Annotated in this window: 44 protein-coding genes (1 of these 44 only partly in view); 22 read left to right on the top strand and 22 right to left on the bottom strand. The window is 73.2% G+C overall.

The window, feature by feature from the left end; genetic code table 11:
• On the bottom strand, positions 1-740 hold the 5' portion of the coding sequence (locus V9U70_RS23645; protein ID WP_336678303.1) for a Gfo/Idh/MocA family protein. The gene continues 169 nt to the left of window position 1, outside the view; the window shows 740 of its 909 coding nt (coding positions 1-740); it begins with the start codon at positions 738-740; the stop codon falls past the left edge of the window.
• Positions 741-1,158: 418 nt separating this feature from the next.
• On the opposite strand from V9U70_RS23645, the gene glnII reads away from it, so the two are divergent.
• From glnII to V9U70_RS23625, 4 genes are all read left to right on the top strand, one after another.
• Positions 1,159-2,193 carry a glutamine synthetase gene (glnII, locus tag V9U70_RS23640; RefSeq protein ID WP_336678302.1) on the top strand — a complete coding sequence of 345 codons (1,035 nt, stop codon included), beginning with the start codon at positions 1,159-1,161 and terminating at the stop codon, positions 2,191-2,193.
• Positions 2,194-2,337: 144 nt separating this feature from the next.
• Entirely contained in the window at positions 2,338-3,921 is a 1,584-nt protein-coding gene (locus V9U70_RS23635; RefSeq protein WP_336678301.1) for a serine/threonine-protein kinase, read from the top strand.
• A 179-nt stretch (positions 3,922-4,100) separates the two neighbouring features.
• Positions 4,101-5,369 (top strand): sensor histidine kinase, encoded by a 1,269-nt coding sequence (locus V9U70_RS23630; protein WP_336678300.1) that lies wholly within the window; start codon positions 4,101-4,103, stop codon positions 5,367-5,369.
• On the top strand, positions 5,354-6,001 hold the full coding sequence (locus V9U70_RS23625; protein WP_336678298.1) for a response regulator transcription factor: 648 nt from the start codon (positions 5,354-5,356) through the stop codon (positions 5,999-6,001). Before V9U70_RS23630 ends, V9U70_RS23625 begins: the two co-directional genes overlap by 16 nt.
• Positions 6,002-6,058: 57 nt before the next feature.
• Here V9U70_RS23625 and V9U70_RS23620 read toward each other — a convergent pair whose 3' ends face one another.
• Positions 6,059-6,811: a class I SAM-dependent methyltransferase gene (locus V9U70_RS23620; protein WP_336678297.1), complete on the bottom strand. Its 753-nt coding sequence runs from the start codon at positions 6,809-6,811 to the stop codon at positions 6,059-6,061.
• A 181-nt stretch (positions 6,812-6,992) separates the two neighbouring features.
• On the opposite strand from V9U70_RS23620, the gene V9U70_RS23615 reads away from it, so the two are divergent.
• The 3 genes from V9U70_RS23615 to V9U70_RS23605 are packed head-to-tail and all read left to right on the top strand — an operon-like array spanning position 6,993 to position 9,739.
• Entirely contained in the window at positions 6,993-7,898 is a 906-nt protein-coding gene (locus V9U70_RS23615; protein ID WP_336678296.1) for a metal-dependent hydrolase, read from the top strand.
• Positions 7,899-7,901: 3 nt separating this feature from the next.
• Complete coding sequence (locus V9U70_RS23610; protein WP_336678294.1) at positions 7,902-8,978, top strand: PDR/VanB family oxidoreductase; 1,077 nt, start codon at positions 7,902-7,904, stop codon at positions 8,976-8,978.
• Positions 8,979-9,013: 35 nt separating this feature from the next.
• Positions 9,014-9,739: a TetR/AcrR family transcriptional regulator gene (locus tag V9U70_RS23605; RefSeq protein ID WP_336678292.1), complete on the top strand. Its 726-nt coding sequence runs from the start codon at positions 9,014-9,016 to the stop codon at positions 9,737-9,739.
• Between the two features lie 28 nt (positions 9,740-9,767).
• Here V9U70_RS23605 and V9U70_RS23600 read toward each other — a convergent pair whose 3' ends face one another.
• From V9U70_RS23600 to V9U70_RS23560, 9 genes are all read right to left on the bottom strand, one after another.
• Positions 9,768-10,472: a DUF2470 domain-containing protein gene (locus V9U70_RS23600; protein WP_336678290.1), complete on the bottom strand. Its 705-nt coding sequence runs from the start codon at positions 10,470-10,472 to the stop codon at positions 9,768-9,770.
• 123 nt (positions 10,473-10,595) lie between these two features.
• A complete protein-coding gene (locus V9U70_RS23595; RefSeq protein WP_336678394.1) occupies positions 10,596-12,827 on the bottom strand; it encodes an ATP-binding protein in 2,232 nt (743 codons plus the stop codon).
• A 183-nt stretch (positions 12,828-13,010) separates the two neighbouring features.
• The gene (gene pulA, locus V9U70_RS23590; protein WP_336678288.1) at positions 13,011-18,335 is read right to left on the bottom strand and encodes a pullulanase-type alpha-1,6-glucosidase; all 5,325 of its coding nucleotides are present in this window, start codon (positions 18,333-18,335) and stop codon (positions 13,011-13,013) included.
• Between the two features lie 77 nt (positions 18,336-18,412).
• Positions 18,413-20,128 carry a carbohydrate-binding module family 20 domain-containing protein gene (locus tag V9U70_RS23585; protein WP_336678287.1) on the bottom strand — a complete coding sequence of 572 codons (1,716 nt, stop codon included), beginning with the start codon at positions 20,126-20,128 and terminating at the stop codon, positions 18,413-18,415.
• A gap of 540 nt (positions 20,129-20,668) precedes the next feature.
• Positions 20,669-21,733 carry a LacI family DNA-binding transcriptional regulator gene (locus V9U70_RS23580; protein ID WP_336678285.1) on the bottom strand — a complete coding sequence of 355 codons (1,065 nt, stop codon included), beginning with the start codon at positions 21,731-21,733 and terminating at the stop codon, positions 20,669-20,671.
• Positions 21,718-23,445, bottom strand: a complete 1,728-nt coding sequence (locus V9U70_RS23575) for a glycoside hydrolase family 13 protein (RefSeq protein ID WP_336678283.1) — start codon at positions 23,443-23,445, stop codon at positions 21,718-21,720. Before V9U70_RS23575 ends, V9U70_RS23580 begins: the two co-directional genes overlap by 16 nt.
• Positions 23,446-23,552: 107 nt before the next feature.
• A complete protein-coding gene (locus V9U70_RS23570) occupies positions 23,553-24,431 on the bottom strand; it encodes a sugar ABC transporter permease (protein WP_336678281.1) in 879 nt (292 codons plus the stop codon).
• A complete protein-coding gene (locus V9U70_RS23565; protein WP_336678280.1) occupies positions 24,428-25,450 on the bottom strand; it encodes a carbohydrate ABC transporter permease in 1,023 nt (340 codons plus the stop codon). The genes V9U70_RS23570 and V9U70_RS23565 overlap by 4 nt, the downstream gene beginning before the upstream one ends.
• 21 nt (positions 25,451-25,471) lie before the next feature.
• Complete coding sequence (locus V9U70_RS23560) at positions 25,472-26,740, bottom strand: extracellular solute-binding protein (RefSeq protein ID WP_336678278.1); 1,269 nt, start codon at positions 26,738-26,740, stop codon at positions 25,472-25,474.
• A 345-nt stretch (positions 26,741-27,085) separates the two neighbouring features.
• Between V9U70_RS23560 and V9U70_RS23555 the strand changes: the two genes are divergently transcribed.
• On the top strand, positions 27,086-28,129 hold the full coding sequence (locus tag V9U70_RS23555) for a LacI family DNA-binding transcriptional regulator (RefSeq protein WP_336678277.1): 1,044 nt from the start codon (positions 27,086-27,088) through the stop codon (positions 28,127-28,129).
• 76 nt (positions 28,130-28,205) lie between these two features.
• Positions 28,206-29,192 (top strand): phosphatase PAP2 family protein, encoded by a 987-nt coding sequence (locus V9U70_RS23550; protein WP_336678274.1) that lies wholly within the window; start codon positions 28,206-28,208, stop codon positions 29,190-29,192.
• A gap of 98 nt (positions 29,193-29,290) precedes the next feature.
• On the opposite strand, the gene V9U70_RS23545 is transcribed toward V9U70_RS23550, so the two are convergent.
• The 3 genes from V9U70_RS23545 to V9U70_RS23535 all read right to left on the bottom strand — a co-directional run bounded on the left by V9U70_RS23545 (position 29,291) and on the right by V9U70_RS23535 (position 34,440).
• The gene (locus V9U70_RS23545) at positions 29,291-32,287 is read right to left on the bottom strand and encodes a bifunctional [glutamine synthetase] adenylyltransferase/[glutamine synthetase]-adenylyl-L-tyrosine phosphorylase (protein WP_336678273.1); all 2,997 of its coding nucleotides are present in this window, start codon (positions 32,285-32,287) and stop codon (positions 29,291-29,293) included.
• 141 nt (positions 32,288-32,428) lie between these two features.
• Positions 32,429-33,274, bottom strand: a complete 846-nt coding sequence (locus tag V9U70_RS23540; RefSeq protein ID WP_336678272.1) for a putative protein N(5)-glutamine methyltransferase — start codon at positions 33,272-33,274, stop codon at positions 32,429-32,431.
• Between the two features lie 401 nt (positions 33,275-33,675).
• Complete coding sequence (locus V9U70_RS23535) at positions 33,676-34,440, bottom strand: GntR family transcriptional regulator (protein ID WP_336678271.1); 765 nt, start codon at positions 34,438-34,440, stop codon at positions 33,676-33,678.
• A 160-nt stretch (positions 34,441-34,600) separates the two neighbouring features.
• Here V9U70_RS23535 and V9U70_RS23530 point away from each other — a divergent pair, with 160 nt between their 5' ends.
• Together V9U70_RS23530 and V9U70_RS23525 are read left to right on the top strand one after the other, a co-directional pair.
• Complete coding sequence (locus V9U70_RS23530; protein WP_336678392.1) at positions 34,601-34,939, top strand: hypothetical protein; 339 nt, start codon at positions 34,601-34,603, stop codon at positions 34,937-34,939.
• 349 nt (positions 34,940-35,288) lie between these two features.
• On the top strand, positions 35,289-35,585 hold the full coding sequence (locus V9U70_RS23525; protein WP_336678270.1) for a hypothetical protein: 297 nt from the start codon (positions 35,289-35,291) through the stop codon (positions 35,583-35,585).
• A 110-nt stretch (positions 35,586-35,695) separates the two neighbouring features.
• On the opposite strand, the gene glnA is transcribed toward V9U70_RS23525, so the two are convergent.
• Entirely contained in the window at positions 35,696-37,057 is a 1,362-nt protein-coding gene (gene glnA / locus V9U70_RS23520) for a type I glutamate--ammonia ligase (RefSeq protein ID WP_336678268.1), read from the bottom strand.
• A 329-nt stretch (positions 37,058-37,386) separates the two neighbouring features.
• Between glnA and V9U70_RS23515 the strand changes: the two genes are divergently transcribed.
• From V9U70_RS23515 to V9U70_RS23500, 4 genes are all read left to right on the top strand, one after another.
• Complete coding sequence (locus V9U70_RS23515) at positions 37,387-38,019, top strand: DUF3105 domain-containing protein (protein ID WP_419724017.1); 633 nt, start codon at positions 37,387-37,389, stop codon at positions 38,017-38,019.
• Positions 38,020-38,114: 95 nt separating this feature from the next.
• Positions 38,115-38,873 (top strand): DUF305 domain-containing protein, encoded by a 759-nt coding sequence (locus tag V9U70_RS23510; protein WP_336678265.1) that lies wholly within the window; start codon positions 38,115-38,117, stop codon positions 38,871-38,873.
• Between the two features lie 380 nt (positions 38,874-39,253).
• Positions 39,254-39,679, top strand: coding sequence for a CBS domain-containing protein (locus V9U70_RS23505; protein WP_336678263.1), 426 nt, complete (start codon positions 39,254-39,256; stop codon positions 39,677-39,679).
• Between the two features lie 346 nt (positions 39,680-40,025).
• Positions 40,026-41,780 carry an NAD+ synthase gene (locus V9U70_RS23500; RefSeq protein ID WP_336678261.1) on the top strand — a complete coding sequence of 585 codons (1,755 nt, stop codon included), beginning with the start codon at positions 40,026-40,028 and terminating at the stop codon, positions 41,778-41,780.
• A gap of 140 nt (positions 41,781-41,920) precedes the next feature.
• Here the strand turns inward: V9U70_RS23500 and V9U70_RS23495 are convergent, their stop codons facing one another.
• Both V9U70_RS23495 and V9U70_RS23490 read right to left on the bottom strand, forming a co-directional pair.
• The gene (locus V9U70_RS23495) at positions 41,921-43,144 is read right to left on the bottom strand and encodes an MFS transporter (protein ID WP_336678259.1); all 1,224 of its coding nucleotides are present in this window, start codon (positions 43,142-43,144) and stop codon (positions 41,921-41,923) included.
• A gap of 241 nt (positions 43,145-43,385) precedes the next feature.
• The gene (locus V9U70_RS23490; protein WP_419724016.1) at positions 43,386-44,333 is read right to left on the bottom strand and encodes an endonuclease/exonuclease/phosphatase family protein; all 948 of its coding nucleotides are present in this window, start codon (positions 44,331-44,333) and stop codon (positions 43,386-43,388) included.
• 423 nt (positions 44,334-44,756) lie between these two features.
• On the opposite strand from V9U70_RS23490, the gene panB reads away from it, so the two are divergent.
• The 3 genes from panB (at position 44,757) to V9U70_RS23475 (ending at position 47,682) form a co-directional block, all read left to right on the top strand.
• Positions 44,757-45,638, top strand: coding sequence for a 3-methyl-2-oxobutanoate hydroxymethyltransferase (gene panB / locus V9U70_RS23485; RefSeq protein ID WP_336678256.1), 882 nt, complete (start codon positions 44,757-44,759; stop codon positions 45,636-45,638).
• Between the two features lie 173 nt (positions 45,639-45,811).
• On the top strand, positions 45,812-46,825 hold the full coding sequence (locus V9U70_RS23480; RefSeq protein ID WP_336678254.1) for an ATP-binding cassette domain-containing protein: 1,014 nt from the start codon (positions 45,812-45,814) through the stop codon (positions 46,823-46,825).
• Positions 46,822-47,682 (top strand): ABC transporter permease, encoded by an 861-nt coding sequence (locus tag V9U70_RS23475; RefSeq protein ID WP_336678252.1) that lies wholly within the window; start codon positions 46,822-46,824, stop codon positions 47,680-47,682. The genes V9U70_RS23480 and V9U70_RS23475 overlap by 4 nt, the downstream gene beginning before the upstream one ends.
• A 12-nt stretch (positions 47,683-47,694) precedes the next feature.
• On the opposite strand, the gene V9U70_RS23470 is transcribed toward V9U70_RS23475, so the two are convergent.
• Positions 47,695-51,045, bottom strand: coding sequence for an ATP-binding protein (locus tag V9U70_RS23470; protein ID WP_336678250.1), 3,351 nt, complete (start codon positions 51,043-51,045; stop codon positions 47,695-47,697).
• A 176-nt stretch (positions 51,046-51,221) separates the two neighbouring features.
• On the opposite strand from V9U70_RS23470, the gene V9U70_RS23465 reads away from it, so the two are divergent.
• Positions 51,222-52,028 (top strand): site-2 protease family protein, encoded by an 807-nt coding sequence (locus V9U70_RS23465; RefSeq protein ID WP_336678249.1) that lies wholly within the window; start codon positions 51,222-51,224, stop codon positions 52,026-52,028.
• 61 nt (positions 52,029-52,089) lie between these two features.
• Here the strand turns inward: V9U70_RS23465 and V9U70_RS23460 are convergent, their stop codons facing one another.
• Both V9U70_RS23460 and npdG read right to left on the bottom strand, forming a co-directional pair.
• On the bottom strand, positions 52,090-52,272 hold the full coding sequence (locus tag V9U70_RS23460) for a hypothetical protein (protein ID WP_336678247.1): 183 nt from the start codon (positions 52,270-52,272) through the stop codon (positions 52,090-52,092).
• Between the two features lie 176 nt (positions 52,273-52,448).
• Entirely contained in the window at positions 52,449-53,153 is a 705-nt protein-coding gene (gene npdG / locus V9U70_RS23455; RefSeq protein WP_336678245.1) for an NADPH-dependent F420 reductase, read from the bottom strand.
• Between the two features lie 122 nt (positions 53,154-53,275).
• Here npdG and V9U70_RS23450 point away from each other — a divergent pair, with 122 nt between their 5' ends.
• Positions 53,276-54,574, top strand: a complete 1,299-nt coding sequence (locus tag V9U70_RS23450) for an MFS transporter (protein WP_336678243.1) — start codon at positions 53,276-53,278, stop codon at positions 54,572-54,574.
• 167 nt (positions 54,575-54,741) lie between these two features.
• Here V9U70_RS23450 and V9U70_RS23445 read toward each other — a convergent pair whose 3' ends face one another.
• Positions 54,742-55,005 carry a hypothetical protein gene (locus tag V9U70_RS23445; protein ID WP_336678242.1) on the bottom strand — a complete coding sequence of 88 codons (264 nt, stop codon included), beginning with the start codon at positions 55,003-55,005 and terminating at the stop codon, positions 54,742-54,744.
• Between the two features lie 58 nt (positions 55,006-55,063).
• Here V9U70_RS23445 and map point away from each other — a divergent pair, with 58 nt between their 5' ends.
• Both map and V9U70_RS23435 read left to right on the top strand, forming a co-directional pair.
• Complete coding sequence (gene map, locus V9U70_RS23440; protein ID WP_336678240.1) at positions 55,064-55,921, top strand: type I methionyl aminopeptidase; 858 nt, start codon at positions 55,064-55,066, stop codon at positions 55,919-55,921.
• Positions 55,922-56,144: 223 nt separating this feature from the next.
• Positions 56,145-56,810 (top strand): biliverdin-producing heme oxygenase, encoded by a 666-nt coding sequence (locus V9U70_RS23435; protein WP_336678239.1) that lies wholly within the window; start codon positions 56,145-56,147, stop codon positions 56,808-56,810.
• A gap of 124 nt (positions 56,811-56,934) precedes the next feature.
• Here the strand turns inward: V9U70_RS23435 and V9U70_RS23430 are convergent, their stop codons facing one another.
• On the bottom strand, positions 56,935-57,606 hold the full coding sequence (locus tag V9U70_RS23430) for a PhzF family phenazine biosynthesis protein (RefSeq protein WP_336678238.1): 672 nt from the start codon (positions 57,604-57,606) through the stop codon (positions 56,935-56,937).
• Positions 57,607-57,671 lie beyond the last annotated feature (65 nt).

Genomic DNA, 57,671 nt, shown 5'->3' with positions numbered 1-57,671 from the left:
GCGCCCCGGAACTCGATCTCGACGCCCGCCGCGCCGGGCGGGGCGCTCAGCCCGAGGGTCACCGTGCTCGACGCGCCGGAGGTGTGGCGGAGGATCAGGTGGACGGTGTCCGCGGGGCCCCGGGCGGCGGTCAGGTGCTCGATGTCGCCCAGGACGGGGATCAGCACGGAGAGGGCGTGCGGTCCGACGTCCCACAGGCCGCCCTTGTCGCGACGCCACGGCGAATCGGCGTACTCACTGCTGGAGCCGGGGGCGTAGAGCGAGCCGAGCCACTGGGCGCGGGCGGTGAACCAGCCGTCCACCGCTCGCTGTTCGGCGATCCAGGCCGCGGTCTCCGGGGCGAACCGCAGCGTGCAGAAGACGACCGAGGCGACGTCTGCGACGGCCACGGCCTCGGCGACCTCGCGGGCCCCGGCCACCGTCGTGGCGACGGGCTTGTCCATCAGGAGGTGGCAGCCGGCCCGCGCCGCGCGCACGGCCAGGGGGGCCTGCACGTCCGGCGGCAGCGCGATGGCCACCGCGTCGCTCGCCGCCAGCAGCGCGTCGATGCCCTCCTCCCCGGCGTACGCCCTGCTCCCGTGGGCGGCGGCGAGGGCTTTTGCCGCCTCGGCTCGGCGTCCCCACACCCCGCTCAGCTCGACGCCGGGGTGGCCGGCGAGCGCGGGGGCCTGGGTGTTGCGCGCCCAGGGGCCGGTGCCGAACAGTCCGATGCGCGGGGGGGTGGTGCCAGCAGTCGTCATGGGGCCAGTGTGCCCGGTGCCCGCGGTCCAAGGGGGAGCCGCCCGGCCCGATGCAGCTGGCGTGCGGTCGGCGGGAGCCCGGGCCGGCCCGAGGAGCGCCGGTGGCACGCCGCACCCGCGCCGCCGACGTAGGCCGAAGGGGTGGCGCCGGGCGGTCGTGGCCGGTCACGTCGCCGGCGCCGGCCGCAGGGCTCCGACTGTGGCTTCCGGGACCTGCCTGGTGGGCGCCGCTTGCGCTGTCCGCGCCCCCGCTCCCGGCCGGCTCCACACCGCCCGGGGGAAGGCCCAGCCGCCCCCGCTCCCCTGCCCGCGGGGGAAACCTCGGTAACACGGGGTTCACATCCGGGCAACGGACGGGAAATCGCCTGTTGCCAAGCTGCGCGGCATAGACCGCTGCACCCCGCAAAGGATGGCGTCCGTGACGTTCAAGGCTGAGTACATCTGGATAGACGGCACCGAGCCGACCGCGAAGCTCCGTTCCAAGACGAAGATCATGGACGGTACGCCGTCGCAGGACGTGGCGGACCTGCCCACGTGGGGATTCGACGGTTCCAGCACCAACCAGGCCGAGGGCCATGCCTCGGACCGGGTGCTGAAGCCTGTGTTCACCTGCCCGGACCCCATCCGGGGCGGCGACGACGTCCTCGTCCTGTGCGAGGTCCTCGACATCGACATGACGCCGCACGCGTCCAACACCCGTGCCGCGCTGCGTCCGTCGGCCGAGCAGTTCGCGGGCCAGGAGCCGGTCTTCGGCATCGAGCAGGAGTACACCTTCTTCGACGGGCACCGGCCGCTCGGCTTCCCCGAGGGCGGCTTCCCGGCCGCGCAGGGCGGTTACTACTGCGGCGTCGGGGCGGACGAGATCTTCGGCCGTGAGATCGTGGAGAAGCATCTCGACAACTGCCTCAAGGCGAACCTGGGCATCTCCGGCATCAACGCCGAAGTGATGCCCGGCCAGTGGGAGTTCCAGGTGGGCCCGCTGTCCCCGCTGGAGGTCTCCGACCAGCTGTGGGTGGCCCGCTGGCTGCTCTACCGCACCGCTGAGGACTTCGGCGTCTCCGCGACGCTGGACCCGAAGCCGGTCAAGGGCGACTGGAACGGCGCGGGAGCGCACACCAACTTCTCCACCCGGGCGATGCGCGAGGGCTATGACGCGATCGTCACCGCGTGCGAGTCGCTCGGCGAGGGCTCCAAGCCGATGGACCACGTCAAGCACTACGGGGCGGGCATCGACGACCGGCTCACCGGTCTGCACGAGACCGCTCCGTGGAACGAGTACAGCTACGGCGTCTCCGACCGCGGCGCCTCGGTCCGTATCCCGTGGCAGGTCGAGCAGGACGGGAAGGGTTACATCGAGGACCGTCGGCCGAACGCCAACGTCGACCCGTACGTCGTCACGCGGCTGATCGTCGACACGTGCTGCACCGCCCTGGAGAAGGCCGGCCAGGTCTGATCCGTCGCCCCGCGCCTGCGCGGCTCCCGGGGGCGCGCCGGCCGGCGCCGCCGTCGGCGGAGTCGATGCGGCCCCTTCGTCCATCCGACTGACGTGCCAGAATGCCAGGTTGTCGTTGGCGGACGCACGAGCGGGGGACGGTCGATGGAGGCACTGGACGCGCGGGACCCGCGCCGGGTCGGCCAGTACCGCGTGCTGGGGCGGCTCGGCGAGGGAGGGATGGGCCGCGTCTACCTCGCGCGGAACGCGGGCGGCCGTTCCGTGGCCCTGAAGTTCATCCACCCCGGCATGGCGGCCCTCCCCGGATTCCGGGAGCGGTTCCGGCGCGAGGTGGAGGTCGTCCGCCGGATCGGCGGCGCCGGCACGGTGCCGGTGGTGGACGCGGGCGTCGACGACCGGCATCCCTGGTACGCGGCGGAGTACGTGCCGGGCCCCTCGTTGCAGGAGGCCGTCGACACCTTCGGACCGCTGCCGCCCGAGGCGCTCTGGCGGTGCGTGGCCGGGCTCGCCCGGACGCTGGAGCACGTGCACCGCCACGGCCTCGTCCACCGGGATCTCAAACCCTCCAACGTGCTGCTGTCCGCCACCGGGCCGCGGCTCATCGACTTCGGTGTCGTGCACGCGGCCCTGGACACCGCGCTCACCGCCAGCGGCGCGCGCATCGGCACCCCGGTCTACATGTCGCCCGAGCAGGCGTACGGGGAACCCGTCACCTCCGCCAGCGACGTATACAGCTTCGGGCTGACCGTGGCCTTCGCGGGGAGTGGTCGGGTGCCGCTCCGCGGAACTCCGGCCGCGCAGCTCCCCGCCGCCGACGAGGCGCTGGCCATGCTGGTCCGGCACTGCCTGGACCCCGATCCGGCCCGCAGGCCGGACACGGCGCAGCTGGTGGTGCGGGCCGACGCGTACGACACCACGACCGACGCGTGGCTCCCCGGGCCCCTGGCGTCCCTCATCGCACGCCGATCGGAGGAGCTGCTCAACCTGGAGGCGGGAGAGGAGGGCGGAACGGACGCCGGGCCGGTGCCGCCGCGCACCGAGGCCGATCCGAAGGGGCACGGTTTCGACGCGGCCTTCCACGACGCGCCCACCCGGGGCCCGAGCGGCCACGGCCAGGCGCCGCCCCCTCCGGACGCTCCCCCGCCGCCACGGCACGCACCCCCACCGCCGCGCGAAACGCCCCCGCCGCCGCGAAAGGACCCCCCGCCCCCCTGGTCCTCCCCTCCGCCCCGGGCCGCGCGGGGCGCCCGGCCGACCGCCGCCGGGCGCCCACGCTCGCCGGACTGGCCGTACGAAGGCCTCCTCGGTCGGCCTCTCATCGGGCTCGCCTGGCTCGCGCCCGCCACGCTCACCTCGCTGCTGATCGCGCTGGCCCTCCCCACCGTCTTCGGCTGGCTCCGACTCCTCGTGGCGGCGGCCCTGGTGGGGCTGGTGTGCTGGCTGGCCGCTCCGGGCAGCCGCCGGGACGTGGCGCGCTGGTTCCGCACCGCCCAGGTCTACTGGGCCGTGGTCGCGCTCCTGACCGTGCAGAGCTGGTTCGCGGCCGGCCAGTACGGCACCGACCTGCTGTACGTCCGGTCGAAGCAGGCGCCGTCCCTTTTCCAGGAGGCGGCCCACGCCCTGCTCGGTTTCCTCGAACTGTTCCTGGCCCTGGGCTCGCTCGGCGCCTTCTACCTCGTCCCCACCGTCGTCGGGCGGTGGGTGCGGGCCGGCCGGGAGGGGCTCTGACCGACGCCGGGCGCCGGGCGGCACATCGGGCCCGCAGGGGGGCCTGCGCGAGGGGCGGGGGTGGTGCCAGGTACACCCCCGTTGGGTGGCGGACCGGCTGACGCCGCGGGGCCGGCCCGGGTGAGACTGGCTGCTGGACCGGGGACGAGCCCGGGTCCGGCGAGGGAAGAGGGACCACGATGAACGCCTATCCGGGGCGGATACGGCCGTCGATGCTCGCGGCGGGGCGCGGCCTGTTCCTGTCGGTGGCGGGCCTGGCGGCGTCCATCACGCTGTTCGTCCTCGCGGTGCTCTCGATCGCCTTCATTCCGCTGGGCATCGGCGTGTTCACCACCCCGGTGGTGCTGGAGGCGGTGCGCAAGCACGCGAACCAGCGGCGGCTGTGGGCGGTGACCTGGGTCGACGTGCGGATTCCGATCCCCTACCGGCCTCTCCCCCGGGATCTGCGGGCGGGCGCCGCCGGCCAGGTGGAGCGCACCGCGCTGCTGCTGAAGGACCGGGCGACCTGGCGGGACCTGCTGTGGCTGCTGACGGACATGTCGGCCGGGGCGGTGCTGGCCGTGGTGGCCGCGGGGCTGATGCTCTACCCGGTCGAGTCGGTCGTCCTCGCGGCGGGGCTGTGGCGGGTGTTCCGGGACGACCCGTACTGGTACGGGTTCGTGCCGGTGGACAGCCAGGGGACCGCCGTGGCGGCGCTGGCGCTGGGGATCGTGCTGTTCCACGTCGGTCTGCGGGCCGCGGAACCGGTGCTGCGGGCGCACTTCCTGCTCGCCCGGACGCTGCTGGCGCCCGCCCAGGGCCAGGAGCTGGCCCGCCGCGTCGAGCGGCTCACCGAGACCCGGTACGAGGCTGTGGACACCGCCGCCGCCGAGCTGCGCCGCATCGAGCGGGACCTGCACGACGGGGCCCAGGCCCGGCTGGTCGCGATGGGCATGAGCCTGGGCGCCATCGAGGCGCTCGTCGAGAAGGACCCGGCGCAGGCGAAGAAAATGCTGGCGGTGGCTCGTGAGTCGTCGGCGGAGGCCCTCGCCGAACTGCGCGACCTGGTCCGGGGCATCCACCCACCGGTCCTCGCGGAGCGGGGCCTGGGCGACGCGGTCCGTGCGCTGGCGCTGCGGCTGCCGGTCGCCTCCGAGGTGACGGTGGAGCTGCCGGGGCGGGCCCGGTCGCCGGTGGAGTCGGCGGCGTACTTCGCGGTCAGCGAGGCCCTGGCGAACACGGTGAAGCACGCGGAGGCCGAGCGGGTCCACGTGGACCTGCGTCACACGGACGGGATGCTGCGGATCTCCGTGACGGACGACGGCAGGGGCGGCGCGGCCCTCGCAGCGGGCTCGGGGCTGAGCGGGATCGAACGGCGGCTGGGTACATTCGACGGCGTCCTGGCCGTCAGCAGCCCCGCGGGCGGTCCCACCATGGTGACCATGGAGATTCCTTGCGCGTTGTCCTAGCCGAAGATCTCTTCCTGCTGCGCGACGGCCTGGTGCGCATGCTGGAGGCGTACGACTTCGAGATCGCGGCGGCCGTGGAGACCGGTCCGGAACTGACCCGGGCCCTGGCCGAGTCGCAGCCGGACGTCGCCGTCGTCGACGTCCGGCTGCCGCCCTCCCACACGGACGAGGGCCTCCAGTGCGCCCTGGCCGCCCGCCGGGCCCGGCCGGGGCTTCCGGTGCTGGTGCTCTCGCAGCACGTGGAGCAGCTGTACGCCCGGGAGTTGCTGGCGGACGGCGACGGCGGCGTCGGCTACCTGCTGAAGGACCGGGTCTTCGACGCGGACCAGTTCGTCGACGCGGTGCGCCGGGTCGCGGCGGGCGGCACGGCGATGGACCCGCAGGTCATCTCCCAGCTCCTGTCGCGTCGTTCGCGGGACGAGCCGATGGGCGGGCTGACTCCGCGGGAGCGGGAGGTGATGGAGCTGATGGCGCAGGGCCGTTCGAACACCGCCATCGCCTCGCAGATGGCGATCACGGAGCGGGCGGTCGCCAAGCACACCTCTAACATCTTCGGCAAGCTCGCGCTGCCCCCGTCGGACGACGACAACCGCAGGGTCCTGGCGGTTCTCGCGTATCTGGACCACGGCTGACGCACCGCCGCCCGCCCGGGGGCCGGCGCCCGCCCGGCCGCTCACGGGCGCGCGGGGTCAGGGGTGCGCCACGGCGAGGCTGACGACGTAGGCCTCCTCCACCGTCCCGTCCGGGAAGAGTCCGCTCAGCAGGGCGCGTTCGTGTCCCAGGCAGTCGCGCGCCGCCGCCGGGTCCGCGACCAGGAAGCCGGAGTACGTGGCGATGTTGGCGAGGTGCACGTCGATCGGCACCCGGCGGCTCCAGGCCACGTGCCGGGTGCGGAAACCGAGCCCGTCGGGGAGCCCGGCGATCAGACGGGTCGCCTCGTCCCGTGCGGCCGGGGCGCCGGCCCCGAAGAACGCCCGGAGCCGGCGGTCCTGGTCGCCGATCCACTCCACGGAGGGGTCGGAGTCGTTCCACCACAGGGCCAGCGCCCCGCCCGGCCGCAGCACCCGGCGGGCCTCGGGAACCGAGCGGGCCGGGTCGGTCCAGTGCCAGGCCTGCGCGTACGTGATCAGGTCCATGGAGCCGGTCCGCAGCGGCAGCCGGTCGCCGTCGCCCCGGACGACGGGCACGTCCGGCAGGCTCCGGCGGAGCTGGGCGGCCATCCCCTGGCCCGGTTCCACGGCGGTGACCCGGGCCCCCCGCTCACACAGTCGCGCGGTGCCCAGGCCGGTGCCCGCGCCGATGTCCGCGACCCGGGCCCCGGCCAGGGGCAGTCCGGCGAACTCCTCGACGGCGTCCAGCAGGGCAGGCGGGTAGGAGGGGCGGTTGGCGGCGTAGGCGGCGGCCGCCGCGTCGAAGGAGCGGGCCCGCGGAGCGTTCGTCATGCGGCCATCATGGCGCGGCCGGGGCGGTACGGAGCGGGGCCGGACGGATTCCGCGCCCCCGGAGGGCGGTCCGGGGGCGTCCAGCGGGCCGGGAGACATGACGGGGGAGCGGCCCGGGGGCCGCTGGGGAAATCCCCGCACGCCTCTGGTCCCCCCGCGTACCCGTCAGTACATTGACACCATGTCTAACACGCAGCCCGCGGCGGTCGCGTCGGAGCGGACGCCCCTCAGGGCCCGCAAGGTCTCCTTCGCCTGGGAGAACACCCCTTTGCACTGGGTGCCGGGCGACCCGTTCACCACGCACACCATCAACGTGCTTCACCTGCTGCTCCCGGCCGGGGAACGCTGGTTCGTCCATGTCTACCGGCAGGTGCTCCCGTACATCCACGACGACCGGCTGCGCGAGGACGTCATCGGGTTCATCGGGCAGGAGGCCGTGCACGCGCAGGCCCACGACGACGTGCTGCCGCACCTGCGGGGGCTGGGCCTAGACCCGACCCCGTACACCGCGCAGGTCGACTGGTTCTTCGAGAAGCTCCTCGGGGACCGGACGCTGCCGCCGGGGCGGGCGTCGAAGTGGTGGCTGATGGAGCGGGTGGCGACGATCGCCGCGATCGAGCACTACACCGCCTTCCTCGGCGACTGGATTCTCAACGCAGAGGAGCTGGACCGCCGGGGCGCGGACCCGACCATGCTGGACCTGCTGCGCTGGCACGGGGCGGAGGAGGTGGAGCACCGGTCGGTGGCCTTCGACGTCTTCATGCACGTCGACGGCGGCTACCGGCGGCGGGTGCGCACCTGGGCCGCGGCGTTCTCCGCGCTGGTGTTCCTCTGGCAGCGCGGCACCCGGTTCTTCATGGAGCGGGACCCCACCCTGCTGGGCGGCAAGGCCTCGCTCGCGGCGTACCACGCGCGCGGCAAGCGGGGCACGCTGCCCAGCACGCGCGCGGTCCTGCGGTCCGTCCCCAGCTACCTCAGCCGGAGCTACCACCCCTCGCAGGAGGGCAGCACGGCCCAGGCCGTCGACTACCTCGCCCACTCGCCCGCGGCGCTCGCCGCCGAGGCCCGTACGACGGGAACCCCCTGACCCATGGCCCTGCCCCGTCCGCGTACCGTCGCGCTGGCCGCCGGCGCCGCCCTGGTCGCCCGGCGGACCCTGCGGCGCCGGATCGCCCGGTCCCCGCTCTGGCCGATGCCCGCCCTGCCCCAGCCGGTCTCCGGCCACTCCCGGCGTCGGGCGACGGCGGCCCGCCGGTTGCTGATCACCGGTCGGACGGTGGTCGCCGACGGCGTCGTCCAGCTCCGGCTGGAGGGGAGCGAGCTGCCGCGCTGGCGGCCGGGCGCCCATCTGGACCTGGTACTGCCGTCCGGCCTGGTACGGCAGTACTCGCTGTGCGGCGACCCGGAGGAGACCGGCGCGTACACGGTGGCGGCCCGGCTGGTCGAGGACGGCAGGGGCGGCTCGCGCGAGGTGCACGAGCGGCTCCAGGAGGGCGTGGAGATCGAGGTGCGCGGGCCGCGCAACCGTTTCCCGCTGGCCGGGGCCCCCGCCCACGTCTTCGTCGTGGGCGGCATCGGGATCACCCCCGTGTTGCCGATGCTGCGGTCGCTGTCCGCGTCGGGGGCCGAGTGGCGGCTGCTGTACGGAGGCCGGTCGCGGGCCTCGATGCCGTACCTGGAGGAGATCGAGAGGCTCGGCGCTGACGACGGCCGGGTCACGGTCGTCGCCCAGGACGAGGCGGGGCGCCCGGACGTGGCGGCGGCACTGACCGGGCTCGCCCCGGGCACGGCGGTCTACTGCTGCGGCCCCGAACCCCTGATGGACGCCGTCGCCGCCGCGCTCCCCGAGGACTGCGCCCTGCACCTGGAGCGGTTCTCCGCCCCGACGGCGGACGCGGCCGGGGCCGGGGCGTTCGAGGTGGAGCTGCGGCGCAGCGGGCGCACCGTGCCGGTCACGGCCGGACAGTCGGTGCTGGCCGCCGTCCGCGCGGAGCTGCCGCACGTCTCGTACTCCTGCGAGCAGGGCTTCTGCGGGACCTGCCGACAGCGGGTGCTGGACGGCGAGGTCGACCACCGGGACGAGTTGCTGAGCGACGACGAGCGGGGCGATTCGATGCTGATCTGCGTCTCGCGCTGCCGGGGCGGGCGCCTCGTCCTGGACCTGTAGGGGCTCTCGGCCCGCCCCCGGATAGGCTGTTCGCCATGACGAGGGGGGTGCGGCGCAGGATGGGCGTCGACGAGCGCAGGCAGCAGTTGATCGGCGTAGCGCTGGATCTGTTCAGCCGCCGCTCGCCCGCGGACGTCTCCATCGACGAGATCGCCGCGGCGGCGGGGATCTCCCGGCCGCTGGTGTACCACTACTTCCCCGGGAAGCAGAGCCTGTACGAGGCGGCCCTGCGGCGGGCCGCCGACGAGCTGGCGGCCCGCTTCCTGGAGCCGCTCGAAGGGCCCCTGGGAGAGCGGCTGTTGCGGGTGATGGGGCGGTTCTTCGACTTCGTCGAGGAGCACGGCCCCGGTTTCTCGGCACTGATGCGCGGCGGGCCCGCCGCCGGCTCCTCGACGGCGAACGCCATGATCGACGGGGTGCGGCAGGCCGCGTACGAGCAGATCATCGCGCACCTGGGGGTGGCGGAACCCCCCGCACGGCTGGAGCTGGTGGTCCGTTCCTGGGTCTCGCTCGCCGAGTCGACGGCGCTTATCTGGCTGGACGGGCGGCGCGTTCCGCGCGCCGAGCTGGAGCGGCAGTTGGTGCACGACTTCGCGGCGCTCGCCGCCGTGAGCGCCGCGTACGACCAGGAGATGGCGGGCGTCGTGCAGCGGGTGCTGTCCCAGGAGCCGGCGGAGGGGCCGTTCGGCGAGTTGCTGGCGCGGCTGTCGGCGCTGGCCCCGGCCGTGCCCGCCGTTTTTGCGCAGCGCCTGCCGCACTGAGGGCGACCGGCCGGCGGACCGCTCGGTGTCAGGCGGGCAGGCCGTTGCGGTGGGAGACGCGGCGGGCGGCGGCCAGCAGGGCGTGGATCTGCGGCCCCGCCTGGTCGATCTCGGTCACCGGCCGGGGGAACGGCAGCCGCGCGTCGTGGTGGGCGCCCGGGTATTCGAGGCGCAGGGTCACCCCGTAGCGGTCCATCGCCAGCGGCACGGCCCGGGTCATGCCGCGCTCCGGGTGGGGGCGGACGAGGCGCAGCAGCAGCGGGACGAGTTCGCGGTGCTGGTCCACCAGGTGGGTGAGCATGCCCGCCTCGCCCCCGGCGACCGGGTCGGGTTCCGCCTCCTCCAGCTCCTCCAGGGTGAGGAACGAGCGCCCCTCGGCGTCCTCGAGGACCGCCTGCCCGAACTCCATGCAGGTGCTCCGCCCGGTGTCGGCGCCGTAGGGGGCGGCCAGCAGCCCGGTGACGGTGACGCGGGCGCGCAGCCGGTCGCGTACGGGGGTGGGGGCGATGTCCGTGAACTCCAGGCGGGCCGGCACGCGTTCACCGGAGGGCGGGCGTCCTGAACAGTCGGGGGCGTGCAGGTGAATGTGGCCCATGGCCGCCGTGCCGTCGAGGCGGCGGACTTCGGTGTGCAGCCCGTCGCTGACCACGGTCATCGAGTGGGCGACGGCCAGGATCGACCGGACGCGCTCGGCGCGGGTCGGCCGGGTGGCGCGGGGGCGGGAAGGGCGCATCCGGTTCCTCCAGGGGTGGTCGGCGACACCTGAGTAGCTACTTAGGCATGCCTAACCTTACCTGCGTGACGGGAGAGAGGACAGCCCAGGACCCGGCTCGCGCCCACCCCTCGTACCGGCTGCTCAGAGCTGGAGTTCGTCGCGGAGCGCGGCGGCGAGCCCCACCTCCGCGTTGTCCGTCCGCCCACGCTCGAAAGCCCGCTGGTAGGCCTCGTCGCCCACGGCCGCCCTGGCCTGGCGTTCGCAGGTCTCACGGATCGCCTCCAGCTCGGGCGTGCCGCGCTGGGGGTGGCCGACCATCCGCCAGTAGGCGCAACCGGTGCCGTGGACCCGGGCGGCCTGCGCGCCCGCCCCCTGGGCGGCGAGCGCGGCGGCCAGGAGGTCCAGCCCGAGCGCGACGCCGAAGCTGTCGCGGAGCCGGTGCTTGCCCGCGAGCATCGACCGGGCGTGCGTGGCGGAGGCCGCCGGACGTCCCTGGAGCAGCGCGATCAGGGCGAGTTGGTAGTCGGCGTACGAGCGGGTCCAGTACTCCCCCGCCTGCTCGCAGGAGCGTCGCAGCTCGATCGCCCCCGCCTCCGCCTCGGCGAGCCGCCCCAGGAAGGTGAGCCCGAAGACGGCGACGAGCCGGCAGCGCAGCCGGTGGGCCGAGGCCGCGGGCACGCTGGCGGTCATGCGCAGCACACGCTCTGCGGCCTCCAGGGCGGAGGCTGGCTGCCCGGTCATCAGCTTCGTGAGGCCGCAGAGGTAGGTCGCGCCGAGCATCCCCTCGTCGTCCCGGTCGTGGAGTGCGATCGCCGTGCAGAGCGCGCCGTACTTCTCGGCGGTCGCGAAGTCGCCCTGGAGCAGGGCCGCGACGCCGAGCACCCACTGCAACCGGGTCCGGTGGGGCCCGTCCACGGGCTCCGCGTCCAGGGCGCGCCGGGCGTAGCTCCGGGCCTCGGACAGATGGCCGCAACAGGCCCAGAAGAAGCCGACCCGGCCCGCCATCTCCTGCGCCCCGCCGACGTCGTGGGCCAGCAGGTGCTCCAGCGCGGCGCACAGGTCGAGATGGGTGTCGGACACCTTGTGGTACCAGAACACCTGGTCGGGGCCGGTCCACCCCTCGTGGGCGCGGCGGGCGATACGGAGGAAGCCGGCGGCGTGCCGCTCGGCCGCGGCGTGCTCCTCGCCCAGCTCGGTGAGCCACATCCGGCCGTACTCGCGCAGCGTGTCGAGCATCCGGTAGCGGTGTCCGTCGCGCTGCACGACGGACTGGGCGACCAGTCCTTGGAGGGCCCGGTCGACGTCGTCGGGGGTGAGCGGACCGCCCGCGCAGACCTCGCGGGCGATCTCCTCGTCGAAGTCGGTGCGCAGGAGGGCGAGACGCGCCCACAGGAGGCGTTCGAGCGGGCTGCACAGCTCGTGGGACCAGCCGATGGCCGTCCGCAGGGTCCGGTGGCGGCGGGGCCACACCGACGCGTCGGCCAGGAGGTCGAGCCGGGAGGTGTCGGGCGCCTCGCAGCAACGGCCCCCGCCGGGCACGCCCGGCTCGCAGGCGGGTACGGGTCCGGGCCGCGCGCTGCCGTCGCCCGGCGCGTCGTGGGGAGCGCCGGGGCCGGGGCCGCCGACGCCGAGCGCCCCGAAGGGGCCCCCCGGGCCCGTGCCGCCGGCGCCGGGCGCGTCGAAGCGGGCGCCGATCCGCGTGGCGAGCTGGGCCACGCTGTGCCGGCCGATGCCCGCCGCGGCCAGTTCGATGGCGAGCGGGATGCCTTCGAGGCGGCGGCAGATCTCGACGGCCGCCGCCGCCTCGTCCGGGGCGTCGAGTCCGGCCCCCGGGTCGGCGGCGCGCAGCCGGTCGGCGAAGAGCTGGAGGGCGTCGGGGGCCCCGTCGACCGGGAGCGGCGGCACCTCGACGGCGTACTCCCCCCTGGTGCCCAGCGGTTGTCTGCTGGTGACCAGGACGGTCAGGCCGGGCGAGGTCGTGAGGAGCTCGGCCAGCAGGTGCGAGCAGGGGCCGCGGAGGTGTTCCGCGGAGTCCAGGACGAGCAGGAGGCGCTTGTCGCTGAGCCATTCGCAGAGCGTCTCGACGGGCATGCGCAGGGAGTGGTCGGCGAGCCCGACCGCGTCCGAGACGGTGGGCAGCAGCAGCCGTTCGTCGTGCAGCGGGGAGAGGTCGGCCCACCAGGCGCCGTCCGGATAGCGGTCGGCGGCACAGCGGGCGGCCCGGACGGCGAGCCGGGTCTTGCCGACGCCGCCGGGGCCGATCAGGGTGGTCATCCGCCGGGTGGTCAACGCGGTGTGCAGCCGCGCCAGTTCGGCCCGCCTCCCGACGAAGCTGCTCGTCTCCTCCGGGAGGTATCCCACCTTGGTCATCATCACCGTCCGCACGCTGGGGCAGGGGCCGCCGGCGAGCCGGCCGCCCCGCGCGGGGCGCCTGCCGCGTGAACCGGGCCGCCTCCCGCCTCCCGAAGGGGGAGGGCGGGAGGCGGGCCGGGCGGACCAGGACGGCTGTCGCGGCTCCATCGCCGACGTCTGCCGTCACCGTAGTGCCGCAGGAGGTCAGCGCAGTGTGAAGACCGCCACCGTGCGTCCCGGCACGGTGAAACTGGCTGATTTCCTGTCGTATCTGGCTCGTTTGACCGTGGGGTCCGCGCCCTCGGCCTGCACCGGGTGCAGGGCGTACGCGGTTTCGGCCGGTGCCGCGAGCCGCTGGACGGCGGTGGCCGGCGTGGCGTTGAGGACGACGACGAGACCGCCCAGCCGCATGGTGATCACACCGGGGGTCTCGTCTTCCCCGGAGAGCGGGAAGGACAGGTGGGACTGCACCTGACCGGTGGTGCCGAGGGAGAACTCCCTCTCCCCCGTGCGGATGGCGAGCAGGTCGCGGTAGGCGGCGGACGCGCCCTCGATCTGCGCGCAGTCGGGGGCGATGGTGGCGGCCGAGGCGAGCAGCGGCTTCGCGTACCCCCACTTGTCCTCGTTGTCGGCGGCGGGCGGCAGCCCCCTGCCGAAGCCGTTGCCGTCACGGCAGTCCCAGTGCAGGGCGTTGAACCAGTCGCCGCTGTCGTAGGAGTTGCGGTCCAGCGACTTGGAGCGCAGCAGGTCCGTGCCCGCCTGGGAGAGCGAGGGACCCTGGGAGAGGAGGGAGGCGGCCATCGCCACCACTTGGGCCCTGGCCCGTTCCGCGGCCGTGGTGGACGCGGGGAGCTTGAAGGCGAGGGCGTCGAACAGCGTCTCGTTGTCGTGGGCGTCGGAGTAGGCCAGGGCGTCGCCCGGCGCGGCCGCGTATCCGGCGGGCGATCCGTTGTAGTCGACGTCCGAGCCCTTGACCTGGCGGCCGGAGGTGTCGGTGAAGGTGTAGTCGGCGAGGTTCCCGGTGAGGCCGACCTTGATCAGGTCCTGGTAGTGCAGCAGCCGGGCCTTCTGCTCGGCCCGGGAGCCGTTGGCCGGAGAGGAGTTGGGGTCGGTGTACAGGCCGGTGGCGAAGCCCTGGACGCCGGGGTCCTCGTCGAACGGGCCGCCGCCGCGCACGGCGTCGCGGGCCCGGTCGGAGAAGGTGGCGATGCCGGTGCCCGCCATGTTCTCCTGTGTGGCCTGGACGAAGCGGGCGTCGTCCGCGACCTCGCCGAAGTTCCAGCCCTCGCCGTACAGGACGATCTTCTTCCCGTCGACGCCGTCCTTCGCGGGGGTGAGCGCGTCGAGGGCCTCGCGGACGGCCAGGATGTTGGCCTTGGGGTGGTGGCCCATCAGGTCGAAGCGGAAGCCGTCGACCTTGTACTCCTTCGCCCAGGTGACGACGGAGTCGACGACGAGCTTGCCCATCATCGTGTTCTCGGGCGCGGTGTTGGCGCAACAGGTGGAGGTGGCGACGGAGCCGTCCTCCAGGAGCCGCTGGTAGTAGCCGGGCACGATCCTGTCCAGGACGGACTTGTCGTCCTGGCCGGAGGCGACGGTGTGGTTGTAGACGACGTCCATGACGGTCCGCAGCCCGGCCCGGTTGAGGCCCTGCACCATCTGCCGGAACTCGACGGTGCGCCGCGTGCCGTCCGGGTCGGAGGCGTACGAGCCCTCGGGCACCGTGTAGTGCAGCGGGTCGTAGCCCCAGTTGAAGGCGTCCTTCGCGGCGGCCCGCGCCACGCAGGCCTGCTGCTGCGGGGAGTCGGGGGCGTGGACGGACAGGTCGCAGGCGGGCTTCGACTGATCGGCCTTCTTCTCCGGGACGGTCCCGATGTCGAAGACGGGCAGCAGGTGGACGTAGCTCGTGCCGGAGTCGGCGAGCTTCCTGAGGTGCTTCATGCCGGCCGAGCGGGTGTCGGTGAAGGCGAGGTACTCACCGGGGTGCTCCGCGGTGCGGTCCGTGACCGAGAAGTCCCGGACGTGCAGCTCCTGGATCTGCGCGTCGCGCAGCGGGGTGGCGGCGGGCTTCTCCAGCGCGGACCAGCCGCGCGGTGCGAGCTTCGGGTCGCCGAGGTCGACGGCGAGGCTGCGGGCGGAGTCGGCGGTCAGGGCGGTGGAGTAGGGGTCGGTGACCTTGTTGGTGACGATCTTCTGGACGCTGGGGGCCCAGACCGTGACGGCGTAGCGGTAGGGCTTGCCTTGCCACTTCTTCTTGCCGGTGACCGACCAGACGCCGGTGCGGTCGTCGCGCCTCATCGGGACGGTGCGGCCGTCGAGTTCCAGGGAGACGTGCCGGGCGGTGGGGGCCCAGAGGGAGAGGGTCGGCCTGCCCTCGCGGAAGACCGGACCGAGCTCCGCGGAGGCGGCCTTCTTCCCGTACACGTCGTCCAGGACGCCGGCGGTCTGCACGCCGGTGGCGGCGAGCAGGGCCCCGTCAGCGGCGCGCTGGGTGGCGATGAGCTGGCCGCGCAGGGACTCGGCCACGCGGTCCCGGTCGCGGGGGTCGACGGTGAACGCCGGGTGGTCCTTCAGGTGCGGGTACTTCTCCCGCTGGGCGTCACTGAGCGCGGTCGGGGTGAGCCGCAGCCACTGGCCCTCGTCGGAGAGCGCCCCGTCGACGACGGAGATGCCTCCCTTCTCGGCGTGGACGAGCTGCTGACTGGTGGCGTCGGTGGTCTTCACCTTCCAGACGACGGTGTGGGCGTCGATCCACTGCGCCTCGGACTTGGTGAGGTCGGGGGCGGAACCGCCGCCGGTCTGCGGGAGCAGGTAACCGGGCCGTCCGCCGAGCATCCAGACCTCGTGGCCGTAGGTGGCCAGGTCCAGCGACTGGTCGCTGGGCAGGTCCTTCTCGTCGCCCTTGTGCAGGATGTAGCCGAGCGAGGTCGCGCCCTCGGCGAGCGGCACCTCGAAGGTGACGCCGTAGGAGTCCCGCCGCGCCGGCGCCAGCGGCGTGGACCAGTCGGTGGGCTCCTTCGCCCCGCCCCAGACGTGCAGGCCCCAGCCGTCGTAGTCGCCGTCCGGGCGGTGGTAGTTGAGGACGGCCTTCGCGCGGTCCTGCGGCGGGGCCTTCGGGGCGTCGGTGCTCTGTCCGTCCTTGCCCTGCTCGATCCAGACCTGGCCGGTCGCGGACAGGTCGATCGTGCGCTCGGGGCCGTCGGCGACGCCGTCCTTCTCGACGGTGTACGGGAAGGAGGTCGCGCCCTCCTTGAGGTCGATCCAGGCGAACGCGCCGTAGGCGTCCCGGCCGGTGAACTCCGCGGTGGCGTCCCTCGACCTCAGGCGCACGTTCTCGTAGTCGCCGTCGGCCCGCCGGTAGTGGACGATGGCGTGGTCGCGTTCGACCGCGACGGGTTCGCGGGGCGGCGGGGCCTGACCGGCGGTGGTCGAGGCCAGCGCGCCGGCGGTGCGGCCCTTGCGGTCGACGACGACGGCCTTGTAGCGCAGCGGGGTGCCGGCCTCGACCGTCGCGTCCACATGCTGGGTGACCTTGTACGGGGCGTGGTCGGCCGAACCGAGCGTCTGCCACCGGCCGTTGCCGGTCTGCGCGGCGAAGACGACGCGGTTGAGCTGCCCGCCGTCCACGTCGGCGGTGATCTCCACGGTTCCGGTGGCTCCGGCGTCCGGGGCCCTGAGGGTGATCGTCGGCTCGGCCTCCGGGGCTCCCAGCGGCTCCTCCGCGCGCAGCACGACGCTGGAGAGGGCGGGCACGGTGACGGTGACGTGCCGGTCAGCGCCGCTGCGGACGGTGCCGCGACCGCCGTAGAGCGTGCGGAAGTCCATGCCCGCCGACTCGGTGGCGAGCCGGATCTTCTTCTGGGTGGTCGCGTTGTTGGAGGCGACGAGGTATTCGTGCGGCCGCTCGGCGTCGATACGGGAGGTGGCGTGGACCGAGCCCTGGGCGTACCGCTCGATCTGTGTGCCGTCCCGCAGGGCCGGGTGGCTCTCGGTGAGCTTCGAGAGCGCGGCGATGGAGCGGTAGACGGGGTGCCGGCTGTCGTACGCGTCGGCGGCGTGGGTGCGGTCGGTGCCGAGCTGGTCGTCGTCGAGGTAGTCGGCGGTCTTCGAGGCGAAGAGGGTCTGGCGGGCGTCCTTGTCGCCGCCCGCGCCGGTGAAGCCCTGCTCGTCGCCGTAGTAGATCACCGGGTTGCCCCGGCCGAGGAACATCAGCTCGTTGGCGAGCCGGGCCCGGCGTAGGAGCTCGGCGTCGTCGGCGTCCGGGTTGTCCTGCCGGAGGAAGGTCCCGATGCGGCCCATGTCGTGGTTGCCGAGGAAGGTGACCTGCTCGTAGGCGTTGGCCTTGTCGGTGGTGTAGCGGTAGTCGTCGCCGTACACCGAGGCGAGCCGGTCGGCGGGCGCGCCCTGGGAGGCGAACTGCCGGGCGGCCTGCTGGAACGGGAAGTCGAGCGTGGCGTCCAGCCGGCCCCGGGTGACGTAGGGCGAGGTGACCGCCGGGTCGGCGGAGTAGACCTCGCCGAACATGAAGAAGTCCTCCCGGCCCCGCCGGGCGGCGTACGCGTCCAGCGCGGTGGCCCACTGGGTCCAGAAGTCCAGGTCGACGTGTTTGACGGTGTCGATGCGGAAGCCGTCGATGTCGAAGTCGCGGACCCACTTCTCGTAGATCTTCTCCATGCCCTTCACGACCTCGGGACGCTCGGTCCACAGGTCGTCGAGGCCGGAGAAGTCGCCGTACTCGTTGGACTCGCCGGCCCACGTGGAGTCGCCCCGGTTGTGGTACATGGTCGGGTCGTTGAGCCAGGACGGCACCTTCGCGACACTGCCCGGGGCCGTCACCGGGGTGTACGGGAAGGAGTCCTCGTCCACCTCTGCGACGCCGTCGCGGTCGTCGAAGGGGCGGCCGTTCACGTCGAGGTAGGGGAACGCGCCCTTGGGCTTGTAGCCGTAGGCCTTCTCCGCGTGGTCGACGGTGTCGGCGGTGTGGTTGGTGATGACGTCGAAGAAGACCTTCATGCCCTTGGCGTGGGCCTTGTCGATCAGCCGCTCCAGGTCGGCGTTGGTGCCGAAGTGCGGGTCGACCTGGGTGAAGTCGGTGATCCAGTAGCCGTGGTAGCCGGCAGAGGCGTTCTCACCGACGCCCTGGACGGGGCGGTTCTTGAAGATCGGGGCCAGCCACAGCGCGGTGGTGCCGAGGCCCTTGATGTAGTCCAGCTTCCGGGTCAGGCCCTTGAGGTCGCCGCCCTGGTAGAAGCCCTTGTCGGTGGGGTCGTAGCCGGTCTTCTCGCGGGCGCCGGTCAGTCCGCCCCGGTCGTTGGACCGGTCGCCGTTGGCGAACCGGTCGGGCAGCACGAAGTAGAACTGCTCCCGGGTGAGATCGTGCCGGGCGTCCTCCTTGAGGAGGCGGGCGTCCGAGGGCGGGGCCGGCGGTCTCGGCCGGGGTGACGCGGCGGCCGATGCCGCAGGGACGACGGGCAGCAGCGCCACGCACAGAGCGGCCACCGCCCCTCGCCTGAGGGTGGTTCGGGACACGGGAGGGTGCTCCTCGGCTCGATCGGTCGGGAAGCGGGCCGGTGGCGTCCGNGGCCCGCGGGGTGGTGCGGGCGGGGTCAGCCGCGCCAGACGTCGGCGGTCAGCGTGACCTTCCCGGAGGCGGGGACGGTGGCGGAGCGGTTGGCGCCGCTCTCCCAGGTGACGTTGCCGGCGGCGTCCTTGCGGACGTACTTGTACGCGAACGTGGTCCCGGCGGGCAGGTTCACATCGAGCTTCCACACCGGGTACGCGGCCGGGTCGAGCTTCGGCGCGTTCGCGGGGTTCCAGTCGCCGAGGGCGCTCTGGTCGCCGGTGACGTGGATGTTCTCGCCGAGTCGCGTGGTGGCGTTCACTCCGAAGGACGCGCCGGACTGGCCGGTCCCGGGGGTCGAGCCGCCGGAGCAGGTGCGGGCGTCGACGTGCAGGGCGAGCGCGGTGCCGGGCGCGAGGGTGGCGGTGAACTGCCCCGATCCGTTGACGCTGACGCCCTCGCCGCTCTGCACGTCGCAGTAGTCACCGGCGGGCAGGGAGGTCTGGAACGTCCGGGTGAGCGGGGCGCCCCCGTGGTTGATGGCCACGTATGCCGCGGAGCCCCGGCCGAAGGCGATCCGGTCGCCGCCGTCGTCCCACCAGTCGGTGACCGGCCGGCCGCGTGCCGCGTTGCGGAAGCCCACCATGGAGGAGATCTCGCGCCAGTCGTGCTGGCACTTCCAGCCGTCGCTGTAGCAGGCGTCGACCCGGCCGCCGTTGGGCGGGCCCGCCGCGTGGTCGGTGAACTCGTAGCCGGAGTGGACGTCCGGGGAGCCGTAGGGCCAGGCCAGCATGAAGACGTTGGCGAGGGTGTACGCGGAGCCGTTCTTGTAGCTGAGGGTGTCGCCGCCGCGCTCGGTGTCGTGGTTGTCGACGAAGACACCGGATCTCCCGGACTCCATGAAGCCCCAGCCCTCGCCGAAGTTCTTCAGATGGGCCAGGTCCTCGTGCAGGAAGACCTGCCCCAGGCTGCGGCCGTACCGGAACTCCTGGACGTCCCCGTTGCCGAGGTACTCCGAGGGCGAGACGGCCTCGCCCTGCCCGTGGATCGCCTCCTGCTTCCAGTAGACGTCCGGGTCGCTCAGCCGGGACTTGACGGCGGCGAGGTCGGCGGCCGGCATGTGCTTGGCCGCGTCGATCCGGAAGCCGTCGACACCGAGCGAGAGCAGGTCGTTCAGGAAGCCGGCGATCCTGCCGCGTACGTACTCCTCCCCGGTGTCCAGGTCCGCGAGGCCCAGCAGTTCGCAGTTCTGGACGTTGCCGCGGTCGCGGTAGTCGGTGATGTGCGACCGGCAGTCGTCGAGGTCGGCGCCCGAGTAGAGGCCCGGATAGCCGTACTTGGTGTACGCGGTGCCGCCGGTACCGGTGCCGGAGCCGGCGGACATGTGGTTGATGACAGCGTCCACGACGACCTTGACGCCGGCCGAGTGACACGTGTCCACCATGGCGCCGAAGGCGGCCCGGTCACCGAGGCGGCCGGCGATCTCGTAGCTGACGGGCTGGTAGGACGTCCACCACTGGCCGCCCTGGATGTGCTCCTGGGGCGGGGACACCTGGACGTAGCCGTAGCCGGCCGGGCCCAGGGTGTCCGTGCACGCCCTGGCTATGGAGTCGAACGACCACTCGAACATGACGGCGGTGACGTCCTTGTCGCCCGGAGCGGCGGCCTGCGCGGTGTCCGCGGCACCCAATCCGGTGGGGATGACGAGGGCGGCGGAGCCGACCGTGAGGGCGAGCACTGCGGACAGGGGTCTGCGTGCCATGTCTTTCCTCCTGCGGGTGGGGGGAAACGCGGGTGACGGGGGCAGCCTCAGTCGGCAACGCGCCGTGCCCTCAAGGCTCGTGAAGGTTCTTGCTGCAAGAATGCAAACCTTGCCGCGGAGCAGACCGTACGAGCCCTCCCGTCGCCGGTCAACCCTTTGGACACCCGCCGCTCACATCCGCGAAACAGCCCGGTTTTCTTGCTGCAAGGCCTTTCGCAAGATATTGCGGTGCTGTTACGTTGCTTGCGACTCCGGTCCGGCCGGCCGGGGGGCCCGGCCCCGTCGCGGGTCCGGGTTCCCACGCGCCCGGCCGGCCGGGCCGGTCACGAGCAGGAGAGGCGCCGGGGGTCGTTCGACTCCCCGCCGGCCCGCCCTGGGCCGACCCTCGGCGCCTCTCCCGCACGTCGCGCCCCCGGCGCCTCTCCCGGTCGAGGCGGGCCCGGTCGAGGCGGCAGAGCGCCCGCCCGCTCCGAAGACCTGGCAGTCAGCACACAGGACAAGCGGGCGCCGGGTCCCCCCTCCGGACCCGGCGCCCGCTCCTCAGACGCCGCGCGCGGCCACCGCCGCGGTGGAGCCCCGCACCACCAGCTCGGGCTGGAAGACGTACTCCGTGCGCTGGACCGGGCTGCCCCCGATCTCCTCCAGCAGCGCGCCCACGGCCGCCGACGCCATGGCCTGCACGGGCTGGCGCCCCGTGGTCAGCGGCGGGTCGGTGAACGCGATGAGCTGGGAGTCGTCGAAGCCGACGACGGAGACGTCGCGCGGCACGTCCAGCCCTCTCCCCCGGGCGGCGCGCACCACGCCCAACGCCATCAGGTCGCTGCCGCAGACGATGCCGGTGCAGCCCGCGTCCAGCAGGGCGCCCGCCGCCACCTGACCGCCCTCGACGCTGAACAGCGTGGAGCACACGAGCAGTTCGGCCTCTTCGCGGTCCATGCCGAGCAGCGAGACGGACGCCTCCACGAATCCGTCCCGCTTGCGGCGGGAGGGGACGTAGCGCTGCGGCCCGATGGCGAGGCCGATCCTGCGGTGGCCGAGCTCGGCGAGGTGCCCGAGGGCCATCCGCACGGCGGCGTGGTCGTCGGGCGAGACGAAGGGGGCGCTGACGCGTTCGTTGTAGCCGTTGATCAGGACGAACGGCACGCCGCGTTCGGTGAGCGCGGCGTACCGTGCCGGGTCGGCGGAGGTGTCCGCGTGCAGCCCGGACAGGAAGACGATGCCGCCGACGCCCCGCTCCACGAGCTGCTCGACCAGCTCGTCCTCGGTCGCGCCGCCCGGCAGCTGGGTGCAGAGCACCGGCGTGTAACCGTGGCCGGCCAGCACCTGTTCGACGGACTGCGCGAACGCCGGGAAGATCGGGTTGGTGAGTTCGGGCGTGATCAGACCGATCAGTCCTGCGCTGCGCTGCCGCAGCCGCACGGGCCGTTCGTAGCCGAGGACGTCGAGCGCCGCGAGCACCCGCTGCCGCGTGGTGTCCGCGACGCCCTGTTTCCCGTTCAGGACCCGGCTGACCGTGGCCTCGCTGACCGCCGCCTGTCCGGCGATGTCGCAGAGGCGGGGCGCGGCGGCGGTCCTGGGCGCGGGCAGTGTCACTCCGTCCACCACACCGTGGTGTCGGCGGGCAGCTCGGCCTCGTCGCCGTCCACGGTGACCGGGGAGCTGGCGAGGAGCACCCGGCCGCGGGCGGGGACCCGGACCGGGGCGCCGGTGGTGTTGACGGTGCAGGCGAAGCGGGGGCGGGTGAAGACGAGGACGCCTTCAGGGCCGTCCTCCCACGTTACGGCGGAGCCCGCGCCGAGGCCCGGGTGGTCGCGGCGGGCGGCGATGGCGGCCCGGTACAGCTCCAGGGTGGAGCCCTCGACGCCGGTCTGCGCCTCGACGGACAGCTCGCCCCAGCCGGCGGGCTGCGGGAGCCAGCTGCCGCCGTCGCCGAACCCGTGGCTGCTGCCCTCGCGGGTCCACGGGATCGGCACCCGGCAGCCGTCGCGGAAGCCGTCCTGTCCGGCGGCGCGGAAGAACGACGGGTCCTGGCGGGCCTCGTCGGGCAGGTCGGTGACGTCCGGGAGGCCGAGTTCCTCGCCCTGGTAGATGTAGGCGGAGCCGGGCAGGGCCAGCATCAGGAGGCTGGCGGCGCGGGCCCGGCGCAGGCCGAGTTCGCGGTCGCCGGGGGTGCGGATCTGGGTGCCCAGGCCCGCCGGGTTGGCGAACCGGGTGGCGTGCCGGGTGACGTCGTGGTTGGAGAGCACCCAGGTGGTGGGCGCGCCGACCGGGCGCATCGCGTCGAGCGAGGAGTCGATGACCCGGCGGAGCTCGTCGGCGTCCCAGGCGGTCGCCAGGTACTGGAAGTTGAACGCCTGGTGCATCTCGTCGGGGCGCACGTAGTCAGCGGTGCGCTCGACGGTGGGGGTCCAGGCCTCTGCGACGAGAATCCGCCCGCCCGTGGTCCACCACCGCTCTTGCGGGACGACGCCGTCGGGCTCGGTGTTCTCGGAGTACTCGTCGAGGATGGTGCGCCAGCTGCGGTAGATCTCGTGCACGCCGTCCTGGTCGAAGAACGGCATGACGTCGTTGCCGAGCAGCTTGAGCTGGTCGTGGGAGCCGAGGTCGGGCAGCCCCTCGGCCTTCACGAGGCCGTGGGCCACGTCGACGCGGAAGCCGTCGACGCCCATGTCGAGCCAGAAGCGCAGGATGGAGCGGAACTCGTCGGCGACGGCCGGGTGTTCCCAGTTGAAGTCGGGCTGCTCGGGGGCGAAGAGGTGGAGGTACCAGTCGCCGGGGGCGCCGTCCGGGTTGACGGTGCGGGTCCAGGCGGGGCCGCCGAAGATGGACTCCCAGTCGTTCGGGGGGAGTTCGCCGTTCGCGCCCTTTCCGGGGCGGAAGTGGTAGCGCTCGCGCAGGGCGGAGCCGGGGCCCTCGGCCAGGGCGCGCTTGAACCACTCGTGCTGGTCGGAGGAGTGGTTGGGCACCAGGTCCACGATGATGCGCAGGCCCAGATTGTGGGCCTCGCGGATCAGGGTGTCGGCGTCCAGCAGGGAGCCGAACATCGGATCGATGGCCCGGTAGTCGGAGACGTCGTAACCGGCGTCCGCCTGCGGGGAGGCGTAGAAGGGGCTGAGCCACACCGCGTCGACGCCCAGGTCCCGCAGGTGGGGCAGGCGGGCGGTGACGCCGGCGAGGTCGCCCATGCCGTCGCCGTTGCCGTCGGCGAAGCTCCGTGGGTAGACCTGGTAGATCACCGCGTCCTGCCACCAGCCGGTGCGGGGGCCCGGGGCGTCGTCGGACGTGCCGGTGGAGGGGGCAGCGAGGTGCTGGGTCATGTCATCCCTGGGGTGTCTGGGTGGGAAGCGGCGCCGGTGACCGGGTCGGGACCGACGCCGCCGTGACGGGTGCGGTGGTGCGTGGGGCGGCCGGCGTCCAGGGGACGTCAGCCCTTGACGGCCCCGGCGGACATCCCGGTGACGAGGTGCTTCTGCGCGAACAGGAACACCAGGGCGGCCGGGATGGCGATCAGCACGGAGGCCGCGGTCATGGGGCCCCACTGGGCTCCGTACTGGTTGACGAACTTCTGGAGTCCGCCGGCGAGCGTGAGGTTCTCGTCGCCGACCAGGAATGCGGAGGCGTACGCCACCTCGCCCCAGGCGGTGATGAAGGAGTAGAACGCGGTGACCGCGAGGCCCGGCTTGGCCAGCGGCAGGATGAGCCGGAAGAAGGTGCCGAACGGGGTGAGGCCGTCGACCTCGCCGGACTCGTCGATCTCGCGCGGGATGGTGTCGAAGAAGCCCTTCATCATCCAGGCGCAGAAGGGCACCGAGATGGTGAGGTAGGTGATGACGAGCCCGGCGGGCTGGTTGAGCAGCCCCAGGCTCGACATGATGTTGTAGATCGGCACGATGAGGACGGCGACCGGGAACATCTGGGTGATCAGCAGCGTCCACATCAGCCCGCGCTTGCCGGGGAAGCGGAAGCGGCTGACGGCGTAGCCGGTGGTGGCGGCGACGAAGACGCCGATCACGGTGGAGAGCCCGGCGATGATCGCGGAGTTGGCGAACCAGTTGATGAACTCGGTGTCGCGGATCAGGTTCGTGTAGTTGACGAACGTCGTCTCGCGGAAGAAGTCCGTGGTCGTCGCGAACTTCGCGGGCTTGAGCGAGGTCAGCAGGACCCACAGCACCGGGAAGACGGCGATCACAGAGGCGATGATCAGGGTCAGGTGCAGGCCGACGGAGGCGAGCGGGGAACGCTGGCCGCGCAGCCGGACCCTGGGCGCGGTGTGCCGGGCCGGTGTTTCGGTCGCGGTGGTCACCAGTTGTCTCCCTGGGTGCGCAGGACTCGCCGGTAGACCACGGCGAAGAGCATCAGGAGTACGAGGATCAGCACGCCCCACGTGGAGGACTGCGCGAAGTCGCGCGGGCTGATCTCGAAGGAGAACTTGTACGCCTGGGTCACGAGGATCTGGGTGGCCTCACCGGGTCCGCCGCGGGTCAGCAGGAAGATCACCGGGAACATGTTGAAGGTCCAGATGGTGGAGAGCAGGACCACCGTGGTGGAGACCGGGCGCAGTCCGGGCAGGGTGATGTGGCGGAAGCGCTGCCAGGCGCTCGCGCCGTCCATCTCGGCCGCCTCGTAGTGCTCCGAGGGGATGGACTGCAACCCCCCGAGGAGGGCGACCATCATGAAGGGGATGCCGAGCCAGACGTTGACGGCGATGACGGCGAACTTCGCCCAGGTGGGGTCGTTCAGCCAGGGGATGCCGTCGATGCCCGCGCCGCCGAGCACCTTGTTGAGGAGTCCGCGGTCCTCGTTGTAGAGGAAGCGCCAGGCGAAGACCGAGACGAAGCCGGGGATGGCCCAGGGCAGGATCAGCGCCATGCGGTAGGCGGAGCGCCCGGCGATGCGGCGGTTGAGGATGTTGGCCAGGCTCATGCCGAGGACGAACGTGATGCTCACGCAGGAGACCGTCCACACCAGCGTCCAGCCGAGCGTGCCGAGGAACTGCGAGCCGGTCAGCGCGTCGATGTAGTTGTCCGCACCGACGAACTCGTAGGTGGCGGGCATGTCGTTGACCCCGATGGAGCGCGCGACGTTGCGCTCGTCGGCGTTGGTCATCGACAGGTAGATGCCGCGGGCCAGCGGGTAGCCGATGATCACGCTGATCACGATGACGACCGGGGCGACCATGGTCCAGGCGTACCAGTGGGTCGACATCGCCCGCCGGACCCGGCCGGGCTTCGGCGGTGGTGGGGCGCCAGTGCCGCGGCTCCGGCCGCGGGCGACGTTCTCGCCCGCGGCCTTCACCACCGACTGGCTGGTGTGGACAGCCATCAGTCGGGCCAACCTTCCTTGTTACTTCCAGCCCTCGAGGAGCTTGCGGTAGGAATCGCCGGTCGACTCTGCGGCCTTCTCCGGCGTGGTCTGGCCGGTGAGGACCTTGGTGTACTCGACGCCGAGCGGGGCGAAGAGGCTGCCGCCCTCGGGAATCCAGGGGCGCTCGACGGCGGTCTCGACGACCGGCTTGAAGAAGCCGACGATCTCGCTGTCCACGGCTTCCTGCTTGGCGTACGCGGAGGTGCGGGTGGGCAGCAGGTTCAGCTCGCCGGCGGCGGTGGCCTGGCTGTCCACGGAGGTCATGTACTCGACGAAGGCGTAGGAGGCGTCGAGGTTCTTGGAGCCCGCGTAGACGGCGAGGTTGTGCCCGCCCTGCGGGGCGCCCTGGGCGACGGAGCCGGCCGGGACCGGGGCGATGCCCAGGTTGTCCTTGCCCTCGAACTCCTTGCCGGTCAGGGTGTCGGCGACGGCCCAGGGACCGTTGATCATCATCGCGACGTCGCCGCTCTTGAACGACTGCATCATGTTCTCCCAGCCGTCCGACGCGTCCGTCTTCGCGGTGCCGGAGTCGACCAGGTCCTTGACGGCCTTGAACGCCTTGACGCCCTCGGGGTTGTCCACGGTGACGCTCTTGTCGCCGGCGTCGACCAGGTCGCCGCCCTCTCCGTAGAGGAAGGAGAGGAAGTAGTACGGGTCGTCGCCGCGCAGGTAGAGCGCGGTCTTGCCGGTCTTGTCCTTGATCTTCTCGCCGGCGGCCTTGAGTGCGTCCAGGTCGGCGGGGGCCTCGACGCCCGCCTTCTTCAGCAGCTCCTTGTTGTAGAAGATGCCCATCGAGTCGATGACCTGGGGGACCGCGTAGGTCTTGCCGTCGTACTGGGTGGACGCGACCGCCTGCTTGAGGAAGTCGTCCTGGTTCTTCAGTGCGGGGGTGCCGTCCAGCGGGGCGAGGTAGCCGAGATTGGCGAAGTCCGGCGTCCAGGCGACCTCGGAGCGGATCACGTCGGGGGCGCCGTCGCCTGCCTGGGCGGCGTTCTTGAACTTGTTCTGCGCGTCGCCGAAGGGCACGTTGACGTACTTGACGTCGACCTTCGGGTGCTTCTTCTCGAATCCTTCGGCCAGCTCCTTGAAGACCTTGTCCTCACTGCCGACGCTGGAGGTGTCCCACCAGGTGACCGTGCCGGAGAGCTCGCCCGAACTCGTGGTGCCGGTCTCGTCGTCGCTGCCGCAGGCGGTCGCCGCGAGCGCCAGGGCCGCGACCAGGGCGGTGGCCGTTATGCCACGTCGCATCTGAACTCCTTCAACTGCCGTACCGCTCCGTCGCGGCGCCGGGTCGACGTGAACGTAACAAGGATGAAAGACGACCGAAAGAGCTTGCGGAAGATTTCTGCAAGCACTGGTGATCGTTACATTCGCGTGTCCTCAAGGTTGCCGTCAAGACCCTTGACGGAAGCGCCGCGCCCCTGGCAGGGGCAGGCGGGGCGGGGTGCATCCGCAGGGCGGCGGCCCGAACGCGGCGCGCGATCCAGGCCCGCAAGTCCTTGCAAGAGGTTGCCGAGCAGGCGGTTTTCCGCCCGGCCGACGGGGGTTCCACGCGGTGGGCAATCGGTCACCGGCCCGGTACAGTCCCATCCCATGACCGCACGGCTTGCCGATATCGCAACTCAGGCGGGGGTCAGCGAAGCGACGGTCAGCCGAGTCCTGAACGGCAAGGCCGGAGTCGCGGCGACCACCCGCGAATCCGTCCTCGCGGCGCTCGACGTCCTCGGGTACGAACGCCCCGTACGGCTGCGCAGGCGCAGCGCGGGGCTGGTCGGCCTGATCACCCCGGAGCTGGAGAACCCGATCTTCCCGGCGCTGGCGCAGGTCATCGGCCAGGCGCTGACACGGCAGGGCTACACGCCTGTGCTGGCGACCCAGACGCCCGGCGGCTCCACCGAGGACGAGCTGACCGAGATGCTGGTGGACCGGGGAGTCTCCGGCGTCATCTTCGTCTCGGGCCTGCACGCCGACACCTCTGCCGACATGCAGCGCTACGAGCAACTGCGCGGCCAGGGCGTCCCCTTCGTCCTGGTCAACGGCTTCTCGGCCAAGGTTCAGGCGCCGTTCATCTCGCCGGACGACCGGGCGGCGATGCGGCTGGCGGTGACGCACCTGGTGGCCCTCGGACACCGGCGCATCGGCCTCGCGGTGGGCCCCAAGCGCTTCGTCCCGGTGCTCCGCAAGATCGAGGGCTTCCACTCCACGATGCGCGAGCAACTGGGCCTCGCCCCGGAGGAGGTGGAGGAGTTGATCCAGCACTCTCTGTACACGCTGGAAGGCGGCCAGGCCGCTGCTTCCGCCCTGATGGACCGCGGCTGCACCGCCGTCGTGTGCGCAAGCGACATGATGGCGCTCGGCGCGATCCGGGCGGCCCGCCGACTGGCGCGGGAGGTGCCGCGCGACCTGTCGGTGGTGGGGTACGACGACTCGCCCCTCATAGCGTTCACCGATCCCCCGCTGACCACGATCCGGCAGCCGGTGACGGCGATGGGCCAGGCCGCGGTGCGCACCCTCCTGGAGGAGATCGGCGGAACCCCGGCCCCGCACAGCGAGTTCGTCTTCATGCCTGAGCTGGTGGTTCGGGGCTCCACCGCCTCGGGCCCCGGACTCCCCTCAGGGTCCCATGCTCATCCCTAGGACGCATGACGTGCGGCCCGGACCCGACCGGAGGATGATCGAGCCGAGGGGGCCGTATCTGGCAGACTCTGCACCTATGGGTGAAACACACGTGACCACACACGAAGGCAGGTCGGCGACCAGCCCGTCACCCATCGTGATCGAGGCGGCCTCCGCGCCCCGACGGGACCATCCGGCCCTCGCGCGACTGCGCTCGCTGCGCTCGCCGCGCCGTCCACGGCTCTGGTTCGAGATCCTGCTCATCGCGGTGAGTTACTGGCTGTATTCCCTGGTCCGCAACGCGGTCCCGGAGCAGCAGGCCGCCGCGCTCGCCAACGCCGACTGGATCTGGTCGACGGAGAAGGCACTGGGTCTCGCGTTCGAGGAAACGGTCAACCACGCGGTCAACTCCGTGACATGGCTGATCGTGTCGATGAACTACTACTACGCCACCCTGCACTTCGTCGTGACCATCGGCGTGCTGGTCTGGCTGTTCCGCCGCCATCCCGGCCGGTACGCCGCGACCCGGCTGGTCCTCTTCTCGACGACGGCGGTGGCCCTCCTCGGCTACTACCTCTACCCGCTCGCCCCGCCCCGTCTGATGAACGGCGGGCACTTCATCGACACCGTGCTGCTCCACGAGACCTGGGGCTCGATGGCGTCGGGCGACTTCAAGAACATGTCCAACCAGTACGCGGCGATGCCGTCGATGCACATCGGCTGGTCGCTCTGGTGCGGCCTGACGATCTTCGCGCTGGCCTCGGCGCCGTGGGCCCGCATCCTGGGCCTGCTCTACCCGACGCTCACCCTCGTCGTGATCGTGGCCACCGCCAACCACTTCTGGCTGGACGCGGTGGGCGGCATGGTCTGCCTGGCCTTCGGCTACGCGCTGTCCCGCGCCTGGTACGGATCGCTGCCGCACCGCCTGCCGAAGTGGGTGCCGACCGGGCGCGGCCGGCTGACCGGCGTGCGGACGACCCGGCTGCCGCGCCCCGGCCCCGGCGCGGACGCCCTCGCCCCCGGGACGGGGCCAAAGACCGCGACGGAGCCGGCGGGAGCCACGACGGCCGCCCGCCGCCCGTAGGCCGGGCGGGCGACCGCTCCGAGGCCGCCCGCCGTCCGTACGGGCCCGGCCCGCGGGCACGAGGAACGGGCCGGGCCCCGCCGCCGTCGGCGGGCGCGTTACGAGGACGCCCCGTAGAACCGCTCCTCCATCACCGCCCGTGCCCGCCGGGTGATCCGCCGGTAGTCGTCCAGCATGTCCCCGACGTGCCCCGGCTCGTACCCCAGATACCGTCCGACCGCCGTCATCTCCCGCGCGTCGGACGGGAAGGTGTCGCCGGGCCGCCCGCGGACCAGCATCACCGCGTTGCGCACCCGGCTCGCCAGCACCCAGGCCTCGTCCAGCGTCTGCGCCTCCTCCGTCGGGATCAGGCCGGCCGCACAGGCCGCGGCGAGCGCCTCCCTGGTCCGGGTGGTGCGCAGACCCGGCTCCGCCCAGCCGTGCTGCATCTGCATCAGCTGCACGGTCCACTCGACGTCGCTCAGCCCGCCCCGCCCCAGCTTCACGTGGAGGGTGGGGTCGGCGCCGCGCGGCATCCGCTCGGACTCCATACGGGCCTTGAGCCGGCGGATCTCGCGTACGGCGTCGTCGCCGAGGCCCTCCACCGGATACCGCAGCGGGTCGATCAGGTCGATGAAGCCGCGCCCCAGCTCCGCGTCGCCCGCGATCGGCTCGGCCCGCAGCAGCGCCTGGCTCTCCCAGACCAGCGACCAACGGCGGTAGTACGCCTCGTACGACTTCAGCGTGCGCACCAGGGGCCCGCTCTTGCCCTCCGGGCGCAGGTCGGCGTCGATCAGCAGCGGCGGATCGGCCGTCGGGAGCTGGAGCAGCCGCCGCATCTCCGAGATGACCGTGTTGGCGGCCTTGCTCGCCTCCTCGTCGCCGACCCCCTCCCTGGGCTGGTGGACGAAGAGGACGTCGGCGTCGGAGCCGTAACTCAGTTCGTGCCCGCCGAAGCGGCCCACGCCGATGACCGCGAAGCGGGTCGGCAGGGTCTCGCCCCACCGCGCGCGGACGGCGGCCCGCAGCGCTCCCGCGATCGTGGCGGCGTTGAGGTCGCTGACGGCCGAGCCGACGCGGTCGACGAGGGCGCCGTGATCCTGCTCGGCGGGGCTCTCCTCGGTGCCGTAGGAGCCGATGAGGTCGGCGGCCGTCGTACGGAACAGCTCGCGCCGCCGCACGCCGCGCACCACCGCCACGGCGGACTCCGCACCGTCCGCCCGGCCCACCGCGGCCAGCACCTCCTGCTCCAGGTGCTCCCGGGTGCGCGGCCGCAGCCCTTCCGGGTCGCCGAGGATCGCGACCGCCTCCGGGGCCCGCATCAGCAGGTCCGGGGCGAGGCGGCCGGCGGAGAGGACGCGGGCGAGGTTCTCGGCGGCCGCCCCCTCGTCGCGCAGGAGCCGCAGATACCACGGGGTCTTGCCCAGGGCGTCGGACACCTTGCGGAAGCCGAGCAGCCCGGCGTCCGGGTCGGCGGAGTCGGCGAACCAGCCCAGCAGCACCGGCAGCAGGGTGCGCTGGATGGCGGCCTTGCGGGAGACCCCGGAGGACAGGGCCTCCAGGTGCCGCAGGGCGGCCGACGGGTCCGCGTACCCCAGGGCCTCCAGCCGGTGCGCGGCGGCCTTGGCGCTGAGCCGGGACTCCGCCGGCGCCAGCTGGGCGACGGCGTCCAGCAGCGGCCGGTAGAAGATCTTCTCGTGCAGCCGCCGTACGACGGAGGTGTGCCGCTTCCACGCCCTGGTCAGCTCGGCCACCGGTTCGGTGCGCATCCCGAGGGACCGCCCCAGCCGCCGCAGGTCCGCCTCGTCGTCCGGGACGAGATGGGTGCGGCGCAGCCGGTAGAGCTGGATGCGGTGTTCCATGGAGCGCAGGAAGCGGTACGCCTCGTCGAGCTGGGCGGCGTCCGCCCGGCCCACGTACCCGCCGTCGGCGAGCGCCCGCAGGGCCTCCAGCGTCGTACCGCTGCGCAGGGCGGCGTCGCTGCGGCCGTGCACCAGCTGGAGGAGCTGCACGGCGAACTCGACGTCCCGCAGTCCGCCCGGTCCGAGCTTCAGCTCCCGGTCGATCCGGTCGGCGGGGATGTTCTCGACGACGCGGCGGCGCATCTGCTGGACGTCGGGCACGAAGTTGTCCCGGTCGGCGGCCTGCCAGACGAGCGGGGAGACGGCCTCGACGTACTCCGCGCCCAGCTCCAGGTCGCCGGCGACCGCGCGGGCCTTCAGCAGGGCCTGGAACTCCCAGGTCTTGGCCCAGCGCTCGTAGTACGCGAGGTGGGAGCTGAGCGTCCGCACCAGGGGTCCGTTGCGGCCCTCGGGGCGGAGGTTGGCGTCGACCGGCCAGATCGTGCCCTCGACGGTGGTGTCGGAGCAGATACGCATCATGTGGGCGGCCAGCCGGGTGGCCGCCTGCACGGCCCGGTTCTCCTCGGTCCCGTCGCGTGCCTCCGCGACGAAGATCACGTCGACGTCGGAGACGTAGTTCAGCTCCTGCCCGCCGCACTTGCCCATCGCGACGACCGCGAGCCGGCACTGCGCCGCGTCCTGTGGTGCGGCCGTCCGGGCGATGGCGAGGGCGGCCCGCAGGGTGGCGGTGGCGAGGTCGGCCAGTTCGGCGGCGGTCTGGGCGAGGCCGGTCGTCCCGCACACGTCCCGGGCCGCCAGGGTGAGCAGGCACCGGCGGTAGGCGACCCGCAGCGAGTCCGGGTCGACGGCGTCGGCGAGCCCGCGCTCGAACTCGGCGACCTGGGGGTTCAGATCGACCGCCTCATAGGTGACGAGCGCCTGCCAGTCGCGCGGGTGCCGGGCCAGGTGGTCCCCCAGCGCTTCGGACGCCCCGAGCACCCCCAGGAGCCGGTCGCGCAGGGGCTTGGCGGTGATGAGGGTGTCGAGCAGCACCTGTCGCTCGTCCTCCGCCCCGGCCTCCACGATCCGGACCAGCCCGCGCAGGGCCAGATCGGGGTCGGCGGTGGCCCCGAGCGCCTCCAGGAGGACCGGGTCGAAGCGCACGGAGGCCAGGGCGTCCAGGCCCAGGAGCTGTTCCGCGGCGGACGGGTCGGTGAATCCGTGCCGCAGCAGCCTGGTGAACGTACTGCTTCTGCGCCCCGGCGCCGTCGTCATTCCGTGCTCCCTGCCAGCCGACCCGATGTGCGTAAGCGTGCGCGGCCCGTCGCCGCGGCACAGCGGTTCGAGCCTAGTCGCGCGCCGGTGGTTTCGGGGCGGGGCGGCGCCCGGGCGGGNGGCCGCCCGCCCGGGCGCCGTTCAGTCGGGGGCGGCGGTGGCGGCGGGACGGGCGGGGGCAGGAGCGGGCGCGGCCCGTCCCGCCGTCCCTACGACGACGGTGGCGTACCACTCCTCGCTGACCAGGACCCGTGGGCTCAGCCCGGCGGCGCGGAGAATCCCGACCGCCGAGTCGCACTGCCGTTCACTCGCCTCCACGAGGAGGCTGCCGCCGGGCGCGAGCCAGTGCGGGGCGGCCGCGGCCACCCGGCGCATGACGTCGAGGCCGTCGCCGCCGCCGTCCAGGGCGACGCGCGGTTCGTGGACCCGGGCCTCGGCGGGGAGGAGTTCGACGTCGTCGGTGGGGACGTAGGGGACGTTGGCGAGCAGTACGTCGACCCGGCCGCGCAGAGCGGCGGGCAGCGGGGCGAACAGGTCGCCCTCGTAGACCTGTCCGAGGTCGCCGACGTTGCGCCGGGCGCAGCGCACGGCGGCGGGTTCGACGTCGCAGGCGTGGAGTTCGGCCGCGTCCAGGGCGGTGGCGAGGGCGACGCCGAGTGCCCCGGAGCCGCAGCACAGATCGGCGACGACGGCCCGTGCGGGGGCGAGGGCGGCGGCCTGCCGCACCAGGAACTCGGTACGGCGGCGGGGCACGAAGACCCCGGTGTCCACCGAGAAGCGGCGGCCGTAGAACTCGGCCCAGCCCAGGACGTGTTCGAGCGGGAGCCCGGCGGCGCGCCGCTCGACGAGCAGGGCGAGTTCCTTCGGGGAGCGCGCCGCCTCGTGCAGGAGCGCGGCCTCGTCCTCGGCGAAGACACAGCCGGCGCGGCGCAGGGAGGCGACGGTGGAGGCGAGGGGCGTGGCGAGGGAAGGAGAGTGAACCGACATGCGAGCGAAGCCTTTCGGAGAAGCCGATGGGCGCTCCGCGATCGCTCTGGGGGGTGTCCGGCCCTGATCCGCCGGACGGGCCCTAGACCGTTCGGTCGACGTCGGTCGGCCGCACGACGCGATCGTGCGAGGTGAGCACCCAGCCTGATCCAGCGGTAATGGGTCTCACCTCCTCGGTCGGTCCCCGGCGCAGGGGGTCATAACCCTACAGCAGCACGCACGGTGACCGTCTCCCCCGCGGGGCCGGGTGGGGGCGGTGGCCGGCGTGCGGGTCGCGGGGCGCGGGGCGGGGTGTTGAGGGCGGGGACGGGCTCTGGGCGCGGGCGCTGAGGGCGGGGGTGGGCGCGGGCGCCGGGTGCGGGGACGGGCGCTGGGTGGGGGTGCGGGGTGGGCCCGCGGCCTCAGAACTCCGGCTGGTCGACGGCGATCTCGTACGCGATCTCCCAGCGGATGTCCGGCACGATGATGTCGGCCGTCTCCACGGGGCGGCCGTCGCCGTCGTAGTACGTGCGCTCCACCTCGGTGACCAGGTCGCCGACGGAGATGCCGAGCAGGTTCGCCTGCTCGTGCGTGGCGCGGGACGGGCGCGGCACCTCGATGGCGGTGACGATGCGCACGCCGATGGACCGCATGCGCTCCACGACACCGATCTTGCCCCGGGGGCCCATCTCGGGGAGCAGGACGGGCGTGCCGTCGGTGATGGCCATCGGCTCCCAGCTCTTGGAGAGCTGGACGGGCAGCCCGTCGGCGAGGAACTCGTAGTCGGTCATGACGCAGAGGTCGCCGGGGTCGATCGCCAGCCGCGCGGCGATGTCCGCCGGCGCGGGGACCCTGGCCGTGCTGTTGCACTCCCAGTCGCCCGAGTGGTCGTGCTCGCGCATGTCGGCGGCGAACGGGCTGCCGCCGCGCTCCTCGCGGTGGCGCGAGCGGACCATGCGCCGACGCTCACGGGCCTGGCGGACATACGTGCCGGACCCGGCGCGGCCTTCGAGGATGCCCTCGATGATCAGGCGCTCCATGGCCCGCTGGGCGACGGACTGGCCGACGCCGTACTCCTCGGCAAACCGCGCCCGGGACGGCAACTTGTCCCCCACCGCCCATTCACCGGCCCGCACGCGGGCCCGCAGAGCATCGGCCACCTGCAAGAACGGCGTATCACGCGGCATGTGAGCAGCTCCGTGGGTCGGGCTTCGATGTGAGCGTCGATATTGACAAAGCTAACCCATCAGGTTGAAGCTGAATATTCAGCCTTACATGGAGTGACATTCGGTTCACCAGGGGAGAAGTGTGCGCTCTGCACAAGCGCGGGTTGCGGCGCTGACCGGCATGCTCACCGCCGCGATAGGCGCCGAGCCGCGCGTGACCGTCGACCCGGACGCCTTCCGCGTCGAGGCCGACCTTCCCGCCGGGCTCGACGCGGCCGCGCACAGTGCCGTCCTCGCCGCTCTGGCGACGGCGGACCGCTATGGACACACCCTGACCCGCGTCTCCGAATTCGTCTGGGCCGAGATCAGCAGAGAGGCGAACGTGACCACGACCGATTCCTCCGACGCGGCGTACCGCGCCCTGCTCGGCCACACGATGACGTGTACCGCCTGCCGCACGGGGGCGGCCTGCCCCGACGCCACGAAGCTGGTCCGCGCCTGGCGGGAGACCCGTCGATGAGACGCGGCGGCGACCCGGCCGGGCCGCCGCGACGGGGTCCGGCCCGGCCGGGTGCGGACCCGCGGCCCGGCACCGTCCCCGAACCTCCCGCCCACGGCCCGCCGCTCCCCCGCGTCCCCTGCCGGGCGGCGCCCGTGGCGGCCCACTCACCCCGGCCCTGTGCTCCGGCCACCGGACCCGACGCCCGGCGCGCCGGGACGGCCTGAGCGCCGTCCCCTGAACCCCCGCCCGACCGGGCCCTGCCCGGCGGCCCGCCCGTCCGGGCCGGGCCGCCACCCATCCGCCAGCGACGGAGGCACCGCATGCGTCCTGCCCACCAGTCCTTACCGGCACCGCCCGGGAGGCCCCGATGATCGCTCTCTCCGCGACGGACGTCCGTGTCTGCGAAGCGTGTTGGAACGCCCCGGTCACCGCCGCGCGCCACACGCCCGCCGGCCGTGACCTGCTCTGCGGGGAATGCGCCGACGGCGACTACCCGCGCCGTGTCGACCTGTTCCCGCCGTACGGCGTCTACGGCCTGACGGCCCGCAAGCTCCTCAACGACGGCAGACACGGCAGCGGCCCGCCCCGTACCCCACCGGACCCGGGCCCGCCCTTGCCCCACCCGCCCCCGGCCCCGTCCCCACCGGGCACGCCGCCGGTGTAGCGGCCCGCACGCCCCACCACCGCCTCCGGGCCCGCACCCCAGCGCGAAGCAGGGGTGCGGGCCCGGAGTTCTCGTGCCGCGCCGGAACGCGGCAGGAGGCCTGCCCGTCGTTACAGCACCGGCAGCAGGTTCTTCAGCTCGAAGGCCGTGACCTCGCTGCGGTACTCCTCCCACTCCTGCTTCTTGTTGCGGAGGAAGAAGTCGAAGACGTGCTCGCCCAGGGTCTCGGCGACCAGTTCGCTCTTCTCCATCAGTGAGATCGCCTCGCCCAGGTTCTGCGGGAGCGGCTCGATGCCCATCGCGCGGCGTTCGGCGTCCGAGAGGGCCCAGACGTCGTCGTCGGCGCCGGCCGGGAGTTCGTAACCCTCCTCGATGCCCTTGAGGCCCGCGGCGAGCAGGACCGCGTAGGTGAGGTAGGGGTTGGCCCCGGAGTCGATGGAGCGCACCTCGACGCGCGCCGAACCGGTCTTGCCGGGCTTGTACATCGGGACGCGGATGAGGGCGGAGCGGTTGTTGTGGCCCCAGCAGATGTACGAGGGGGCCTCGCCGCCCGCGCCCGCCGCGCGGGTGGAGCCGCCCCAGATGCGCTTGTAGGAGTTGACCCACTGGTTGGTGACGGCGGAAATCTCCGCGGCGTGGGTGAGAAGGCCCGCGATGAAGGAGCGGCCGACCTTGGAGAGCTGGTACTCGGCGCCCGACTCGTAGAAGGCGTTGCGGTCGCCCTCGAAGAGCGAGAGGTGGGTGTGCATCCCCGAACCCGGGTACTCCGAGAAGGGCTTCGGCATGAACGTGGCCTGCACGCCCTGCTCCAGTGCCACCTGCTTCATCACCAGACGGAACGTCATGATGTTGTCCGCCGTGGAGAGCGCGTCGGCGTAGCGCAGGTCGATCTCCTGCTGGCCCGGGGCCCCCTCGTGGTGGCTGAACTCGACCGAGATGCCCATGGACTCCAGCATCGTGATCGCCTGGCGGCGGAAGTCCATGCCCACGTTCTGCGGAGTGTGGTCGAAGTAGCCGGAGCTGTCCGCCGGGGTCGGACGGGCGCCGTCGACCGGCTTGTTCTTCAACAGGAAGAACTCGATCTCGGGGTGCGTGTAGAACGTGAAGCCCAGGTCCGAGGTCTTGGCGAGGATGCGCTTGAGCACGTACCTGGGGTCGGCGAAGGACGGCGAACCGTCCGGCATCAGGATGTCGCAGAACATCCGCGCGGTGCCGGGGGCCTCCGCACGCCAGGGCAGGATCTGGAAGGTGCCCGGATCAGGCTTGGCGATCATGTCCGACTCGTAGACGCGGGCGAAGCCCTCGATCGCCGAACCGTCGAAGCCGATGCCCTCGTCGAAGGCCTGCTCCAGCTCGGCCGGAGCGACGGCGACGGACTTGAGGAACCCGAGGACGTCGGTGAACCACAGCCGCACGAAGCGGATGTCGCGCTCCTCAAGGGTCCTGAGGACGAATTCCTGCTGCTTGTCCATTGCCACATCCTTGCAGTTCAGACGGTCCGTGCACCACCGCCCGGGGGTAGGGGGACACTGCCAGTATCACGACCCGGGATTTCCTCCACATTACGCACTCGGTGTGAGAGGGAGCACGTGGCCACCCACTAGCATCGGCGACCGTGACGCACGGGGGCGCAGGACCTCTTCCCGCCCGCCGGCGCACCTCGGTCCCCGGACCTCTCCCCTCTCCTCCCGGCCCCTTCGCAGAAGGACTCGACGTCATGAGCTTCGACCCCCCGCACCCCCCGGCACAGGCCCCCGACGACCGTGCGCGCAGCCGCCGCACCCGGGCCATCGCCATAGGGCTGAGCGCAGCCGTCGTGGCCGGGCTCGTCACCTTCGGCTCCTACCTGCTGCTGGAGAACTCCGAGGCGACCGAGCAGGCAGAGGACGCCTCTCCAGCGCAGGACGCCAAGCAGCCGGGCGGTGAGCAGCCGGGCGGTGAAGGCGCGGACGCGGGCGGCGAGAGCGCCGACGCGGACGGCTCCATCGAAGGACTGAAGTCCTGGGACGCCGCGAAGCTGGGCCGCGAACACGTGGCGGGCGCGGTGGACTATCCGATGAAGCCCCCGGTGGGCGGCGACCACAACCCGGCGTGGATGAACTGCGACGGCGACGTGTACGAGAAGGCCGTTCCGGACGTCAACGCCGTGCACTCCCTCGAACACGGCGCTGTCTGGGTCACCCACAACGGCAAGGCCGCCGACGCGGACGTCTCCGAGCTGGCCGAACGAGTCAGGCGCACCCCGTTCTCGCTGATGAGCCCGTACGCCGACCAGGAGGGCGCGATCACGCTCAGCGCCTGGGGCAAGCAGGTGACCGTGGACGACGCCTCCGACCCGCGGGTGGATCAGTTCTTCACGCGGTACGTGCAGGGCCCGCAGACGCCGGAGCCCGGCGCGCCCTGCACCGGCGGGCTGGCGAAGGCGCCGCAGTGACGGCGGGGCCCGAACAGGCCGGCGGGGGCGGGGGCCCGCGCTCCGGCGCGGAGCGACGCGGCGCCCGGCGCACCCGGTGGGCGGCCGGTGGCGCCGTGACCCTCGCGCTGCTCTTCGCGGGGGCGGCCGCGCTCGGCTCCTCTCCCGGCGGCGCGGAAGCGGGCGCCGGGGCCAGAGCCGCGGCGAGGACGGGTGCGGACACGGGTAAGGCGGCGGGCGTCCCGACGGCCCGGTCCGCCGACGCCGGGTTCGCCCGGGACATGGCCGTCCATCACCAGCAGGCCGTGGAGATGTCGTTCATCGTCCGCGACCGCACCCGGGACGAGGACGTACGCCGGCTGGCCTACGACATCGCCAACACCCAGGCCAACCAACGCGGCATGCTGCTCGGCTGGCTCGACCTGTGGGGGCTGCCGAAGATCGCTCCGGGCGGCGAGAGGCCCATGGCGTGGATGGCCGGCGCCGAGAACCACGGTGACCTTACGGAGCATCAGGCGGGCGGAGCGACGGACAGCGCGGGCGCCCGGGCCCAGGGGCATGGACATGGCCCTGGCCAGGGCCACGCAGGTGAGAGGGCCGATGCCGGTGCGGACGGTGCGCGGATGCCGGGCATGGCCTCCCGGCCGGAGCTGGAGCGTCTGGACCGCCTCACCGGGAAACGGGCCGAGGTCTTCTTCCTCCAGCTCATGACCGACCATCACCGCGGCGGCGTCGCGATGGCGGAGGCCTGCGCGTCGCGGTGCGCGGTACCGGCCGAACAGCGGCTCGCCCGGGGCATGGTCGAGGGCCAGCAGTCCGAGCTGGGGCTCATGCGCGACATGCTGGCCGCCCGCGGAGCGTCGCCGCGATCCTGAGCGGGACAGTGCGGTCCTGAGGGTGACGGTGCGGTCCTGAGCGGGACGGTGCGGGCGTGCGGGACGGTGCGCGGCGGCGGGGTGGAGGGCGGTGCGGGGAGGGGGCCAGGCACATGTCCCNCCCCGCACCGCGCCCGTCCGCCCCGCGCCCACCCGCGCCGCACCCGTCTGCGGCGCGCCCACGCCAGGCCCGCCCACGCCGCACCGCTCCTCCCCACGCACCCCTCGCCTCGGCTCGCCCACGCCGCGCGTCAACCTGCACCCCTCCACGAAGTCACTCGAACGGGTGATTGCGGTCGCGTGGGCCGGGCGGGCCGATGACGATGGGTCTCGCTCGGGGCCGTACGGCAGTGCAATCCGCACGCAGGAGGAAATCCCCCATGACGACCGCCAGAGACATCATGAACAGCGGGGCCCGCTGGGTCCCGGCCCACGAGACGCTCGACCGTGCGGCGCAGTTGATGCGCGACCACAACGTGGGCGCGCTGCCCGTCTCCGCCAACGGCGATCAGGACCGGATGGTCGGGATCATCACCGACCGCGACATCGTGGTCGAGTGCGTGGCGATGGGGCACGACCCGTCGAAGGTGACGGCGGGCGACCTCGCCCACGGCACCCCCCGCTGGATCGACGCGGCGGCGGACGTGAACGCGGTCCTGGAGGAGATGCAGACCCACCGCATCCGCCGGCTGCCCGTGGTCGAGGACAAGAAGCTCGTCGGCATGATCAGCGAGGCCGACCTGGCGCAGCACCTCACCGAGGAGCAGATCGCGGGCTGGGCCGAGAAGGTCTACTCCCGCACCTGAAACCGCCCCGCATCCCGCGCGCGGGATCGTGGGTCAAGGAGTACCGGCAGCGTGCGGACCGGGTGGGCCGCGCCCCCGCGCGCGGGATCGTGACCACGTCCGGCGCCCCCGGCCCGCTCCGGCGAGGGCCCCCGGGCTCCGCCCCGGCCCCCCGCCCCCGGGACCTGCGTCCTCAATACGACGGCCCGGGGCGGTGGATGGTCCACGGCCACGCCGCCCACCACGCCGAGACGGACGCGCCGCCGGCCCTCGGCCACCGGGGCTGACCTGCGCGTCTGGTGGGCCGGGCGGTTTCCCGCCCCGCCCACCAGGGCATCGCGTCAGTAAGACGATTACACTGGGCGGCGTGCCTCAACTACGTCTCGCACTGAATCAGATCGACTCGACCGTCGGTGACCTCGCAGGCAACTCCGAGGCGATCGTCCACTGGACCCGGCACGCCGCCGAGCAGGGCGCCCATCTCGTGGCGTTCCCCGAGATGGTGCTGACCGGATATCCCGTCGAGGACCTGGCCCTGCGGTCGTCCTTCGTCGAGGCCTCGCGGCAGGCGCTGCGCGCGCTCGCCGCCCGGCTCGACGAGGAGGGCTTCGGCGAGCTGCCGGTCGTCGTCGGCTATCTGGACCGCTCGGAGCACGCCGCGGCACGCTACGGACAGCCGGCGGGCTCACCGCGCAACGCGGCCGCCGTGCTCCACCGCGGCGGGATCGCGCTCAACTTCGCCAAGCACCACCTGCCGAACTACGGGGTGTTCGACGAGTTCCGGTATTTCGTACCGGGCGACTCGATGCCCGTCGTGCGGGTCCGCGGCATCGACGTGGCCCTCGCGATCTGCGAGGACCTGTGGCAGGACGGCGGGCGCGTCCCCGCCGCCCGTGCCGCGGGCGCCGGGCTGCTGCTGTCGATCAACGCCTCGCCGTACGAGCGGGACAAGGACGACACCCGCCTCGAACTGGTCCGCAAGCGGGCCCGGGAGGCCGGCTGCACCACCGCCTACCTGGCGATGATCGGCGGGCAGGACGAGCTGGTCTTCGACGGCGACTCGATCGTCGTAGACCAGGAGGGCGAGGTCGTCGCCCGTGCCCCGCAGTTCTCCGAGGGCAGCGTGATCCTCGACCTGGAGCTGCCCGCAGCTCCCGCCAAGGCCCCGTCCGGCGTGGTGGACGACGGCCTGCGCATCGATCACGTGGTGCTGTCCGACGAGCCCGTGGAGGCGTACGAGCCCGAGCTCGCGGGCGGGTACGCCGAGCGCCTGGACGACGAAGAGGAGGTCTACTCCGCGCTGGTCGTCGGGTTGCGCGCGTACGCCGCGAAGAACGGGTTCAGCAGCGTCCTGATCGGCCTCTCCGGCGGGATCGACTCGGCGATCTGCGCCGCCATCGCCTGCGACGCGCTCGGGGCGCAGAACGTGTACGGGGTGTCGATGCCCTCGAAGTACTCCTCCGACCACTCCAAGGGCGACGCGGCGGAGCTGGCCCGACGTACCGGGCTGAACTTCCGCACCCTGCCGATCGAGCCGATGTTCGACGCCTATATGGGGTCGCTGGAGCTCACCGGTCTCGCGGAGGAGAACCTCCAGGCGCGGCTGCGCGGCACGATGCTGATGGCGCTGTCCAACCAGGAGGGGCAGATCGTGCTGGCGCCGGGCAACAAGTCCGAGCTGGCGGTCGGCTACTCGACGCTGTACGGGGACGCGGTCGGCGCGTACGGGCCGATCAAGGACGTCTACAAGTCGTCGGTCTTCCGGCTGGCGAAGTGGCGCAACCGGGCCGCAAAGGAGCGGGGCCAGACCCCGCCGATCCCGGAGGCCTCGATCACCAAGCCGCCGAGCGCGGAGCTGCGGCCGGGGCAGGTCGACACGGACTCGCTGCCCGACTACGACGTCCTGGACGCGATCCTGGAGCTCTACGTCGACCGGGACCAGGGGCTGGAGGCGATCGTGGCGGCCGGGTTCGACGCGGAGCTGGCGGCGAGGACGCTGCGAATGGTGGACGCCGCGGAGTACAAGCGGCGGCAGTACCCGCCGGGCACGAAGATCTCGCCCAAGGGGTTCGGGAAGGACAGGCGGCTGCCGATCACCAGCCGGTGGCGCGAGTCGTCGTAGCGCGGGGCGATGACCGGTGGCCTCCGGCGGCCGTTTCGCCGTCCAGCGCCGGGCGGGCCGTGGCCGCGGGCCCGCCCGGCGCGGACCCCGCCGTCCAGGCGTCGCGGCGGGCCGGCGGGGCGGGGCCGGAGCCGCTGCCCTCAGGCGCCGGGCCGGCCGGACGCGGCGGGCTCGCGGTCCGCGCCGCCGGAGCATCCGGACACCACCCGGGACGCCCCCGCCGGCCCCCGGTCCCAGAAGCCCGCCGCGACCGCCACCGCCAGGCCGGCCGCCGCGAGGACCGCGCCGACCAGCGCCGGGGACGTCCAGCCCCAGCCCGCCGCGATGGCCGCGCCGCCGGCCCAGGCGCCGCCCGCGTTGGCCAGGTTGAACGCCGAGTGGTTGGAGGCGGACGCCAGCGTCGGGGCGTCCTTCGCCTTGTTCATCACCAGCATCTGGAGCGGTGTCGTCGTCATGAACCCGACGGCGCCCAGCAGCACCACCATCACCAGCGCCGCCCACGGCACGTGCACGGTGAGCGGGAAGACCGCCAGGACCACGGCGAGCGCGCCGAGCGACCCGTACAGCGTCGGGCGCAGCGCCCGGTCCGTGAGCGGCCCCGCGGCCAGGGCGCCCAGGGTCATCCCGATGCCGAAGAGCGCGAGGACCAGGGTGACGGAGGACTCGCCGAAGCCCATCGCCTTCGTGGTCATGGCCGAGAGGTACGCGTACACCGCGAAGACCCCGGCGAAGCCGAAGACCGCGGTGAGCAGGCCGAGGAGCACCTGGCGGTCGCCGAGGGCGCGGAGCTCCCTGCGGAGGTCCTGGTGGGCCTCGACCGGGATACGGGGCACCAGGCGTGCCAGGGCGGCCATCGCGGCGAGGCCGATCACCGCGACGACGAGGAAGGTCGCCCGCCAGCCGAGGTGCTGGCCGAGCAGGGTGGCCGCGGGGACGCCGACGACGTTGGCGACGGTGAGGCCGAGGAACATCGTCGCGACGGCCCGCGCCCGGCGGTCCTCGGGGACCAGCCGGGCGGCGACGACCGCGCCGACGCCGAAGAACGCGCCGTGCGGCAGCCCGGCGAGGAAGCGGCCCGCGACCAGCCAGCCGAAGTCGGGGGCGAACGCGGAGGCCAGGTTGCCGACGGTGAACAGGGCCATCAGCAGCAGGAGCATCCGCTTGCGCGGGACGCGGGAGCCGAGGCCGGTGAGCAGGGGTGCGCCCAGGACGACGCCGATCGCGTACGCCGACACGAGGTGTCCGGCGGTGGGGACGGACGTGTCCAGGTCGTCCGCCACGTTGGGCAGCAGCCCCATCATGACGAACTCCGTCGTGCCTATGCCGAAGGCACTCACGGCCAGGGCGAGGAGGGCCAGGGGCATGCGGGGGCCTTTCACTGTGGTGCGGGGCCGGTGGGGCGGCGGGTTCCGGCGGTGCGCGGAGGCGGTCGGAGGGGGCCGGGCGCGCGGCCGAGGGCCGTCGCCGTGGCACGCGAGCGTGCCGGGCGACGGCTCCCACCATATGTAAGTTACCGGAACAAATTCTCGCAGACCGGTGCCGGAGCGGCTGCCACGAGGTGAACGGCCCGTTGCGGCGGCGGCCCCGGGGCCGCTGGAGCGGCGGTCAGAACTCCACGCGCGCGGCGATGGGAAGGTGGTCGCTGTCGGTCGCTTCGAGCGTCCACGAGGACGTCGGCTCGACGCCCTTGACCATGATCTGGTCGATGCGGGCCATCGGGAACGAGGCGGGCCAGCTGAACCCGAAGCCGTCTCCCGCCGCGCCCTGGGTGGAGCGCATCTGGGAGGTGACCGCGTTCAGCGACCGGTCGTTCATCGTGCCGTTCAGGTCGCCGAGGAGGACGACGCGGTCGACCGGTTCGTCGGCGATGGCCTCGCCGAGCGCGTCGGCGCTGTTGTCGCGCTGGTTGGCGGTGAACCCGGCCTGCAGTTTGACGCGGACGGACGGCAGATGGGCCACGTACACCGCGACATCGCCCTGGGGCGCCCGGACCGTGGAGCGCATGGCCCGGGTCCAGCCCATCTTGAGGTCGACCGGCCGGGTGTCGGCCAGCGGGTACTTGCTCCACAGGCCGACGGTGCCCTGGACCGAGTGGTACGGGTAGCGGTCGGCCAGCGCCTTCTCGTACGTGAAGACCTTCCGGCCGGGGAGCTCCTGGAGGGCCACCACGTCCGCCCCGGAACCGGCGACCTGCTGGGCGGTGCCCTCCGGGTCGGGGTTGCCGGCGTTGACGTTGTGGGTGGCGACGGTGAGGTCGCCGCCCGAGCCGGACTTGTCGGTGAGCAGGCCGCCGAACACGTTCAGCCACACCACGGCGGGCAACAGCAGCGCGACCAGGGCGGTCGCGGAGCGCCGCAGCAGCCCCAGGACGAGCAGGACCGGCAGAAGGAGCGCGATCCAAGGGAGGAACGTCTCGATGAGGCTGCCGAGGTTGCCGAGCCGGTTCGGGACCTTCGCGTGGACGGCCATCAGCAGCGTCAGCAGCACCGAGCAGAGGGCCAGCACGATCCCGCGCCGCCAGATCCCCCTGTCCCCCCTCAGTCTGTCCACCAGGCCCCGGAAGCGGGGCCCGGCGGGCTGCGGCCGATCCGCGCTGCCGTTGTCCGTGTCCGCGCCGTACGCCTGAACCATCGCGCTGTCCTCACTGCCTTGCCCTGCACATCGCCGCGTCCTCGACCCTAGGCGATGGGCGGTGCCTTTCCCGCCGTCGGCTTTCCCGGGCTCCGTCTCCGCCGTGGCGGCCCCGTGCCGGTCGACGACGGCCCTTCGCAGAGCAGGACGAGCCGGTCCGGGCCCAGGTTCCGGTCCGGGCCCGGCGGCACGGTCCTGTGACAGAACGATCACACTCGCCCCGGCTCCGGCGGCCCCGGAACGGCGCCGCGGGCCCACTTCCCCATCGCCGGGGCGGGATGCCACCATGGAAGCGATCCGGGGACGCCGTCAGGGCGCCTCGAGATGACGAAGGAGCCGTTGGCCATGTCGCTTCAGGCTGCGCAGAATCAGCCCTCCCCGCCCCCCTCCGCCCCGGACAGCGGCAAGACGCTGTACGGCGGGAAGTCCACCCGGCGCATCACCGTTCACGACATCGCCGCCGCCACCGAGCGCGGCGAGAAGTGGCCCATGCTCACCGCCTACGACGCGATGACCGCCTCCGTCTTCGACGAGGCCGGTATCCCGGTCATGCTCGTCGGGGACTCGATGGGCAACTGCCACCTCGGCTACGAGACCACCGTGCCCGTCACGATGGACGAGATCGCGATGCTGTCCGCCGCCGTCGTGCGCGGCACCAGGCGCGCCCTCGTCGTCGGCGACCTGCCCTTCGGCTCCTACCAGGAAGGCCCCGTCCAGGCGCTGCGCAACGCCACCCGGCTGGTCAAGGAGTCGGGCGTCGGGGCGGTCAAGCTGGAGGGGGGCGAGCGGTCGCACGAGCAGATCCGGCTGCTGGTCGAGTCCGGCATCCCGGTCATGGGCCACATCGGCCTGACCCCGCAGTCGGTCAACGCGATGGGCTACCGGGTCCAGGGCCGCGGCGAGGAAGCCGCCCAGCAGCTGCTGCGCGACGCGAAGGCCGTCCAGGACGCGGGCGCGTTCGCCGTCGTGCTGGAGCTGGTGCCCGCGGAGCTGGCCGCGGAGGTCACCCGTACGCTGCACATCCCGACCGTCGGCATCGGCGCCGGGTCCGCGACGGACGCGCAGGTCCTCGTCTACACGGACATGGTCGGGCTGACCGGCGGCAGGACGCCGCGCTTCACCAAGCAGTACGCGAACCTGCGCCAGGTGCTCGGCGACGCGGCGAAGGAGTTCGCGGACGAGGTCGTCGGCGGCACGTTCCCGGCGCCGGAGCACACCTTCCACTGACCCGCGCCGGGTCACGGCCCCGTGCGGGCCGCCCCGCGCGGGGGCGCGCACCGACCATTTCCCGCACCACCGACAGCCCGCCGGCATCCCCCACCGGCGGGCTGTCGCCCGCGCGGGCGCCGTGTCGGCCGGCTGTCGGCGAGCTGTCGGCGGCCGCTGGTCTGCTGGTGGACATGGAACGCATCCACAAGAACCCCAGGAGCGGCGCGAACGCCGTCGAGGTCCGGGGGCTGGTGAAGCACTACGGCGGGACCAAGGCGCTGGACGGCGTGGACCTGGACGTCCGCGAGGGCACCGTCCTCGGCGTCCTCGGCCCCAACGGCGCCGGCAAGACCACCCTCGTACGCTGCCTGGCCACGCTGATCACCCCCGATGCCGGCCACGCGGTCGTCGCGGGCTGCGACGTGGTGAGGCAGCCCCGCCTGCTGCGCCGCCGGATAGGCCTGACCGGGCAGTACGCCTCGGTCGACGAGAAGCTCTCCGGCTGGGAGAACCTCTACATGATCGGGCGGCTGCTCGATCTGCCCCGCAAGCAGGCGAGGGCCCGCGCGGACGAACTGCTGGAGCGCTTCTCGCTCACCGAGGCCGCCGGCCGCGCCTGCATGGAGTACTCCGGCGGCATGCGCCGCCGGCTCGACCTGGCCGCCTCGATGATCGGCAGCCCGGCCGTGCTCTACCTCGACGAGCCGACGACCGGGCTCGACCCCCGGACCCGCAACGAGGTCTGGGACGAGGTGCGGCGCATGGTCGCGGAGGGCGCGACCGTCCTGCTGACCACCCAGTACATGGAGGAGGCCGAGCAGCTCGCCAAGGAGCTGACGGTGATCGACCAGGGGAGGATCATCGCGCGGGGCGGGGTCGACGAGCTGAAGGCCAGGGTCGGCGGCCGCACCCTGCACATCCGGCCCTCGGACCCGGCCGAGCTGTCCGCGATGGCCCGTGCGGTCCGGGAGGCCGGGCTCGACGGGGCCGCCGGGACGCAGACGGCGCCCGACGAGGGGCTGCTGCACGTGCCCATCCTCAACGACGGGCAACTGACCGCCGTCATCGGGCTGCTGGGGGCCCGGGGGTTCTCCCTCGCCCATGTCTCCACCGCCCTGCCGAGCCTGGACGAGGTGTTCCTGGCGATCACCGGCGACCAGGCCGCTCCCTTCACCGACCCGGTTCCCCAGGAGGCCGCCGTATGAGCACCACGACCGTGACCCCCGCGTCCGCCGGCCCCGCCGGCGCCGCGCCGTCGAGGGCCGTCGCCGCCGAAGAGGGCCGGTCCGGGCCGCGGACCCATCTGCGGCACGTCGGGGCGCTGGTGCGGCGCAATCTGCTCCAGATCAAGAAGGACCCGGAGTCGATGTTCGACGTCCTGCTGATGCCGGTCGTCTTCACCCTGCTGTTCGTGTACGTCTTCGGCGGCTCGGTCGGCGGCAGCCTGGGCGGCGACCGGCAGGACTACCTGAACTACCTGGTGCCGGGGCTGATGGCGATGATGGGCATGAACATCGCCATGGCCGTCGGCACCGGGGTCAACGACGACTTCCGCAAGGGGGTCATGGACCGGTTCCGGACGATGCCCATCGCCCGCTCCTGCGTGCTCGTCGCCAAGATCGTGGTGGAGCTGGGCCGGATGACGGTCGCCACGCTCATCCTGCTCGCCATGGGGTTCGCCCTCGGCATGGAACTGGGGACGTCCGTCGCCGGGCTCGCCGGGGCGGTCGCGCTGTCGGCGGTGTTCTCCGCCGCCATGATGTGGGTCTTCATCCTGCTCGGGCTGGCCATGAAGACCGCCCAGGCGGTCCAGGGGACGGCGATGATCGTGCTGATGCCGTTGCAGTTCGGCTCCTCGATCTTCGCCCCGCCGCAGACGATGCCCGGCTGGCTCCAGACCTTCACCGACTACAACCCGCTGTCCCATCTCGCGGACGCGGTGCGGGGGCTGATGATGGGCGGCCCGGTCGCCCACTCGGTCGGGTGGACTCTCGCCTGGGCGGCCGGCATCACACTGGTGACGGCCCCGACGGCCGTGGCGAAGTTCCGCAAGAAGGCCTGAACGCGGGGGCCGTCACACCGTCGGCGGCCGCCGGTGCGTCTCCGCCAGGGCGGTGGCCTCCTCGATCGTGAGGCCACCGCCCCGCGCGTACGCCGCCGCGTAGGCGTCGTCGCCCATACGGGCCCGGACGGCCTCTTCTGCATCCTGGCGGTAGCGGTTCTCCATGACGGTCGGCACGTGTTCCGGAGGCAGCAGCGCCGACTGGAGGCCGAGCAGCCGGGCGGCGGTCTCCACAACCCCCTCTCCGTCGAGTCCGGCGAGCGCGCGGGCGATGACCATCAGCTGCATGGACGCCATGTGCGGGGCCATCAGGGTCGACAGCCGGTCCTGGGAGCGGCTCAGCGCGGTCAGCCCGCCCTCCAGCGCCGAGGCGTGCGCACCGTCGAGGTTGTCCAGCCAGGCCAGCACTCCGAGCACGAACCCGTCGAAGCCCGCGACCGTGAGGGAGCCGAGCTCCTCGCGCAGCAGCGTCATCTGCTCCCGCGCCTGGGCCACCCGGCCCTGGCGGCCGAGCAGGAAGCCCAGATGCAGCCGGGCGGTCGGCACCGCCTCGTGGCCCGCGAACCGCCCCGTGTCGATGATCTCCCGCAGGATGGCCTCGGCCTCCTCGGAGCGGTCGAGATCGGCGAGGACTCCGGCGTACCGGGCCCGCAACACCGCCGCCTGGGTCTGCGCGCCGAGCGCCCGCGCGTAGTCCACGGCGGCCCGGTAGTCCTCGGCGGCCTCGGCGAACCGGCCCCTCTGCTCGTTCGCCTCGCCCCGGGAGGCCAGCGATTCGGCGGTTCCCCAGTCGTCTTCGAGCCGGACGAAGATCTCCAGGCTCTCGTCGGCGTCGGCCAGCGCCTCGCCCGCCCATTCGGGGCGGTTGGCCAGGAGCTTGGCCCGCATCTGGAGCGCGGCGCCAAGCTCCCACTCGTAGCTGTACTCCCGCGAGGCCCGGACCGTCTCGTCCATCAGCTCGCGCAGGTCGTCGGACTCGCCGGACAGCAGGACCGCGTACATCCAGAGCGAGCCGGGCATGCGGCAGGTCTGCGGCTGCCCCGCCCGGTAGGCGCGGGCGATGCTGCGCAGCCGCGCCCGGCCCTCGGAGGTCGTCCAGTCCTCCATCGTGTGACCCGTGCTGACGAGCTGGACCAGCGCCACCCCGCGCCGCGCCTCCGCCACCTGCTCCGGGACCCACGGAGGCGGCCGGTCGGTGGTCCTCTCCAGCAGGGAGGGGGCCCGGTCGCCGGGCGGGGCGAAGGGGTCGGGGCCCAGACAGGACGCGGCCTGCGCCCACTGGCGGGCGTCCGCGCGCAGATCGCGCATCATCCAGTACCAGGCCATCGACAGCACCATGCAGAGCGCCTCCTGCTCCTCCCGGGCGGCGACGGCGCGGCGCAGCGCGGTGCGCAGGTTCTCGTACTCCCGCCCGAAGAGCGCGACGGCCTGCCGCTGTCCGGCGCCGCGCAGCTTCGGGCCGGTGGTCCGGGCCAGCTCGCGGTAGTGGATCAGGTGGCGGCGCTCGACCGCGTCCCGCTCCACGGCCTCGTCGAGGCGCTCCGCGGCGTACTCGCCGACCGTCTCCAGGAGCCGGTAGCGCATCTCCCCGTCGTCGCCGGGCGCGGCCACCACGAGGGACTTGTCGACCAGGGACCCGAGCAGGGCGGCGACGTCCCGGGCGTCCACGGCGACGCCGTCACGCGATGCGGGCAGCGCGCAGACCTCCTCCGCGGCGGCGAGCCCGCAGCCGCCGGCGAAGGCGGCGAGGCGGCGAAGGACGGCGCGCTCCGCGGCGTCCAGCAGCTCCCACGACCAGTCGACGACGGCCCGCAGGGTCTGCTGGCGGGGCAGCACGGTCCGGCTGCCGTTGGTGAGGAGGCGGAAGCGGTCGTCGAGCCGGTCGGCGATCTGGCGCGGGGCGAGCGTCCGCAGCCGGGCGGCGGCCAGTTCGATGGCGAGCGGCAGCCCGTCGAGGCGGCGGCAGATCTCCTCGCAGGCGGCGGCGGTCCCCTCGTCGGCGTCGGGGCGGAACCCGGGCCGGGCGGCGGCTCCGCGCTCGGCGAGCAGGCGCAGCGCCATCGGGTCGGGCAGCGGGTCGACGGGGCGCACGAACTCGCCCGGAACCCCGAGGGGTTCGCGGCTGGTCGCGAGCACGGTGAGCTGCGGGCACCGGGTCAGCAGATGGTCGGCGAGGGCGGCCGCGGCCCCGACGACGTGCTCGCAGTTGTCCAGGAGCAGCAGCATCCGCCGCGGGGCGCAGTGCTCGGTGAGGCGTACGAGGGGGTCGTCGCCACCGCGGTCGGCGGCCCGCAGCTCCTCTGCGCCGGCCCCCCGCAGGACGGTCTCCCGGGCGCCGAGGGCGCTCAGCACCGCCTCTGCCACGGCGTCCGGGTCGTCGACGGGGGCCAGTTCGGCCAGCCACACACCGTCGGACCAGCTCGCGGCCGCGGCCTCCGCGGCCTCCTGGGACAGCCGGGTCTTGCCCGCGCCGCCGGGGCCGAGGAGGGTGACCAGCCGGTTGCGGGCGAGGTCCGCACGCAGGTCGGCGATGTCCTCGCCGCGCCCGACGAAGCTGGTGAGCCGGGCCCGGAGGTTCCCGAGCGGGGCGGCGGTCGCGGAGGGCCGCTCGGGGCGGCCGGGGCGGTCCGCGTGATCCGTGCGGTCCTGGTCGAGAAGCCCGGTGTGCAGAGCGCGCAGGGCCGGGCCGGGGCCGGTGCCGAGGCGGTCGGCGAACACGGCGCGCACCTCCTCGTACGCGGCCAGCGCCTGGGCCGTACGACCGGCGTCCCGCAGCGCCGTGATGCGCAGGGCCTGGAGCGGCTCGTCGAGCGGGTGGCCCTCGCAGAGCGCCGCCAGCTCCGGCAGCGCCGCCCCGGGCCTGCCGAGGGCGAGGAGGGCGGCGAGCCTGTCCCGCAGCGCGTCGAGCCTGCGGGCCTCCCAGCGGGAGGCGGTCGCCGCCCGGTCGGGCAGGTCGGCGAGGGCGGGCCCGTTCCACAGGGCGAGTGCCTCGTCGAGGAGGGCGAGGGCCTTCGCCGCCTCGCCCCCGTCCAAGGCCCGGCCCCCCTCCCCCGCCAGGTGCTCGAAGCGGTGCAGATCGACGGCGTCCGCCGGGGCGGCGAGCCGGTAGCCGCCCGCCGCGGAGTCGACGGCCGCCCGGCCGAGGGCCCGCCGCAACCGTCCGACCAGGGCCTGGAGCGCTCCGGCCGCGTCGGCGGGCGGGTCGCCGTCCCACACCTCGTCGACGAGGGCCCCGGCGGGTACGGTCCGGCCGGGGCGCAGCGCGAGGACGGTGAGCAGGGCGCGCAGCCGCGCCCCGCCGAGGGCGACGGCCGTACCGTCGTCGCGGAAGGCCCGGGCAGGGCCGAGGATGCAGTAGCGCACGGGCCCATTGTCCGCGACGGGCGGCGGCACGCTCTCGACCGGGGGAACTTCGCCACCGGCCCCCGACGTTCCCGGCCTGCCGGGCCGTACGATCGCTCCTCCGGCACCGCCGTCGGGGCCGGCGCCGCCCCTGGCGCCGGGTCCCGCTCCCGCCCCCGTCCAGGAGTCGTGTGCCGATGACCACAGCAGCCGCCCGCCGCGACCGGCGGATCAGTCCGGTGTTCCTCGGCATCGCCGCCCTCACCGCGGTCGCCGGCTGGGCCGTGTGGACGGGGTTCGCCGGCGCCACCGGCCTCGCCGTGTTCCTGTTCGTCACCGGGGCCTGGGTCGTCTCGCTGTGCCTGCACGAGTACGCGCACGCCCGCACCGCGCTGCACAGTGGCGACCTCTCGATCGGGTCGAAGGGCTATCTGACGCTCAACCCGCTCGCGTACACCCACGCCCTGCTCAGCGTCGTCCTGCCGGTTCTCTTCGTCGTCATGGGCGGGATCGGGCTGCCCGGCGGCGCTGTCTACATCGAGCGCGGCCGTATCCGCGGCCGGTGGAGGCACAGCCTGATCTCGGCGGCCGGCCCGCTGACGAACGTGGCGTTCGCGATCGTGTGCACGGCCCCGTTCTGGCTGGACGCACTCGACGGGGTGCCGCTCGCCTTCCGGTACGCGCTGGCGTTCCTGGCGATGCTCCAGGTGACGGCGGCGATCCTGAACTCCCTGCCGATCCCGGGGCTGGACGGCTACGGGGTGGTCGAGCCCTGGCTCTCGCACCGGATCAGGCGCCAGGTGGAGCCGATCGCGCCGTTCGGGCTGATCGCGGTCTTCGCCCTCCTGTGGGTCCCGGGCGTGAACGTGGCCTTCTTCGACGCGATCGACGCGCTGCTGGGGGGCCTGGGCGTCGACGAGGCGCAGCGGTACTGCGGGTATGACCTCTACCGCTTCTGGCGGGCGTTCTTCGGAGAGCACAACCCGGGCTGCGCGGTGGGGTGAGCCGGGGCCGGGAGCGGCGAGGGGGCGCTTCGCGCCGAGGAGGCCGGGGCCGCGGGCGGGGTCAGCCGGCGTCGGGCGACGCCGTCATGCGCTGCTTGCGCACGGAGAACCAGACCATGTTCGACGAGAGCCCCACGATCAGCACCCAGACGATCCCGAGCAGGCTGCCCTGGACGAAGGAGACCACGGCCGCCACGACGGCGAGGACGCAGACGACGAGGGCGTAGAGAGCGAGGCGGGGCATGGGGGGCGGCTCCTGTCGGGGAACGGTCACGGTCCCGTCCAGTGTCCCCCATGCCCCGTTGTGCCCCGCCTCCGGTCCCGCCGCCCGCAGCGCCTCCCCAAAGGGGACGGGCCCGCAGCGCCTCCCCGGGGCGGGGGGCCGGACGCCGGTGGCGGGGGCGGCGGTCGCGCGGTGTTTCAGAGGTCCGTGGCGCGCAGTCCGGCGTGGGCCTTGTAGCGGCGGTTGACCGAGATCAGGTTGGCCACCAGCGACTCCACCTGGTGGGCGTTGCGGAGCCGGCCCGCGAAGATGCCGCGCATCCCGGGAATCCGGCCCGCGAGCGCCTGCACGAGGTCCGTGTCGGCGCGTGCCTCGCCCAGGACGAGGACGTCGGTGTCGATCTCCTCGACGTCCTGGTCCTGGAGCAGCACCGCCGAGAGGTGGTGGAAGGCCGCGGTGACCCGGGAGTCCGGCAGCAGGGCGGCGGCCTGCTCGGCGGCGCTCCCCTCCTCCGGCTTGAGCGCGTACGCGCCCTTCTTGTCGAAGCCGAGCGGGTTGACGCAGTCGATCACGAGCTTGCCGGCGAGCTCCTCGCGGAGGGACTCCAGTGTGGCGGCGTGGCCGTCCCACGGCACGGCGACGATCACGATGTCGCTGCGCCGGGCGCACTGCGCGTTGTCCGCGCCCTCCACCCCGTGGCCCAGCTCTGCCGCCGCCGCTTCGGCCCGCGCGGCGTCCCGGGAGCCGAGGGTGACCCGCTGTCCGGCGCGGGCGAGACGGTAGGCGAGACCGCGCCCCTGCGGCCCGGTCCCGCCGAGCACGCCGACGCTGAGTCCGGAGACGTCGGGAAGGTCCCAGGGGTCCTTTGCGGGGGGCTTGGGCGCGCTGTCCTGTGTAGTCATGGAGCCGACCCTACTGCGAGGCAGCGACCGGCCGTCCGACCGCTCGGCCGGGCGGCGCCGCGCTGCCGGCGGCCGGGAATTCGGTTGCCCGGGGCGCCCGGCCGTGCGGAGGATGGTCCCTCGTGACCTCAGCCCCGCCCCCCTCCCCGCTGTCCGCGCGGTTGCGCGCCGTGCTCCCCGATCTCTCCCCCTGGCGGTCGTCGGCCGACTTCCGCCTGCTGTGGGCGCAGGGGCTGATCACGTACTTCGGCAGCTTCATGGCGCTCATCGCGCTGCCGCTCCAGATCAAGGAGCTGACCGGCTCCCCGCTCGCGGTCGGCGCGATGGGCGCGGTGGAGCTGGTGCCGCTGATCGTCTTCGGGCTGTACGGCGGCGCTCTCGCCGATTCCGTGGACCGGCGCCGGGTCATCCTGCTGACCGAGGCGGGGCTCGGTGTGCTCGCCGTCGTCCTGCTGGTCAACGCCCTGTTGCCGCAGCCGCTGCTGTGGCCGCTGTACGTGGTGGCCGGCGGGGTGGCCGCGCTGGCCGGGCTCCAGCGGCCCGCGCTGGACTCGTTGACGGCCCGGATCGTGCCCCACGCCCAGCAGACCGCGGCGGCCGCGTTGAACGCGCTGCGCTGGCAGGTCGGGGCGATCGCGGGCCCGGCGCTCGCCGGCCTGGTGGTGGCCTACGCAGGCCACGGCACGGCGTACGCGGTGACGGTGTGCACGTTCGCCGCCTCCGTCGTGCTGTGTCTGCGTCTGTCGCCCGCGCCGGCCGCCCTCGACGCGGCGAAGCCGTCGCTGCGGGGGATCGTCGAGGGGGCGCGCTACGCCTGGAGCCGGCCGGTGCTGCTGGGCACCTACGCGATCGACCTGGCGGCGATGTTCTTCGCCTTCCCGAACACGATCTTCCCGTTCCTCGCGGACGAGCTGGACGCCCAGTGGTCGCTGGGCCTGATGTACGCGGCGGGCTCGGTCGGCTCGCTGGCCCTCGGGCTGACCAGCGGCTGGACGTCGCGGGTGCGCAGGCACGGGCTGTTCGTGGTGTTCGGCGCGGCGGCGTGGGGGCTGGCGATCGCCGCGGCGGGCTGGTTCTCCAGCGTGTGGGTGGTGCTGCTGTGCCTGACCGTGGCGGGGGCGGGCGACATGCTGAGCGGGCTGGGGCGCGCGACGATCTGGAACCAGACCATCCCCGAGGAGCTGCGGGGCCGCCTGGCGGGCATCGAGGTGCTCTCGTACAGCATCGGCCCGCAGCTGGGCCAGGTACGGGCCGGGGCGGTGGCCGGCTGGACCGGGACCCGGTCGGCGTTCTGGACGGGCGGGGTGGCGTGCGTGGCGTCGGTGGCGCTGCTGACGGCGGCGTTGCCGAAGCTGGTGCGGTACGACTCCGAGACGGACGAGGACGCGGTGCGCAGGCGAGGGGCGCGTGCGCAGGCGTGACGTGGGGCGGGCCGGGGCCGGCCGGGCCGCCGCCGACCGAAGCGGTCCCGGCCCTGCCTGCGCGTGACGAACGGCGGCGGGGCCGAGGACGACGGCGACCCACCGGTGCTCCCCGGGCCCCGTTCGTCACGCGCCGGGCAGGGGCCCTGCGCGGCAAGGGGACGCCTTCAGGCGGTCGGCGGGCTCGCGGGGCCCGAGGAGTCGCGCTCCTCGCCGGGGGCCTCGTCCCGGTCGTGCCACTTGGGGTCGGTCTCCCACTCCAGGTTCCGTTCGCGCGCCGTGTCCATCGCGTGCTGGGCCGCGTCGCGGGAGGGGTAGGGGCCGAACCGGTTCTTCGCCGGGCACTCGGGGCCTTCCTCCACCTTCTTGTGTTCCAGGCAGTAGTACCACTCGCCCGGTTTGCCGACCGTGCGCTTCTTGAACAGGGCCATCGACGGCTCCTTTCCTCATGGCCATGGTGCCCCGGGGCCGCTGGTTAGACTCGCTGGCATGTCTGGCCAGTCGCTTCTCGTACCAGGGGAGATCACTCCCGTCCGTTCCGTCCCCGGAAACATCCGGCGCCCCGAGTACGTGGGCAAGCCGGCCCCGACGCCGTACACCGGCCCGGAGGTCCAGGACGCCGATACCGTGGAGCGCATGCGCGTCGCGGGCCGCATCGCCGCGCAGGCGATGGAGGAGGCCGCCAAGCTCATCGCCCCGGGGGTCACCACGGACGAGCTCGACCGGGTCGCGCACGAGTTCATGATCGATCATGGCGCGTACCCCTCGACGCTCGGCTACCGGGGCTTCCCGAAATCGCTGTGCAGCTCGCTCAACGAGGTCATCTGCCACGGCATCCCCGACTCCACCGTGCTGCGCGACGGGGACATCGTGAACCTGGACGTCACCGCCTACATCAACGGGGTGCACGGCGACAACAACGCCACCTACCTCTGCGGCGACGTGGACGAGGAGTCGCGGCTGCTGGTCGAGCGCACCCGCGAGTCGCTGAACCGGGCCATCAAGGCGGTCAGGCCCGGACGGCAGATCAACGTGATCGGCCGGGTCATCGAGTCGTACGCGAAGCGCTTCGGGTACGGGGTGGTGCGCGACTTCACGGGGCACGGGATCAACTCCTCGTTCCACTCCGGTCTGATCGTGCCGCACTACGACAGCCCGCACGCGACCACGGTGATGCAGCCTGGCATGACGTTCACCATCGAGCCGATGCTGACGCTGGGGACCCACGAGTACGACCTGTGGGAGGACGGCTGGACCGTGGTGACGAAGGACCGCAAGCGCACCGCCCAGTTCGAGCACACGCTGGTGGTCACGGAGACCGGGGCGGAGATCCTCACGATCCCGTGACCGTCCGGGCCGACCGGTCGCCTCTGATCGCTCATAACCTCCCCCTCCGGGCGCGCGGGACGTACATTTTTACCGACAGCCAGTCGGGAACCAATTGACTTAGGTAAGCCTAAGTAGGAGGATCGGGCGTACCGGCACGCACTGCCGCGTTCCCTGCGGCGCCGTCTGCCGATGTCTCCCGCTTCTCCTGATTCCCGTCCCCCTCGGCCCCCGGAGGCCCGCCTTGGACGCAACCGCCACCGTCACTCCCTTCTCGACGCTCATCCGCACCGCGTCGCACGAGCAGCACACCGAGGCCGAGACCTCGACCTTCATGAGCGACCTGCTCGGCGGGCGGCTGGGAGTGGACGCCTACACGCGCTACACCGAGCAGCTGTGGTTCGTGTACCGGGCACTGGAGGAGGGCGCGGAGGCGCTGTCGAAGGACCCGGTCGCGGGCCCCTTCATACAGCGGGAGCTGATGCGCTCCGCGGAGCTGGAGCGCGACCTGGCCCACCTGCGCGGGCCGGACTGGCGCGTGGGGCTGGCGCCGCTGCCCGCCACCGCCGCGTACGCGGACCGGGTCGCCGTGTGTGCGCGCACCTGGCCCGCCGGCTACGTCGCCCACCACTACACCCGCTACCTCGGCGACCTCTCGGGCGGCCAGATCATCCGCGACAAGGCGGAGAGGACCTGGGGCTTCGAGCGCAAGGGCGATGGCGTGCGGTTCTACGTCTTCGACCGGATCACCAACCCGGCCGCCTTCAAGCGGGGCTACCGCGAGCTGCTGGACGCGGTGAACGCGGACGACCTGGAGAAGCAGCGCGTCATCGAGGAGTGCAAGCGCGCGTTCGCCCTGAACACGGCGGTCTTCCGGGAGCTGGGCGAGGTGTTCCCGCTCAGCGCGTGAGCGGCCGCGGCCACCGCGCCGAGCGGCCGCACCCAGGCCCACGGCTCCACCGGGCACGCCCCGGTGGAGCCGTCCGCGTACGCCGGGGAGGGCTGTCCGCCGCCCTGGCGGGCCCGTCCGGGGCTCAGCCCCGGACGGCCATCAGGACGCGGCCGCCGACCTCCACCGTGCCGTCCGGGGCGGGCGCGGTGAGGATCTGGGAGCCGCGCCCCTGCCGGATGTTCAGGGCCCGGCCCAGCCGCGCGCTGAGCAGCAGCGCCGCCGCGCCCGTCGCCTCGTCCTCGACGACGCCGTCCCCGCGCCGGGGGAAGGCCCGCGCGCGCACCCGCCCCGCCGCCTCGTCCTCCCAGGCCCAGGCGTAGAGCCACCCGTCGCCGGGCGGCGGGGCGGGCAGCTCCTCCACCTCGGCCGCCGTCGCGTACTGCCGGAGCGTGCGCGGCGGGACCCACTCGGGGCGGGCGGCGATCCAGGTGAACTCCCCGTCCTGGCGGGCGAACACGTCACCGACCTCCAGCTCCAGGATCTCCAGGTCGAGCAACCAGGCGGCGCCGACCAGCGGGTGCCCGGCGAACGGCAGCCGCGCCCCGGGGGCGTGGATGCCCACGCGCCCGCGCTCCGGGTCGTCGACGAACACGGTCTCGCTGAAGCCGAGCCGCCGGGCGAGCTGCTGCCGGGACGACTCGTCGGGGTGGCCGCGCCCGTCGCGTACGACGCCGAGGGCGTTGCCGTGCCGGCCGTCGGGTCCGCAGAACACCCGCAGGACGTCGATGCCCCGGGGTACGTCGTAGTCGTTCACGGGGGCATTCAAGCACTGCCGGACGGCCGTTGGGGGGAGCCGAGGCCCCCCGAACGGCCGCGGGG

The sequence above is a fragment of the Streptomyces pratensis genome (assembly GCF_037137275.1).
In the GTDB taxonomy this organism is placed as follows: Bacteria; Actinomycetota; Actinomycetes; order Streptomycetales; family Streptomycetaceae; genus Streptomyces; species Streptomyces pratensis_B.
This window is presented reverse-complemented; position numbering and strand designations above follow the sequence as displayed.

What these genes read in the sequence shown, in the direction of transcription:
- V9U70_RS23635 (WP_336678301.1), top strand. Translation starts at nt 2,338, where the DNA reads ATGGAGGCACTGGACGCGCGGGACCCGCGCCGGGTCGGCCAGTACCGC.
- V9U70_RS23630 (WP_336678300.1), top strand. Translation starts at nt 4,101, where the DNA reads ATGAACGCCTATCCGGGGCGGATACGGCCGTCGATGCTCGCGGCGGGG.
- V9U70_RS23620 (WP_336678297.1), bottom strand. Translation starts at nt 6,811, where the DNA reads ATGACGAACGCTCCGCGGGCCCGCTCCTTCGACGCGGCGGCCGCCGCC.
- V9U70_RS23615 (WP_336678296.1), top strand. Translation starts at nt 6,993, where the DNA reads ATGTCTAACACGCAGCCCGCGGCGGTCGCGTCGGAGCGGACGCCCCTC.
- V9U70_RS23610 (WP_336678294.1), top strand. Translation starts at nt 7,902, where the DNA reads ATGGCCCTGCCCCGTCCGCGTACCGTCGCGCTGGCCGCCGGCGCCGCC.
- V9U70_RS23605 (WP_336678292.1), top strand. Translation starts at nt 9,014, where the DNA reads ATGACGAGGGGGGTGCGGCGCAGGATGGGCGTCGACGAGCGCAGGCAG.
- V9U70_RS23600 (WP_336678290.1), bottom strand. Translation starts at nt 10,472, where the DNA reads ATGCGCCCTTCCCGCCCCCGCGCCACCCGGCCGACCCGCGCCGAGCGC.
- V9U70_RS23595 (WP_336678394.1), bottom strand. Translation starts at nt 12,827, where the DNA reads ATGATGACCAAGGTGGGATACCTCCCGGAGGAGACGAGCAGCTTCGTC.
- V9U70_RS23585 (WP_336678287.1), bottom strand. Translation starts at nt 20,128, where the DNA reads ATGGCACGCAGACCCCTGTCCGCAGTGCTCGCCCTCACGGTCGGCTCC.
- V9U70_RS23575 (WP_336678283.1), bottom strand. Translation starts at nt 23,445, where the DNA reads ATGACCCAGCACCTCGCTGCCCCCTCCACCGGCACGTCCGACGACGCC.
- V9U70_RS23565 (WP_336678280.1), bottom strand. Translation starts at nt 25,450, where the DNA reads ATGGCTGTCCACACCAGCCAGTCGGTGGTGAAGGCCGCGGGCGAGAAC.
- V9U70_RS23560 (WP_336678278.1), bottom strand. Translation starts at nt 26,740, where the DNA reads ATGCGACGTGGCATAACGGCCACCGCCCTGGTCGCGGCCCTGGCGCTC.
- V9U70_RS23555 (WP_336678277.1), top strand. Translation starts at nt 27,086, where the DNA reads ATGACCGCACGGCTTGCCGATATCGCAACTCAGGCGGGGGTCAGCGAA.
- V9U70_RS23550 (WP_336678274.1), top strand. Translation starts at nt 28,206, where the DNA reads ATGGGTGAAACACACGTGACCACACACGAAGGCAGGTCGGCGACCAGC.
- V9U70_RS23545 (WP_336678273.1), bottom strand. Translation starts at nt 32,287, where the DNA reads ATGACGACGGCGCCGGGGCGCAGAAGCAGTACGTTCACCAGGCTGCTG.
- V9U70_RS23540 (WP_336678272.1), bottom strand. Translation starts at nt 33,274, where the DNA reads ATGTCGGTTCACTCTCCTTCCCTCGCCACGCCCCTCGCCTCCACCGTC.
- V9U70_RS23535 (WP_336678271.1), bottom strand. Translation starts at nt 34,440, where the DNA reads ATGCCGCGTGATACGCCGTTCTTGCAGGTGGCCGATGCTCTGCGGGCC.
- V9U70_RS23530 (WP_336678392.1), top strand. Translation starts at nt 34,601, where the DNA reads ATGCTCACCGCCGCGATAGGCGCCGAGCCGCGCGTGACCGTCGACCCG.
- V9U70_RS23525 (WP_336678270.1), top strand. Translation starts at nt 35,289, where the DNA reads ATGATCGCTCTCTCCGCGACGGACGTCCGTGTCTGCGAAGCGTGTTGG.
- glnA (WP_336678268.1), bottom strand. Translation starts at nt 37,057, where the DNA reads ATGGACAAGCAGCAGGAATTCGTCCTCAGGACCCTTGAGGAGCGCGAC.
- V9U70_RS23505 (WP_336678263.1), top strand. Translation starts at nt 39,254, where the DNA reads ATGACGACCGCCAGAGACATCATGAACAGCGGGGCCCGCTGGGTCCCG.
- V9U70_RS23495 (WP_336678259.1), bottom strand. Translation starts at nt 43,144, where the DNA reads ATGCCCCTGGCCCTCCTCGCCCTGGCCGTGAGTGCCTTCGGCATAGGC.
- panB (WP_336678256.1), top strand. Translation starts at nt 44,757, where the DNA reads ATGTCGCTTCAGGCTGCGCAGAATCAGCCCTCCCCGCCCCCCTCCGCC.
- V9U70_RS23480 (WP_336678254.1), top strand. Translation starts at nt 45,812, where the DNA reads ATGGAACGCATCCACAAGAACCCCAGGAGCGGCGCGAACGCCGTCGAG.
- V9U70_RS23475 (WP_336678252.1), top strand. Translation starts at nt 46,822, where the DNA reads ATGAGCACCACGACCGTGACCCCCGCGTCCGCCGGCCCCGCCGGCGCC.
- V9U70_RS23465 (WP_336678249.1), top strand. Translation starts at nt 51,222, where the DNA reads ATGACCACAGCAGCCGCCCGCCGCGACCGGCGGATCAGTCCGGTGTTC.
- V9U70_RS23460 (WP_336678247.1), bottom strand. Translation starts at nt 52,272, where the DNA reads ATGCCCCGCCTCGCTCTCTACGCCCTCGTCGTCTGCGTCCTCGCCGTC.
- npdG (WP_336678245.1), bottom strand. Translation starts at nt 53,153, where the DNA reads ATGACTACACAGGACAGCGCGCCCAAGCCCCCCGCAAAGGACCCCTGG.
- V9U70_RS23445 (WP_336678242.1), bottom strand. Translation starts at nt 55,005, where the DNA reads ATGGCCCTGTTCAAGAAGCGCACGGTCGGCAAACCGGGCGAGTGGTAC.
- map (WP_336678240.1), top strand. Translation starts at nt 55,064, where the DNA reads ATGTCTGGCCAGTCGCTTCTCGTACCAGGGGAGATCACTCCCGTCCGT.